Source organism: Paenibacillus abyssi (assembly GCF_014640295.1).
Taxonomy (GTDB): domain Bacteria; phylum Bacillota; class Bacilli; order Paenibacillales; family Paenibacillaceae; genus Paenibacillus_D; species Paenibacillus_D abyssi.
Genome location: NZ_BMGR01000004.1, coordinates 288,358 through 346,028, shown reverse-complemented (window position 1 = coordinate 346,028; position 57,671 = coordinate 288,358). Strand labels below are relative to the sequence as shown.

Genomic DNA, 57,671 nt, shown 5'->3' with positions numbered 1-57,671 from the left:
CATGCCTCCAGTTACTTCAGTATTGATATTGATAAAATAGATGGAACAAGAATTGAATTACAGATGGATATGCCTGTCCGTCTGACTGTAGCTCATTCTTATCTGGAGGAAAACATCAATCAGGTTGCAGTGGAGAGAGGTCCTTTGTTGTATTGCCTTGAGTCACCGGATGTACCTCTTCCGGAATTAGGAGATTTCATGTTGCCGGCATCTGCGAAATTTAAATCAGTTCCTTACGAGATAAGCGGCAAGACAGTCCTTTCACTGGAAACAGATGGATTAACTGTAAAATGGAATAAAGAAAAGGACAGGCAGGCTTTATATCAGACCTTGGATATAGAAGGGCCGGGACGAGTTCGTGTCCGAATGATTCCATATTTCGCATGGGATAACCGTGGAAATGGTGAAATGATGGTGTGGTTCCCATTATATTTTGGAGAATTTAGTTGATAATTGCTTTTAGCTCTAGTTTAAAAGGCTGAAGTATCAAAACAGCGCTCGGAAGAACATTCGAACATGCAGTTCACTGTTAAACCTCAAAATAGTGGCGACCTCTCTCCGGCAGAATACCGGAATCGATCGCCGTACTCCGACTATTTCAGCATGCTCAGAAATTCCCTCACGAACCCCGGCTAATCCGGCCACGCCTGATCGGAAACAAGATTTTGATGCGTGTGCAAGTTTTTCTTAATACATGAGTTCCACGGCACTTTCCTATTCGAAGGGGACAGATGTTTTTTTTATGAACTGCGAAGGCGTAATTCCCTTGTATTGCTTGAACAGCTTGGTAAAATAATTCGGATTGCCGCAGCCGATCATGGAAGCAATCTCGGTGACGGAATACTTGCGTTCGATCAGCAGTCGCTCGGCCTCGTTGATGCGGCTGAGATTGACGTAATCGACGAAGGTGCGGCCGGTAAGCCTTTTAAACGTTTTGCAGAAATGGTAAGGATTCAGGTTGACCCGTTTGGCAGCTTGTTCGAGTGTTATTTTGTCCGCAGGGTGTGTTTCTATATACCGGATCAACGATTTGAACCGCTCCCTGTTTTTTTCTACCGTATGATGTTCATCCATATTAAGAGGCAGATAGGTTCGCGATAGCTGTGTAACGAGCGCGTAGAGCAGGGATTTGACGACGAGCAGATATGCGGGCCCGTTTCTTTCATATTCGGAAATCATTTGTTTTAGTAAGGTGTAGCAAGCTTCATACGTTGGATCCAGAGCATCCGGCTTGACCGGAAATTGCAAGCGCCCTTCCATATACGGTGTCACGTATTGGGTATGGATCGAATCTTGCATCCATCCGCTGAAAAGCGATGGGTTAAATACAAGCGAAACAAATTCGACGGGTTCGTCGGCCAGACTGTAACCAACATGAAGCCCGCCGGAGGGCACGATCAAAAATTCACCGTGACGCGCCTCATAAGGACGGCTGTCTATATGAAATACTGCGCTGCCACGCTCCATGACGATCATTTCAAAATGCTCGTGCCAATGCAAGTACAAGATGTTCTTATCTCTTCTGGCATCAGGAATGCGGTTTCTAAAAAATTGGAATGGATATGCTTTTTCAGAGAGCCGGGTCTCTTCACGCAGTTCCTTCGGGTATGTCATAACAGGTCGGTCCTTTCTCCGCAAGATTAGACGATTATTGCCCAAGATTGGATAGAGAATCGGCTGGAATTAGGCGATATAATGAAATAGTCTTACATAAAGCAAATCAATATTAGAGTGTTTCATTAGTAGTCTATTACGAAAGCGGGGAGAACACAATGACGGAAAAGTACCGCGTAACGGTAGCGGGCTGCGGGGGTATGGCCAATAGTTGGATCCAGTATGCGCTGCAGCGCGAAGATACGGAAATTGTGGCACTAGTTGATATTAAGATCGAATTTGCCCAAGCGATGGCAGAGAAGTACGGACTCTCCTGCAAGGTGTTCACTGATCTGAGCGAGGCCATCCGGGAAACGGGTACAAATCTGGTGTTTGATATAACTATTCCTGCCAGCCATTACGGAATCAGCACGACGGCAATGCGGCTTGGCTGCGATGTGTTTACGGAGAAACCGCTCGCAGAATCGATGGCTGAATGCCGTGACATCATTCGTATCTCCGACGAGACGGGCCGGACGCATGCGGTAATGCAAAACCGCCGGTTCGACCCGCGGATCCGGGCGCTCCGGCAGCTGATTGATTCGGGTACAATCGGCAGGCCGGGATACGCTGGAGCCGATTTTTTTCTCGGTCCCCACTTTGGCGGCTTCCGCGATGTGATGGACAGCCCGCTGCTGCTGGACATGGCGATTCATACGTTTGACCAAGCGCGGCTCATTCTCGGTGCCGACCCGATATCCGTTTACTGCCATGAATTTAATCCGCCGGGATCGTGGTACGCAGGCAATGCGGCTGCGATATGCATATTCGAAATGTCGGACGGTTCGGTCTTCTGCTATCGCGGTTCATGGTGTGCGGAGGGAGCGCCTACCTCCTGGGAAGCGTCCTGGCGCATAACGGGAGAGAGGGGAACTGCGGTTTGGGACGGAGTTGGCGCTCCTTATGCAGAATCGGTTGCTCCCGGAGATCAGACGGGTAAATTCATGTTTGATTATGTAAAAGAAGAGGCGGAAGTGGCTGTGCAGGATCACACCTTTCATTACGGGTGTCTCGATGAGATGTTCGCTTCGCTTGAAGAAGGCCGCCGGGCAGAGACTGACTGCAGAGACAATATTCAGAGCATGGCGATGGTGTTTGGCGCAGTTGAAAGCGCTAAAACGGGTAAAAAGGTCATGTTGGAAGATCTGTGGAGGTGAAATCAGATGGTAAACATCGGTGAATGGGAGAACGCGGAGCCTGGAGTGAAACGGAAAATATTTGCGCCAGGAGAGCGCCTCATGATGATGGAGGTTCATTTCGAAGCCGGCGCGGAAGGATATCTGCATAGCCATCCTCATGAACAGATGAGCTATTGCCTCAAAGGGAAAATCCAATTTGTCATCAACGTTATTATGGGAAGAGTCTAATAATCGAAAGAGGCGATGCGGTTGATGTGGAAAGCAGACTCGTGGCTGGATCAATTGTATGAGAATGCTCTTATGAAACACAGAGAAAACGCGCAATCTGAGCTTCCTGAGCGCAGAAAAGAAAAACTTAAGCAGGCGCTTGGCGAATGTGTCGGCGAGTTCGAGCCTAATGCCGGATATACGCCGATACTGCTGGAGCGGGTGGAATGCGACGATTATATCCGTGAACGCGTCGAGCTCTCGGCTACACCTGGTTTATCATTCGCGGCTTATGTACTGCTGCCCAAAGAGGCGAAAGGAGCCCTGCCGGGTGTTCTTGCTTTGCATGGGCATGGTTATGGAAGCAGGGAGATCGTCGGCCTTCTGCCGGACGGATCGCCGGACACGAATGTCCCCGGCATTCATCAGCACTTCGCCGTTCAACTCGTCAAGCGCGGCATGGCGGTAATCGCGCCGGATGTGGCCGGTTTCGGGGAACGTAAGCTCGAAGCCGATCTGACGCTGAATCCGCATGCGCCGAACTCCTGTTACCGGCTGTCCACGCAGTTGATGATGCTGGGCAAAACGCTGACCGGCCTCCGTGCGTGGGAAGCACGGGGCGCATTGGACTATTTGGCATCACGGCCTGAGGTCGATGAAGCACGTGTGGGAGCGATGGGCTTCTCAGGCGGAGCGTTGATTGCTTACGTGGCCGCTGTAATGGATGAGCGCATAAAGGCGGAGGTATTATGCGGATTTCCGAATACATTTAAGGACAGCATATTTGCCGTACATCATTGTATTGATAATTATACACCCGGCCTGCTGCTGCACGCTGAGCTGCCGGAGCTGATCGGCCTCATTGCTCCGCGTCCGTTATTTCTTGAGTCGGGTACAAACGATCCGATATTTCCGGTGCAAGGCTTTAACAGAGCAGTCAGGGAGCTGCAAGTAATCTATGAGCGTGAGGGCGCTAAAGACAAACTGCAGACAGATCTCTTCCAGGGTGCACATGAAATCAGCGGCAGGACCGCATACGATTGGCTGAAACATGTATTAAGCTGATTGAATATGACTAAAGATTTGCAAGGCTGCCTTATCGACGGATGAATGTCCGCGGATGAGACAGCCTTTCATGTTCGAGGAGGGATAAAAGCGGCAAGTCGAAAGAAGAGCGGCGATACTATCGTACGCCAGGACGTGATTTGTTGAATTGAGGATCGATAGGTGTGTAAGGCGATTTCTTGTTATAATAGAGAAGTAAGCCATGTAATTGGCCAAGCAGTCCGGACTAGCCAAAGGGGATAAACCAACCTTTGCTTGTCCTCGTGAATTGCATACGGAGAAACGATTACGCTTACAAAGCTGAATCTAGTCTGACGATGGATCTGTCGGGTTATAAGAGTGGAAGCATGAACTGTGGATTGGAAATGGAGGCAAATTGATGAGTACATTTGAAGACCTTGGATTTTGCAAGCTGGATGTTGACCGCGAGCAGCGCACGGGCTTTCCGGAAGTCGTATTCGGCTCCGGTAAGACGGTAGAGCAGATTGTTCAGATTACTTCCCGGTTAATCGAACATCATGGACGCGCGCTTGTTACCCGAATCTCGCCTGAGAAGGCGGAGCAGGTGAAAGCCCTGCTCCCTCAAACCGTTTATCATGAAGTACCACACTTGTTGTCATTCGGCGAACCCGCTCATCGCTTTCCGGGAAAGGTCGCGGTGTTGTGCGGCGGGACTTCGGATATCCATGTGGCCGAGGAAGCTGCTGTGACAGCGGAGTGGATGGGCTGTGAAGTAGAACGGATCTATGATGTCGGAGTAGCGGGGATCGACAGGCTGCTGTCTTACCGTGAGAACATCCGGCGCGCCAATGTCGTTATCGTCGTCGCCGGAATGGAGGGGGCGCTGCCAAGCGTGGTTGGCGGGCTGGTGAAAAGGCCGGTTGTTGCCGTGCCGACATCGGTCGGATACGGTGCGAATATGCAGGGCTTGACCCCGCTGCTGTCGATGATGACCTCATGCGCAACAGGAGTAGCCGTTATGAATATCGACAACGGCTTCGGTGCCGGGTATTATGCCAGCACGATTCAACAGCTGGTGAAGGAGGCAAGCGAATAATGGGGAAGCTGCTCTACCTGGATTGTATATCCGGTATTGCCGGTGATATGACACTCGCAGCACTGATCGATGCGGGTGCGGATATCGATTATATCCTGCGGCATTTACGGCGATTGCCATTCGACCCGTTCGAAATGGACATCAAGCCGGTGATGAAGAAGGGAATCTCGGCAAAGCAGGTGCTTTTAAGTTTTGATCTAGGCCATCATAAAAATCATTCTAACCAAGATAATGTACATACACACGATTTACACGATCATCACCATAATCACGATGATGATGATCACAGGCATGAACATTTCGATGAGCATGGCCACAGCCATGGCGAACACCACGGTCATGGCGACCATCATCACAGCCGTGGTGACCATCAACACGGTCATGGGGACCATCACCATGAGCACGGGCACCGTAAAGCTGCTGATATCATTAAAGGCATTGAAAATTCGAAGCTGCCTGAACGAGTCAAGTCGCGGAGTATCCGCATATTTCAAGCGATAGCGGAAGCAGAGGGGAAGATCCACGGCATATCGCCGGAAGAAGTACACTTCCATGAGGTTGGAGCGATGGATTCGATTATCGATATTATCGGGGTTTGCCTTGCACTGGAAAGTTTGGATGTGGATACGGTAACCGCTTCACCGGTGCCCACAGGAAGCGGTAAATTACGGATGGCACATGGCCTTTATCCTATACCTGCGCCAGCTACGGCAGAACTGCTGCGCGGCATCCCTTTAGCCCGCTTGGAAGCTCAGGGTGAGCTGACCACGCCTACCGGCGCAGGTATTCTTAAGGCATTGGCGGCAGAGTTCGGAGCATTGCCCGAAGGCGTGATCGATACGATCGGATACGGTGCAGGAAATAAGGAATTTGATCATCCAAACGTATTGCGTTGTATTGTGATGAAGGCACACGGTGATGACGAACGGGAGAACGTGGTTGTCATGGAAGCGCATCTGGATGATTGTACGGGAGAGATGATGGGATACACAATGGAACGGCTGCTCGAGGCTGGCGCGTTGGATGTCTTCTTCACTCCGATCCATATGAAGAAAAACCGGCCGGGCGTATTGATAACCGTATTAACGAAACCTGAAATTGAGGCGAGCTGCGAGCAGCTGCTTTTGACGGAGACCACCACATTGGGGGTGCGGAGAAGCCAGTGGACTCGCCGGATTCTCGGACGCCGGTCAGTGACGGTAGAGACCCGTTTTGGTCCGGTTCGCATCAAACAAGCATTGCAGGCTGGAAGTGTCGTCCATCAATCCCCCGAATACGAAGACGCGGCACAAGCCGCCCGCGCACATGGGGTACCGCTCCAAGCAGTGTATGAGGAGGCGCTGCGAGAAATCGCAATAAAGTCGTAGGAACAATAACGATTAGATACAAACTATAATAATGAAGATTATAGAAATGTATAGTATGAGCACATGGAGCATTCCTCTCTTTCAATGGAGCGGGGATGCTCCCCGCTTGAGGGCTGAATTCTCGCATAATACTCAGGAACAATGTTTAAATGCTTGTTAAAATAATGAATAATAGGCTATATTGATAAGAAAATAAAAATGATAACGGGGGATTTATGGCTACGATTCATGATGTCGCAAAAAAAGCGGGCGTCTCTGTTACGACTGTCTCCCGGGTATTAAACAATCGGGGATACATTAGTGAGAAGACTCGCAATAATGTGTTTCGAACGATGGAAGAGCTCAATTATCAACCGAATGAATTAGCGAGATCGCTTCTTCGCAAGCAATCCAACTTGATCGGGTTAATCATTCCGAACGTGTCCCATCCCTTCTTTAGCGAATTAGCCAGTTATGTCGAATATTATGCCTATCAACAGAACAGCAAGGTTCTTCTGTGCAATTCACATATGGATCCTGTTAAGGAGAAGGAATATATCGAAATGCTGAAGCGCAACCGGGTGGACGGGATTATTATGGGAAGCCACACGCTTGAGGTGGATGAATATCGGAACCTGAACTCACCTATCGTAACGATCGACCGGCAGATTGATGAGAATATTCCTTTTATCTCTTCAGATAATTACCGTGGCGGCCAGCTCGCAACAGAACTGTTAATTCAGAAGGGATGCCGTAAAATTGCCCATATCTGCGGGAATTTGAAATTGAACATGCTCGCGAATCAACGGACCCAAGCCTTTGAAGAGCTAACGGGCCGCCATAATATTGAGCATGTTACGATTCAGACGGATATGAACGTATTCGATCAAAAGCAGTACGAGCACATTATCCATACCTTGCTTCAGGAGCACCCTGATGTGGACGGCATTTTCTCCACAAGTGACATTATTGCAGCTTTTGCGATTAAAGAGTGCGTCAGAGCCGGGAAGCGAATTCCGGAAGACGTTCGAATTATAGGTTATGACGATGTAAATGCCGCAAATTGGATTGTGCCCGAGATTACAACGGTGAAGCAGCCGATTGAAGAGATTGGACGCCTTGCAATTGAATTAATCCGCAAACAGCTTGAGGATGAAAGCTTCGAACGGCAAAATATTCTTCCGGTTAAATTAATCGAAAGAGCAACCACTTAACAGCATATCCAGATCCAGTAAGAGCCGAGATCCTTTGGTGGACAAGGCTTTTTATTTGTAACAATTATGTCAAAGCTTTGACATGTCAAACGATTGACATATAAATATTGATAATTTATAATAAACTCGTAAGTCATTTACAAACGCTTTCAAAACAAAAAACTTGGGGGAACGAACGTGAAAAAATTCAAAGGTCTTCATGTATTGCTTTTGGCTCTTGCAGTTATGTTAGTTGTCTCTGCTTGCGGTAACAACTCGGCTGCACCATCGAACGAAGGCGCAGCAAGCTCGAATCAAACAAACGCTTCTTCGGGCTCTGAGGTAAAGATTTCATTGCTTAACTCCAAAGGCGAGATTCAACTGCAGTTGGAAGAAGCAGCAAAGGCTTTCAAAGAAGATTATCCGAACATCACACTGGAGATTCTTCCTACAGCAGCAGGCCAATCTCCATTTGAAAGAGCATCGGCATTGTACGCAGCAGGCAATCCTACGACAATCACAATGCTTGATACAGGTGACGTAGAGAAGTTTAAAGATCGCGTGTTGGATCTGAGCGGTGAAAAGTGGATGGAAGATGCAGTTGAGAGAAGTGTTGATCTGACAACTTTCGACGGCAAAAACCTGGCCTTCCCTCTGGCGATTGAAGGTTATGGTTTTATCTACAACAAAGCTGTAGTTGACAAAGCAGTAGGCGGTTCTTTCGATCCTAATTCAATCCAAACAAGAGATGATCTTGAAAATTTATTTAAACAAATCGAAGCTTCCGGTGTAGCACCGCTGATCATTTCCCCAATGGACTGGTCGCTTGGCGCACATTACCTTGCTTTGGCATATGCAGGCCAATCCGAGGATACAGCTGAAGTTGCGAAATTCATCGAAGATTTGAAAGCAGGGCAAGTTGATCTGGGCAGCAATGCTGTGTTCAACGGTCTGATTGATACATTTGATGTTATGATGCAGTACAACATTGACAAAGCATCTCCATTGGCTGGAACTTATGAGCGTGGTCCGGAAGTGCTTGGTAAAGGCGAAGTAGGCATCTGGTTCCAAGGCAACTGGGCATGGCCGCAAATCAGCAGCTTTGATACAGCTGACGGACAATACGGATTCTTGCCGATTCCAATCAGCAACAATGCAGAAGATTTCGGCAATACCCAAATCTCTTCCGCTGTATCAAAGCGTCTAGTTATTGATAAAGAGAAAAGCACGCCAGAACAGCAAGAAGCGGCTAAAACATTTTTGAACTGGATGGTTTATGAAGAGAAAGGCCAAGATTTCTTGGTAAATAAAGCAAACATTATTCCAGCATTCAGCAACATTACGCTGGAAGCTCAAGATCCGCTTGCGGCATCCATTCAGGACTACATTTCCCGTGGTAAAACGCAAGATTCCATGAGCACAATGCCGGCAGACCATTGGAGCAAAGTAGGCGCTTCGATGCAGAAGTACTTGGCTAAAGCGGGAGACCGTGCAACATTGGTGAAAGAAATTGAAGATTACTGGAAATCAGTGAAGTAATTCACTGCGGAAAGAAGCTGCCTGAGTCCCCGGATTCAGGCAGCATTTACGCTTGAAAGACATTATTTAAGTTAGAGAGGGATCGTTTATGATTGCAGAAAAAGGTGTCTGGCGGCAACTAAGAACCCGACTTTTATTTACCGGACCCACGCTATTTGCATTTATTACTGTAATGATCATCCCGTTTTTTTACGGTATTTATTTAACCTTTACGAACTGGGATGGTATTGCCACTACACAAGAGCTTGTCGGTTTTCAGAACTACGGAGAGGTTTTTAGAGACACTGCTTTTTGGCAATCATTTTATTTAACGTTGAAATACGTGCTGTTTTCCGTTTTGTTTATTAATGTGGTAGCATTCGCACTGGCCTATGTGCTGACAAGCGGCTTGAAAGGCCAAAGCTTATTCCGCGCAGGATTTTTTGTTCCGAATCTGATTGGCGGGATCGTGCTCGGCTTCGTATGGCAATTTATTTTTTCAAATGTACTTGTCTATTTGGGAAAGCAAGCCAGTATCCCGATTTTTAGCACCTCTTGGCTCGCAGATCCGAATAAAGCTTTCTGGACGCTTGTCATCGTAACGGTATGGCAATACGCAGGTTATATGATGGTTATTTATGTTGCCGGATTAATGAGCGTACCTAAAGACATCATGGAAGCTGCCAGTATCGACGGAGCAAGCGCTTGGCGGAAATTGCGCACGATGGTGCTGCCGCTCATGATTCCTTCCTTCATCGTATGTGTATTTCTTTCGCTGCAGCGTACGTTTATGGTTTACGACCTTAATATCTCGCTTACCGAAGGCGGCCCATTCGCAAGTACGAAGATGGTATCTATGCATGTTTATGAGAAAGCCTTCTTATCCAGGGATTATGGCGTCGGTCAAGCCGAAGCGTTTGTATTGTTCTTGCTTGTGGCCACCATTACCTTGATTCAAGTTTATTTCAGCAAAAAGATGGAGGTGGAAGCATAATGGTAGGCAGTAAAGCGTCATCGCCATTAATTAAGCTGATCCTTCTGTCCGTCGGTCTGTTTTTATTTATTTTCCCTTTCCTGTTATTGATTGTTAACTCATTCAAAGAAAACAGAGAAATCACATCGAGCCCTTTGTCGCTTCCAACCGGCTTTAGCCTGGTGAATTATCAAAGCGCTTTTGAGAAAATGAACTATTTAGCCGCTTTCTCGAACTCATTAATCATTACTGTACTTAGTGTGCTGATCATTTCGTTGTTTGCTTCGATGACGGCTCATTATTTTGTGAGAAATAATACGAAGTTTAATCAATATACATTTTTGATTATGGTTGCTTCGATGATTATCCCTTTTCAGGCCATCATGATTCCACTCGTTAAAATCTACGGCTCGCTGGGCATGCTGGACAGCAAATTTTCGTTGGTTTACATGTATCTCGGCTTCGGAAGCTCGCTTGCGATTTTCATTTACCACGGATTTGTAAAGAGCATTCCTGCTGAGCTGGAAGAAGCGGCTATGATCGATGGCTGCACGCGTACGCAGACCTTCTTCCGTATTGTATTTCCGGTGTTGACACCGACAACGGTAACGATCGCGATATTGAATGTTTTATGGATTTGGAATGATTTCCTTTTGCCTTCACTCGTTCTGGTGGCGCCCGATGAGAGAACGCTGCCGCTATCAACGTTTTATTTCTATGGAACCTACTCTGTCGATTACGGCCCGATGATGGCGGGATTAATGCTGACCATTCTTCCGGTTTTGATCGTGTATCTATTTGCGCAAAAGTATATCATCAAAGGAGTTATGCAAGGCTCCATTAAATAAATCGTAAGGATAGGAGAACTTATGACATATACATTAGAGAGAGCCGACCTTTTTATTTCTGAAAATAAACATTTACTTCGGCAGGATTACCGGCTCAATTATCATCTGATGAGTGAATTGAACTGGATGAATGATCCGAACGGGTTTGTTCATTATAAAGGGCAGTATCATATGTTCTATCAGCATTATCCCTATAAACCCGTATGGGGCCCGATGCATTGGGGTCATGCGGTAAGTACGGATCTGATGAAGTGGGAATATCTCCCGGTCGCATTGGCTCCCGATCAGCAGTATGACAGGGACGGCTGCTTCTCAGGCAGCGCGATCGAAAAAGACGGAAAGCTCTATTTGATGTATACCGGACATATTATGACGGGTCCTAACAAAGAGAAGGACTATTACCAGCTCCAAAACCTCGCTGTTTCGGATGACGGTGTCCGGTTTACGAAGGTTGATGTTAACCCGGTTATTGATGTCAAGCAAATTCCGGATGGAGCCAGCGAGAAGGATTTCCGGGATCCGAAGGTATTTGAAAAAGACGGAAGCTATTATGTTGTTCTTGGTTCGAATGATGGGCAGGGCAATGGGATTATTCTCCTTTACCGTTCTAATGATTTGTTTCAATGGTCATTTGCAGGAGAAATCGCGCGAAGCGACGGCAGCTTGGGCGATAACTGGGAGTGTCCGGATCTATTTGAGCTTGAGGGCCGCGACATTCTAATCATGTCTCCTCAACGGATGCCTGCGCAAGGCAATGATTATCATAATCTGCACTCAACCACTTACATGATCGGCAGCTTGGATACGGATAAAGGGAAGTTCAGCTATAATGAATACCGCCCTGTCGATTATGGATTTGATTTTTATGCGCCTCAGACGACTGTTGATGATAAAGGCAGACGGATTGTGATGGCCTGGATGGAAACCTGGGAGACGGCTATTCCGACGCAGGATGGACATCATTGGGCAGGAGCGATGACGCTTCCGCGGGAAGTGAAGCTTAGTGGAGACCGGCTGGTCTTCGAACCTTTAGAGGAAGTGAAAGCATATCGTTCTAATCCCTACGAGGCGCACAGCATCGCAATGGATGGACTTCAAGACCTGGATATATCAGGTGACAGCTATGAACTGCAGGTTGTTTTTGAAGCACAGCAAGCCGAAGAGTTTGGCTTAAAGCTCCGCGTCCATGGGGAGGAAGAGACAGTACTGTCTTACCGTCCGGGTGACCGGCTGTTCCGGTTTAATCGGGATAAGGCGGGAGCCGGCTTGGGCGGAGAACGCAGATGCGATGTTGAACTTGAAAACGGCCTGCTTGCACTGCGGATTTTCGTGGACAAATCATCGGTAGAAATCTTCATCCAAAACGGTGAAAAGGTTATGACCGGACGTATTTATCCTGGACAGCAATCGATTGGCATCCAAGCCTTTTCCAACGGGGCCTGCCAAATCCAATCGCTGTTGAAATGGGATATTAAATAAGCAGTAAGAGATAAGTCCTAAAGCAAGCGGAAGGCCCGGGATTATTTCCCGGGCTATTTTTCTGCCTCATAAGTCCCGCTGGTAAAGCAGCATGGCGTACTTTAAGGCGTGATTGCCATCTCCGGTACTTAAAAGGGATTGTATCTTGTTAGATTCATGCGGTAAAATAACGAAAGTGAACGGAGGTATGGACTTGTCTACAGATGCAGAAATTAAACCCGAATTATTACCAACAAAAATTTACAAATGTAAAAGTCCTGATTGCAAGGCATGGGTAAGAGAAGAATTTGCGACAGAGCAGCAAAGCTGCCCGATCTGCAAAGGACCGATGCTTCGCAGCATCCGGCATCTTCCGCCGATTGGCAAACCGAAAAAGAAAAGGGCAAGCAAAAGTAAATGAATGTGAAGATCCACGCTTCCACGAGGCGTGGTTTTTTCTTACATACAAAGAAATGATCTTCGCTGCGTTACAAGAAGAAATCCTACATTTGTCCATGCATCACTTTAAATTTTCCATTCCCAAAAACATAAGGGAACTGTCATAATTATTATAGTAATACTAACATCATGTCTGATTACAATTTACGGTTGGAGGAGTTTTGTTATGGGCATTCTTTATGATGAAAAACAACAAATATTTCATCTGCAATCCAAAGATACAAGTTATGTGTTCCAGATCGTTAATGCAGGTTATCCTGCCCATTTATATTGGGGACGCCGAATTCGCGGATTACAGCAATTAGACCGGTTGTTGGAGCTGAAGCAGCGGGGTTCGTTCAGTCCTAGCACCGATCCTGACCAGTTGAGTTTCTCATTGGACACCTTACCGCAGGAATATCCGGGCTACGGCAATTCAGATTTTCGGATGCCAGCTTATCAAGCGATGCTCGCTAACGGTACGACGGTTACGGATTTGCGATATGAATCGCACACGATTCTCGAAGGAAAGCCTGAACTTGCCGGGCTTCCGTCGACCTATACTGAACAAGATGATGAAGCGCAGACGCTCGAGCTGACTTTAAAGGATGCATTAACCGGATTAACTGTCGTTCTTACTTACACGGTGTTTGAACAATATGATGTTATTGCCCGATCAGCTAGAGTAACGAATAACGGCCAGGAAACACTGCAATTACAGCGGGCGCTCAGCATGAGCCTTGATCTGCCTACTGATCGCTTTGAAATGCTTCATTTGTCCGGCGCATGGGCGCGTGAGCGTTATGTTCACAAACGCCGTCTTGAGCCAGGCCTGCAGGCGATTGAAAGCCGCCGCGGTTCAAGCAGCCATGTGCAGAATCCGTTTGTCGCTTTGATGGCCGAAGGCGCAGATGAGGATCACGGCGATGTGTATGGCATTAATCTGGTTTACAGCGGTAATTTTATCGCCGGAGTCGAGGTAGATCAATTCTATAATTCACGACTGTTTATGGGCATCAACCCATTTGATTTCAACTGGAGACTTGAACCGGGCGAGGACTTCCAAACGCCGGAAGCGATCCTGGTCCATTCCTCCGATGGTCTTGGAGGCATGTCGCGGAGCTTCCACGATCTCTACCGTTCAAGGCTGTGCCGCGGCAGCTTCCGGGATCGGACAAGACCGATTCTGGTCAATAACTGGGAAGCGACTTACTTTGACTTTAATGCGGATAAGATCGAATCCATTGCAAAAGCCGGCAAAGAGCTGGGCATTGAGCTGTTCGTGCTTGATGACGGATGGTTCGGCAAACGGGATAACGATACGACCTCTCTTGGTGATTGGTTTGTCGACCGCAACAAGCTTCCTAATGGGCTGGAGGATCTGGTCAGCAGAGTCCGCAGCCTTGATATGCAGTTCGGGTTATGGTTCGAGCCGGAAATGGTCTCGCCAGTGAGTGAGCTGTACAAGGCGCATCCGGATTGGTGTCTGCATGTGCCGGACCGCAGACGGACACAGGCGCGTGATCAGCTGATTCTTGATCTGTCGCGTCAGGATGTTCAGGATTATATCGTTGGCGCAGTATCCGATATTCTCTCAAGTGCGCCGATCACCTATGTGAAATGGGACATGAACCGCAACATGACGGAGATCGGTTCGGCGTTACTGCCGCCTGAGCGCCAGCGCGAAACGGCGCACCGCTATATGCTCGGACTGTACTCCGTGCTGGAGCGAATAACTTCCGCGTTCCCTGACATATTGTTTGAGAGCTGCTCGGGCGGCGGCGGCCGTTTCGATGCGGGCATGCTCTATTACATGCCCCAAACATGGACAAGCGACAACACGGATGCGATCTCGCGCCTGAAGATCCAATACGGTACAAGCATTGTTTATCCGATCAGTTCGATGGGCGCGCATGTGTCGGCTGTTCCAAATCACCAGGTGGAACGGATCACACCGCTTGAGACAAGGGGCAATGTCGCCTTATCCGGCAACTTTGGTTATGAGCTTGATCTGACCAAGTTCTCCGACGAGGAGAAAGAGACGGTAAAAGGCCAGGTGGCATTGTATAAGGAAGTCCGCCATTTGGTGCAGTTCGGCGATTTTTACCGTTTGCTCAGCCCGTTTGAAGGCAATGATACGGCATGGATGTTTGTCTCCAAAGATAAGAGCGAAGCCTTTGTGATCTATGTTTCTGTGTTAAAAGAGCCTTATGCGGCACTAGGCCGTTTCCGTTTGAAAGGCTTGGATCTTGCCAAGGATTATCGCTTGGAGAATACGGATGCGATATACAGCGGCGACGAGCTGATGTATGCCGGCATACCGACGCCACAATTCAAGGGCGACTTTGAGAGTAAGGTGTATCGCTTTACAGCGGTATAGAATGATGAAAGCAAATCCCCCACTCGCTATGTATCAGCGAAATTGGGGGATTTATTTTTTGTGCGCATCTTACAGTATTTCCAAGCCCTCCATACGCAATTCTCTTGACGAGCCGTTTGATGTAAGGTAAAAAGAAAGAACAACGATACAGATTGGATCGACTCTGATAGGAGGATGACTCTGATAGAAAAAAGGAGGATTGTTTTGAACATTGGAATGAAAGCGTTCTATTCTGATTTGCGCATTAAATACAAGCTGATCATCCTTATATCGATCATCATGTTTATTATTGGCGCGGTTACTTACTCGATGCAGCAGTATACATTCGAAGCATATGACAATGAAATTTATCTGCAATCTGCAAGCGCTTTAAACAACGCGTCGTTAGGGATAGAAAATGAGCTGAGAAGGCTGGAGAAATTGTCGTTTAATATCGCAACAGACGCATCGATCCAATCCTATTTGACGATTATTAAGCAGGGCGGCTCCGACTACGATAACTTCTTAACCGCAGCAAAGCTCCGCGAGCGCATGTTTTTTTTGGGCGGGCTTGAGAAGTATGTGTTATCGCTGCAGATCATTGATGCTTACGGCAAGGAGTATACAAACGGAAACAATGCGATTACATCCACCCTCGGGCGAATCGAGCAGATAAGAACGGAAACGGCAAAAAATACGGGCGGCATCCGCTTTATCGTTCCCGATCATTATGATTCAGCCCTTATTGCAGGCCGGGAGATCAGGAAAGTGCCGAATCTGGAATTATCGTATTTAGGCAACATATCCATCCGCATCGATGTGAATAAGCTGTTTCAGGATTTTGCAGGTGGAATGGGGAGAAACGGGGCCCGCTTTACGATATTGGAAGGAAACCAGCTGGTATATTCTCTGCATGACTCTTTAGGGATCGAGAAATTGGGGATGAATTTGTCCGGGAAGCGCGGATATCAAATTTTGCCGATAGGCGGGAAGAAGCATTTCATCACCTATGTTCCCTCGGAATATACGAACTGGACGTATCTGAATATCATCCCGTTTAATGAGATTTTCAAAGAGACGGAATCGGCCAAACGCACCGTTTTCATCATTTATGGCATGATCTATCTGGTAGTTATTTTATTCTCATTAGCTTTTGCCAGGAGAATTACTGGGCCGATTGAGCGTTTGAACAGTAAAATGAGAAGAGTCCAGCTAGGAAATTTCGAATATGTGGAAGAGCCTGGGGACCGTGAAATATCCAAGGATGAAGCAGGGCAGATGCAGCGTAACTTCCGAATCATGGTGCAGCGGATTGAAGAGCTGATCAGAGAAAATTATGTGAAGCAGATTGCGATCAAGGATACAGAATTCAAAGCGCTGCAAGCCCAGATCAATCCGCATTTCCTGTATAACACGCTGGAAGCCATTAATTGGTCGGCCAAGGCGGCGGGCCAGCGGCAGATTTCCCTTATGGTTGAGTCGCTTGGGTATCTGCTGCGCAGTTCGATCAGCAATAAGGAAGCGTTAATCACTTTGGAAGAGGAATTAACGATAATCAGAAACTATATTACGATTCAGAAGATTCGTTTTGAGGAACGTTTGGATTTCGTTCAGGTGATTCCGCCGGAATTATCCCGCTGCCTGATTCCCAAGTTTTCTCTCCAGCCGCTCGTTGAGAATGCGGTCAATTACGGTTTGGAGCAGATGATCGAAACATGCCGCATTCGCATCGAAGCAAAACAGAAGGAGGGCTGCTTGTTCATTACCGTATCCGATAACGGTCCAGGGATGGATCAAGAATTTTTGGAAAAGCAGCGTGCAGGGCAAACCGAATCGAAGGGAACTGGAATCGGACTGCGCAATATTGATGAACGAATTAAGCTGTTGTTCAATGATAACTACGGTATTGAGATCAAAAGCGAGAGAGGATCGGGAACTCAAGTGACCCTGCGCCTTCCGGTAGAAATGAGGGATAGCGATGTATAAAGTGCTCTTGGTTGACGATGAACGAATTATTTTAGAGGGCATTGCTGCCATTGTGGACTGGTCAACATATGGTACAGAACTGATCGGGACAGCCCGCAACGGGATCGAAGCGATGGCGTTTATCGAGCAGCACCGGCCGGATATTGTAATCAGCGATATCAAAATGCCCGGGATGGACGGGCTGCAGCTGGTGGAGCATGCCAAAACGCTGCTTCCGGAGATTGAGTTTATCATGCTTTCGGGCTTTGGTGAGTTCGACTATGCGAAGAAAGCGATGCATTATGGTGTGAAACATTATCTGCTGAAACCTTGCAGCGAAGAATTGATCGGACAAGCGATCGCAGAAGTGGTTGACGATCTGCAGGAAAAGCAAAGCAAGCAGTTGTTTCTGGATAAGCTTCAAGCAGAGCTGATTAAAGTATTGCCAAGCGCCAAGGAGCAATTTTTGAAGGAGCTGGTCACCAATAAAATGTATGGGCGGCGGGAATGGGAGCAATACCGCAGCCTGTTTGGGATTTCAGTCCAGAATCGGAAGGTTAGGCTGCTCCTTTGCCAGTTGGAGGGCGAGTTTGAATTTGAGCATTTATTTGCCCTGAAAAATATTGCGGAGGATATTTTGACCAAGCAACTGCTTATTCTGAGCACCACAATGGGCAATCATGTACTGCTGCTCGTCAATGATTTCTTTGAAGACGAACAGTTATTGGCGCTGCTCGGGACGGTTAAACAGACGTTCACCGATTATTATAAATTGGATGCTACGATCGCTGTCAGTGAGCCGGATGACATTACGAAAGCGCGGTATATGTATCTTGATACATTAAAATGCTTGAAGCATCGGTTTTATTTAGGCGAAGGAAGCTTAATTACGGTCAAAGATATAACAATCCCGGCAGATCAGGATGTAAAGCCGTTTCTGTATGACGACGGGACATTGTGCATGCTTGTCAAATCGGGAGACTGGGAAGGGGTTCGGCAGGAGCTGGACGAGCTGTTCAAGGTTCTGTCGGAGCAGCGCATGATGGACAACTCGATTAAGGCTGATCTTATTCCGATCTACATCGCAATGATTCGGCAGGCGGATCCGCAGGAGACGGGCATCTATCTTAAAAGTTTGGCAAAGCTCGATGCAATGAATACCTTGCATGCGCTTCGTGAATTCATCGAAGAGACTGCAAAGCGCATTTGCACGGCCAATTACGAGAATCAGCGCACGAGACATACCGGCATTATTGCGAAGGTAATGGATATCATTGATGAGAATCTGGGCAATCCTTCTTTATCGCTGCAATGGGTAGCCGGCGAGATCCTGTACATGAACGCGGACTACCTGGGTAAGTTGTTCAAAAAAGAAACGGGCGAGAAATTTTCAAATTTTGTCATGAGGTCGAGAATGGACAAAGCGATCGAGCATATCGGCGAGACGGAGGATGTCAAAGTATTTGAGCTGGCCGAAATGTTGGGCTTTGGCGACAATCCGCAATATTTCAGTCAAGTATTCAAAAAATATACCGGCTTCTCGCCATCGGAGTACAAGAAAGCGTGAAATTTTGTGAGGTCTCCCTGGGAGACCTCTGTTTTTTAAACAAAATAGACCGGATTTTTGAATTCCTTCCATCCGTAAAACAAATTAGAATAATCAATGTAAACACTTTCAATTTTCTCATTCAGGAAGGGGAGTAAAGAAAATGAAAAAATGGATCATGCTGATCATGGCTTTCACGCTTGTCTTTACACTGGCAGCCTGCGGCACCAATAACAATGGCGGGATCTTGACAAATAACAGTGGAGGCGCGGGTACGGCCGAAGGAACCAATTCAGGCGGTGACAATACCGGCGGCGAGAAGGAAGCGGTAACGCTTCGCATGGCATGGTGGGGCGGACAACCACGGAATGATTATACCCTTGAAGTGATCAAAATGTACGAAGAGAAAAACCCGCACGTGACGATCGAACCGGAATACGCGAACTGGGATGATTACTGGAAGAAGCTTGCCCCGCAAGCAGCAGCTAATGAGCTCCCGGACATTATCCAAATGGACCTGGGTTATATCACGCAATACGGTACCAAAAACCAATTGGCTGATCTTACTCCTTTCTTGAATAACGGAATCGATGTTTCCAATATTGCCGATACCGTAGTAAACGGCGGTAAATTAGGAGACAAATTATATGGCTTCAACGCAGGCGTTAATGCGCTTCAAATTCACTATGATCCGGAAATGCTGAAGAAGATCGGCATGGACAGCATACCTGACGACTGGACCTGGGATGACTACAAGGAGCTGGCGAAAAAAGCCGGAGATGCAGGAATTTTCTTCGACACCGGACAAAAGCCGGAAGTATTCTTCAGCTATTACCTTCGCCAGAACGGTCAAAAGCTGTACAGCGCTGACGGTACGCAGCTGGGCTATGACAACGACCAATTGTTTATCGACTATTTCGGCATGACGCAGCAGGCGGTACTCGACGGCGGTTCCCCTACGCCAGATTTCTCGGCGCAAATTAAAGGGATCGAAGATGATCCGGTTGTAAAAGAGCAAGGTATTTCCGTATGGCAGTGGTCCAACCAATTCATCGGTCTGCAGCAGGTTGCCAACCGTCCGCTTGAAATGCATCCGCTGCCTGGACCGAATGTGAAGGAAGGCATGTTCCTGAAGCCAAGTATGTTCTGGTCGGTGTCGGAGAACTCCAATAACAAAGAAGAGGCGGTTAAATTTATCGACTTCTTCATCAATGATATTGAAGCCAACAAGCTGATTAAAGGCGAGCGCGGCGTGCCGGTTTCTTCCGTAGTGAAAGAAGCGCTGAAACCGCTGCTGACCCCGGAGCAGGTCAAAGTATTTGATTTCATCACTTGGGCGGAAGAAAACAGCACGCAAATGGATCCACCGGACCCAATCGGCGCGGCTGAAGTCATGAATCTCTTCAAAACATATGACGAGCAAATGAAATTCAACAAGATTACACCGGAAGAAGCGGCGAAGAAATTCCGCGAAGAAGCCAATGCCGTCTTGGCCAAAAACAAACAGTAAGCGTGAGATAGGCTGATAGACAAAGCAGATAGCTGGTCGCCAGGCCAGCTATCTCGCTTTTTCAAGGCATTGATATGCACTCTTCGCCCATTGGAGTTGGTACGTATGAGAACGAATGCGCTGAAACGGCATCTGACCGGTTATGCATTCATTGGACCTTTTATAATCGGATTTCTAGTGTTCACGGCAATCCCGATCTTTGCATCGCTTTATCTGTCCTTTACGAATTATGATTTGTTCACGACACCCAGGTGGCTTGGACTGGACAACTACAAGAAGATGTTTACCGCTGATCCCAAATATACGCAATCGCTGAAGGTTACGATGTTATATGTATTTGGCGGCGTTCCGCTGCGGCTTGCCTTCGCCTTGTTCGTCGCGATGCTGCTTAATACGGCAGCCAAAGCAATTGGCTTATACCGCACGATCTATTATTTACCTTCCATTATCGGCGGCAGTGTAGCCGTCTCGATTATGTGGCGCAACCTGTTCGGCGACGAAGGCGCCATTAACAGTATACTGGAGATTCTCGGGATCGGAGGCGTCAGATGGTTCGCCGAGCCGCTCGCCGCTTTGTGGATGCTTATCTTCTTATCCATATGGCAATTTGGTTCATCGATGTTGATTTTTCTTGCCGGGCTGAAAAATATCCCTGCGAGCTTGTATGAAGCGGCCGGAGTAGACGGGGCGAACGCGGTGCATCGTTTCTTCAAAATTACACTGCCGATGCTCAGCCCGATCATCTTATTTAACGCGATTATGCAAACAATCGGCGCATTTATGACATTTGTGCCTGCTTATATTATTTCCAAAGGCGAAGGCGGACCGATGGACGGAACATTACTGTATTCGCTCTACCTGTTCCGCCGAGCATTTGTGTATTTCGAAATGGGATATGCTTCGGCAATGGCATGGATCATGCTGCTGATCGTCGCTTTTATCTCGGTTCTGCTGTTTGCCAGCGCGAAATATTGGGTGCATTATGAATCAAAGGGAGGCAATTAACATGGCGCTCAAAAAAACAGTTAAACCTCTCTTGTACCATGCCGTCGTCATCGTCTTATCCATTATTATGATTTACCCGGTCCTTTGGCTTGTCATGAGCTCCTTCAAGCCCAGCAATACGATTTTTATTACGGCTGAATCGCTTATTCCGTCTCCGTGGGTGTGGGAGAACTATGTGATTGGCTGGCAGGGAATGGGCGGCAACACATTTGGCGTATTTATTAAAAACTCGCTCGTCATCGTTGTGCTTTCCACGCTCGGAGCTGTGTTTTCATCCGCATTGATTGCCTTTGGCTTTGCAAGGCTCCAGTTCTTCGGCAAGACGTTTTGGTTTGCCATGATGATGATGCTGATGATGCTCCCGCATGATGTGGTGCTTATTCCGCAGTACATTATGTTTGCCAAGCTGGAATGGCTCAACTCCATCAAGCCGATTGTCGTTCCGAACTATTTCGGCGTTCCATTCTTTATTTTCTTGATTATCCAATTCATTCGAACGATCCCGCAGGAGATGGATGAAGCTGCGACGATTGACGGCTGCGGCAAGTTTAGATTGTTTTTCCGCATTATTCTGCCATTGGTAACACCTGCACTTGCAACAGCAGCGATTTTCTCGTTCTACTGGCGTTGGGAGGATCTGCTTGGACCGGTGCTTTATTTAAACAAACCAAGCTTGTATACGGTATCGATGGCACTCAAGATGTTTCTGGATAACGAAACGGTATCCAATTGGGGCGCGATGTTTGCGATGTCGGCGGTCAGCCTGCTGCCTGTGCTTGCCGTATTCTTCGCCTTCCAGAAATACATCGTTGAGGGCATCAGCACGAGCGGTTTGAAATAGGATGAGAGGGGAATTGGACATGCCGCCACTTGTATTTGATGAACAGCAGATCAGAACGGTGATCGACTCGATAGTCGACCGGACATTCCGTATGGATTTTAATTGGGATTGGCCTGCAGGGGTCGCCTTTTACGGTGTAGCCTGCGCCTATGAAGCGACGGGGAATGAGAAATATATCGGGCTGCTTAAGGAATGGGTGGATGAAAAGCTGGAGGACGGACTGCCGAAGCTGTCCGTAAATGGCGTCTCGATCGGCCATTGTTTAATTTCGCTCTACAAGGCTACAGGCGACAATCGGTATATTGAAGTCGCAACGCAGATGGCCGAATATCTTAAACATGATGCAGAACGGTTCGCAGATGGGATTTTCCAGCATACCGTTAATTCCGAAAACTACAACTTCCCGCAGCAAGCATGGGTCGATACGATGATGATGGCCGGCCTGTTCCTCGTCCGCATGGGCGAAGTGCTCGGCAGGGACGACTATATGATGGACGGAATCAAGCAGTATCACGGCCATGAGAACTTTTTGCAGGACCCGGTCACCAATTTGTATTATCACGGCTGGGATCATATTGCGCAGAATCATATGTCAGGCGTTTACTGGGCACGCGGCAATTCCTGGGCGGCGCTTACGATGGCTAAAGCGCTCGAGATTGTCGATGTTGCGCTTCCGGCATTCATGATCATCGAAGGCTCGCTGCGCGACCAACTGAGTGCGCTCGTCCGGCTGCAATCGGATGAAGGGCTGTGGCATACTGTGCTGGATGATCCAAGCTCCTATCCGGAAACGTCCGGCTCCGCCGGCATCGCCGCTGCCCTGCTGTCCAGAGGAAGCCTCTACAATAAGTATGTGAATAAGTCGATACAAGGGATGCTGTCGCAAGTGTCGGAAGACGGCTCCGTTATGAATGTGTCCGCGGGTACGGCGGTTATGCACAATGTAGACGGATACAAGGACACCTCCAAGAAACGGGTGCAGGGCTGGGGACAAGGGCTGGCTTTGGTATTCTTTGCGGACCTGTTGAAAACCTCGGCACGTACCTATGCTTAAATAAGGGGCGCTATTTTACAATTCCATATTCCTTTTTACGATAATCCCGCGGTGATACGCGGGTTATTTTTTTGAACGTTTTTCCGAAATGGGAGAAGTTATCGAATCCGACCGCCGCCGCAATATCGGTAATTTTCAGCTCCGATTCACGCAGCAGGCGCTGCGCCTCCTTAATTCGTGTTAAGATCAGATAGTCCGTGAAGGAGAACCCGGTTACTTCCTTAAACATGCGGCTGAGATAATAAGGACTGATGTAGAAAAACTCGGAGAGCGACGCCAGCTTCATCGGCTCCGCATAATGCAAATTGATATAACGGACGATCTCGGATATTTTGCTGTGCAAGGGTGTGTCATGATGTAATGGGGAGAGGTCATTTTCTTGTCCATAACGGGCGGCGATGAGCAGGAGCTCCGTTATCGTATGGGCCGGTACCATCTCGTAGCCGGCCCTCCTGCACTCGATTTCGGTAAGCGTGCGGCGAATCAGCTGATCGACCATAAGCTGTTCCTGACGCGGCAGCCTGAGCACAGGCCCGGCTTGATGAAATGGGCTTAGCAGGAAGGAAGCGTGCAGGCTGGAAACAGCTTGCGGAAACCGGTCGTCAAAATGAATAATGACACGTTCATGCGAAGCCTCGCCGGCATAAAGCGTTTTGTGCAGCTCATTTCTGGGTATGAATACAAGATCGCCCTGCTCGACTGTATACGATCGATCCTTTACAAAATAAATTCGTTTGCCGGAGAGCATGTAATAAATCTCGTAATAGTCGTGAAAGTGATCGGCCCCCATCGTATAGGGTCCGGAGCGGCGCACATATTCGACAAACAGCTCGGGCAGCCTGCCGAAGCTTAACATTTCCGTTTCTGAAACAGGATTCATCGTTTATCTCCACCTGATTTAATTTGCGCAAAATATGCGGGGTTTCTGAATAAAAAAGCACGAAATCAAGAGAATTATACCATTTCAATGCGTTATGATAAAGGGGATGATACATGATACCTATTATGAGATAAAGGGTGATATGAGATGGGAGAAAAGAAAAAATATGTATTGGTTGGCACGGGAGGAAGAGCCGAGTTTTTTTATTCCGCAATTGCAACCGATTTCAGAGAAACCTCCGAACTGCTCGCTTTTTGCGACATCAATCAAACCCGCATGAATTACGCGAATAAACGTCTGACGGATAAATACAATTATCATGCTGTCCGCACGTACAAATCGGATGAGTTCGATCAGATGATTGAAACGGAAAAACCTGACTATGTTATTGTTACAAGCGTGGACCGCACGCATCATAAGTATATTATCCGGGCAATGGAGCTTGGCTGTGATGTCATTACAGAAAAGCCGATGACCGTCGATGAGAAGAAATGCCAGGAAATCATCGATGCGGTGGAAAGAACCGGGCGGAATGTGCGTGTGACGTTCAACTACCGGTATGCCCCGCATCATACGAAGGCAAGAGAGTTGATCGCAGACGGTGCGATCGGTCAGGTGACTTCGGTTCATTTCGAATGGCTGCTCAATACGCAGCACGGCGCCGATTACTTCCGCAGATGGCACCGCAACAAGAATAACAGCGGCGGGCTGCTCGTTCACAAATCGACGCATCACTTTGATCTGGTTAACTTCTGGATCGGCTCCCAGCCAGATACTGTATTTGCCTTCGGCGATTTGCTGTTCTATGGCAGAGAAAATGCGGAAAAGCGCGGTGTGACGCAGTTTTATGAGCGTGCGACAGGGAATGAGAATGCGCAGGATGATCCGTTCGCGCTGCATCTGGATAAGAACGACCACCTCAAGTCCATGTACCTTGATGCAGAGCACGAAGACGGCTACCGCCGGGATCAAAGTGTATTCGGTGACGGAATAAATATTGAAGATACGATGGGAGTCATGGTACGGTATAAGAATAATGCGATTCTGACCTACTCCTTGAATGCATATCTCCCATGGGAAGGCTATCGGATCGCTTTTAACGGGACCAAAGGGCGTCTCGAAATGTCGATCGTCGAGCAATCCTATGTGAATTCAGGCGGGGAGAAATCTCTGGAAGGCGCATTAAAAGGGAAAACGATTACGGTCTATCCGATGTTTGCCGCTCCATATGAGGTTGAGGTGGAAGAAGGCAAGGGAGGACATGGCGGCGGTGATCCTGTTTTGTTGAATGATTTGTTCGGTACACCGGTTGAAGACAAGTTCAATCGCGCGGCCAATCATGTAGACGGTGCCCGTTCCATTCTTACGGGAATCGCCGCGAATCGTTCGATCCAGACAGGGCAAGCCGTTAAAGTGGATGAACTGGTGAAATTCCATTAGTCGAAAAACTGAAAGGCGGGAATCAGATTTGAAACCATTTCTAGACGAACACTTTTTGTTATCAAATGAGACTGCAAAGCGTTTGTACCACGAATACGCGAAGGACATGCCGATTATCGATTATCATTGTCATCTCAGTCCTCAGGAGATTTACGAGAACAAATCATTCGGCAACCTGACAGAAGCATGGTTATACGGCGACCACTATAAATGGCGGGCAATGAGGGCCAATGGTGTGGAAGAGCAATATGTGACCGGCGGGGAAGGCGTCTCCGACTATGAACGTTTCCTGGAATGGGCGAAAACCGTGCCGAACACAATCGGCAATCCGCTTTACCATTGGTCGCATCTGGAGCTGCAGCGTTTCTTCGGCGTTGATGAGCTGATCAATGAAAAGAATGCGCCGGTTATTTGGGAGAAGGTAAACGCCAAGCTCGCTGAAAGCGGCTTCAAAGCAAGGGACCTGATTGTGAAATCCAATGTGAAGGTGATCTGCACGACGGATGACCCGACGGATTCGCTCGAATACCATTTGAAAATTAAAGAGCTGCCGGATTTCGATGTGAAGGTACTGCCTTCGTTCCGTCCGGACAAAGGGCTTGAAATCAACCGCCCTACTTTCATTGATTGGATCGGCAAGCTGGAAGAGGCTGCGGAAATGTCGATCCGCGATTATGATTCGCTGTTATTGGCTCTCGAAGCCAGAGTGAGGTTCTTCCACGATGCCGGCTGCAGAGTTTCGGATCATGCACTCGACTATGTCGCCTACGCGGAGACATCCAAGGTCGAGGTTGCCGAGATTTTTGCCAAAGCGCTTAAAGGCAGTGCCGTAAGTTTGGAAGAAGAGAAGAAATACAAGACGTATACATTGGTGCATCTCGGTAAGCTGTACGCGAGCAGAGGCTGGGCGATGCAGTTCCACATTAATGCGCATCGCAATAACAGCAGCCGTATGTTCGGCCGATTAGGACCTGATACCGGCTTTGATTCGATCAATGACAGCGCGGTTGCCTATCCGCTCGTGAGATTGATGGATGCGCTGGATGCAGATAATTCCCTGCCTAAGACGATTCTTTATTCCTTGAATGCGAAGGATAATGATGTGCTTGGCTCCATTATCGGCAGCTTCCAGGGCGGCGGAATTCCAGGGAAAATTCAGCTTGGCTCCGCATGGTGGTTCAATGATACGAAGCAAGGCATGATCGATCAGATGAATGCGCTTGCCAATCTCGGTCTGCTCAGCCGTTTTGTCGGCATGCTGACCGATTCCCGCAGTTTCCTGTCCTATACAAGACATGAGTACTTCAGAAGAATTCTGTGCAACATGCTCGGAGAATGGATAGAGAGCGGCGAGGCTCCTTCGGATATGGAGCTGCTCGGCGGAATGGTGCAGAACATCTCCTATAACAATGCGAAGCATTATTTTAATTTTTAATGAAAGTGACCTGACGGATAACGCTCCGTCAGGTTTTTTTTGATCAGCTATCATAATATTGGCTCAGAGCCTCCCCAGCCGACTATTCACCCCAAAGCAGCTCAGCCTGCACGCAATAGTGATCCCCAGCCGACTATACACTGCCTGGCAGCTCAGCCCGCACGAAATATCAAGCTAGTGTGACGCTTTATTTTTGTTACGTTTATGTTAGATATAGTAACATTAATTCATTGATCAAATCATAAATCACTCCTATAATGTTAATTAAAGTAACATATTTGTAACGTAACCATGAGTATCCTTTTGAAGATCAAAGTTGCAGTATAATGCGGGCTGACAAAGGGGTGAACGGCGTGTATTTGACTGTGGAGCAAGCGATGTCGGTATATCCGTTATCCGAAGGCAAGCTTGTTGCCGGAACGGAGGGGAGAGGGCGGATCGTCAAATCGGTGAATGTGATGGATGCGCCGGACATTACAGATTGGATTAAAGAAGGGGAGATGCTGTTTACGACCGCTTTTTTAATCAAGGATGCTCCAGAGGACGCGGCGCAGCTGCTTCACAAGCTGAACCGGCGCGGCTCCTCGGGGCTGGGCATCAAGCTGGGGCGCTTTTGGGATGTTATACCGCAGCCGATGGTCGCTCTGGCGAATGATCTGGGCTTTCCTTTGATTGAGCTTCCTTATCAATTTACGTTTTCCGATCAGATGAACGGGTTGTTTCGGGCAGAGATGCAGCGCAATACGCACGCACTGCATACGGTTGTGGAGAAGCAGAAGAAATTGATGCGCTTTGCTCTGCAATCAGATCATAACAGGCAGTTGTTTGACGATATGTCAGGTGTCATCGGTTATCCCATTGCGATCGTGGGCTCAAAAGGACAGATGGTCTATAATGCTTCCGGCATTGCAGACAGCCTGCTGCTGCAGGGATGGCCGTGGCTCAATCGCAACCAATGGATGAGGATTGGCCAGGCGCAGGCATTTCGGGTACCGTTCGTAAAACATCAGGTTAACACAGGCTTTGCGCTTTTTTTTACCTCGGAATCCATTCATATGACGATTGAAGAAGGCTTATTCTATCAAGCGGCAGAGTTAATTTCCTTTCACATGAATTTTAGATATGAGGATTATTTTGAGCGTTCGCTGCATAAAGATTTCGGCATGCTAATTAAACGCTACCTCAATCATGGCATTGCCGCTGATGTATTGGCTGATTTTGCGAAGAAGCTTGATCTTGAGCTGTTTGAAGGGGAGTTCCTGTGTGCGCTGGCGGACTTTTCCTGCAATGGGGATATGTCCTCCAGGCAGTTGCTGCTGGAGCGGTTGAAGGATGAGTATTTAAGTCATCCGGCGGTTCAGGAGATGAATGGCATTCACGTTGTGATGGAAGAGGGAGTGTTATCCATCTATCCGAACGGGCGGGAGGAACGGACGGCTAGGTTAACCGAGCTTTTGCATGCATGCTTCAACAGTATGGATATAAAAGGGGGGGAGCTGCCCAAAGCCGCGGTAGGCGGACGTAAATCAAGCTTGGCGGATTTGAAGGGGGCGTTCGCCGAGGTGAAGGAAACGCTGCGCATGGCGTTAGAACTCGGGATCGGAGAGGCTGTGGTATTTTGCCATTCTCTCGAGCTCGCCTATATTTTCGAACAGGTTTCCCCGGAGAGAATGGAGCTGTATTGCAATAAAATACTCGGCAAGCTTCTTGCAAAGGACTCCGATAGCGCGCTGGAGATGCTGCGTACGCTGGAGATCTATATCGAAAGCGACGGCCAAGTGAATGAAGCGGCAAAGCGGTTGTTTGTTCACCGGAATACGGCGGCCTACCGAATAGAGAAATTAAGCGAAATGCTTGAGGTTGATTTCAAAAAAATCAATGACCTGCTCCGCTTGAAGCTGGCGCTGTTGTTCAGGCAACTGCTGGCGCGTGATTCGGCAGTGTCCGGCAGCTCCGGCGATTCGAAGAAACGGTTGAGATGACAGGAGGAGTCGTTGTGGGCAGAAAGCTTATACGGAACGCAGTGATCTTGACGATGAACGCTACCGATGATGTGCTGCATGGAGATGTGCTGATTGAAGGGAACCGGATAGCAAAAGTGGGCGCTAATCTGGATGCGCAGGCCGACATCACGATCGAAGCCGAGGGCAAAGTGCTGCTGCCCGGATTTGTACAGACACATATTCATTTATGTCAGACGCTGTTTCGCGGACGGGCCGATGACATGGCTTTAATCGATTGGCTTCGCAAACGGATTTGGCCGCTTGAAGCGGCGCATAGCGAGGATTCCGTCTATTATTCGGCGATGCTTGGGATCGGCGAATTGATCCGCAGCGGCACGACGACGATACTGGATATGGAGACTGTGAATCACACCGAGTCGGCTTTTCTGGCGATTCGGGAAAGCGGGATCCGGGCTGTGGCCGGTAAGGTGATGATGGATCACGGAACAGAGGTGCCGCCGGCGCTGCAGGAAGATACGGAGCAGTCGCTGCAAAAGAGTGTCGATCTGCTGGAAAAGTGGCATGGCGCTGCAGGCGGGAGAATTCAATACGCATTCTGTCCGCGTTTTGTTGTTTCTTGCACGGAAGAGCTGTTGGTCGGTGTAAGGGATTTATCTGAATCATACGGTGTTAAGGTACACACCCATGCCTCGGAGAATGAAACGGAGATCGCGATCGTTGAAGCGGAACGGGGGATGCGCAATATCGTTTATTTGGACCATATAGGCCTTGCCCGTCCGAATCTGATTCTTGCTCACTGCATATGGCTGGATGAGGAGGAAAGAAAGATCATTCGGGAGCGCGGCGTCAAAATGACGCATTGTCCGGGATCGAATATGAAGTTGGCTTCGGGCATCGCCCAGGTCGCTTTACTGCATGGCGAAGGAATAGCTGTCGGGATCGGCGCGGACGGCGCGCCTTGTAACAACAATCTGGATATGTTTCAAGAGATGCGGTTAACCGCGTTTTTGCAAAAGGTTCAGCATGGACCGACGGTCATGGATGCAAGGAAGGTTCTTCGTATGGCAACAATGGGGGGCGCGGAGGTGCTGGGTATGCAGCGGGATATCGGCAGTGTAGAAGAAGGGAAGCTCGCCGATCTGCAACTGCTCGATTTGGAAGACTTCCATGTCTACCCTTCCTTTGATGCAGACTGGTTCTCGCGGGTAGTATATGCGGCGACGCGCGGAGATGTCGATACTGTGCTCATTGACGGGGAGATTGTGATGGAGGGCCGGATTGTCCGGACGATGGATAAGAAAGTCGTGCTGAAAGAAGCGGATCATGCGCTGCGCCGATTATTGGAGCGGATCTGATGGACATCAATTTCGGCGGGATAAGGATTTCTTGGCGGCCATAATCAAGGTCGCTCCGGTGTATATCGGCGTGATGGGGTCAAAAGCAAGAATCGTTCTTTTGGCAGACGGGTTGAACGCGCCAGACTCGCTTCATGCGCCTGTCGGGTTGCCGATCGGGGCTGAAGGCCCGGAGGAGATTGCTGTCAGTATAGCTGCGGAGCTTGTACAGGCCAAGAGGAATCATGCATCAAGGAATGCTACAGGAGGGATACGATATGAAGGTGGCGGGGATTTATTTGGCCGTCGGCCAGAGCCGGCGCAGGGGGGAACCGAAGCTGTCTCAAGAACTTTCGCCAGGTAAAACGGTGGGAGGCGCTGCGATTCAGCAATTAATGCGCTGCGGAATTGATCCGTTGATTGTTGTAGTGCGGGCCGATGATCCGCTTGGTTGGCTGCCCTCTGCTTCGGAGGATACGGAGAGATGGCGGACAGAGACTTCTTTCACGGCGCACTTGGGCCTTTCTTTTTCGCTGCGGTGCGGGATGAACGCGGTGCTGCCTGCTAAGCCTGATGCGCTGCTGGTGGCACAGGCCGATCAGCCGCTTATCCAGGCGGATTCGATCGAACGAATGATCTCCGTGCTGCGTGAGCATCCGGAACTGGATTTTGCTGCTAGCGGTAATGATGGCTCGCCAATGCCTCCCGCACTGTTCAATAAAACGTTATTTCCTGTTTTGGAACGATTGGATGGAGATAAAGGGGCGAAGGAAATATTTGAATCTTCAGATTACCGGGGAGTTGTGCTGGAATGGGGTTCAAAGGGTGGTTTTCGGAAGGAGGAAGCAGCAGAGAAAGATAAGGGGGCTTTGAAAAGACCGAGAAAGTAAATTCTTTAACAGTGCGTTTGTTTTGTGTGAGGTACATGTTATTCGATAAAGGATTTTCTATGGTGCAGTGCATCGTGCACAATGAAAATGATTACAATTTATAAGGGTTTCCAAATTAAGTGTTAGGTAAATTGACGTTGATCTATCGCGGGATTATAGTTGAGCTATATTGAGCGGTGTTACTAACTGATCCCGCGAGGAGGAAATGTATGAAGGAGAGTTATCGATTCAAAGGCGGTTTTATTTTATTGTTTATCCTAACCCTTGTGTTAGCGGGGTGCGCACAGCAATCGTCAACTCCACCGGAACCGGCAAATAACACAAATAACGAGGCGGGAAGCAATGCACCGGCGGATGAAACGCCAGCGGCTGAACCCGAAAAGGAACTGCCTCGTGTAGCTTTTGTCTATATCGGGACTCCGGGAGACGGCGGCTGGACTTATGAGCATGATCAAGGCAGGCTGTATCTGGAAGAGCAGTTGGGCATTAAAGCCGATGTTGTGGAGAACGTGCCGGAAAGCGCGGATGCGGAGCGTGTTATCACGGAGCTGGCGCAAAATCATGACATTATATTTACGACGAGCTTTGGCTACATGGACTATACCCTTAATGTCGCGAATAAGTTCCCGGAGGTCGTGTTCCTGCACGTATCGGGTTACAAGACATCGGAAAATATGGGGACGTATTTTGGAAAAAATTATCAAGCAAGCTACCTCTCCGGCATTGCCGCCGGAAAGATGACAAAGAACAATACAATCGGTTATATCGGAGCTTTCCCGATTCCGGAGGTCATTTATAACATCAATGCATTTACGCTTGGTGCACGCAGCGTCAATCCCGATGTTACGGTCAATGTCGTATGGTCCAATACATGGTACGACCCGACCATAGAACGTCAAGCGGCGGAAAGCCTGCTAGATAAAGGCGCGGATGTTCTTCTGGCTTATCAGGATTCGCCGGCCACGCTGCAGGCAGCGGCAGAGCGCGGAGCAATGGCAGGCGGCAACGGGTCTGACATGACAAGATTTGCGCCGGATGCTTACTTGACCAACCCGGTCTGGCATTGGGGCCCGTATTATGTGAAAGTGGTGCAGGAAGTGATAGACGGCACTTGGACCAGCGAGCCGTATGTAGGCGATCTGAATGACGGCATGGTCGGCTTGGCGCCGCTCGGTCCGAGCGTTCCTGAAGACGTGAAACAGCTTGTGGAAGAAACGAAGCAAAAGATCGCCAGCGGAGAGCTGCATGTGTTCACCGGGCCGATCCTTGATGCCGCAGGCGAGGTTAAAGTTGCGGAAGGCGCCATGATGAGCGATGAGGAAATTTTGAGCAGCAGCTGGTTTGTCCAAGGCGTCGAGGGTACGATTCCGCAATAACCGTTATTTAATATTCAGAATGTTTCGAAAAACTCCGTAAGGAGTTTTTCTTAAAATCCGGGAGGTATTTTGCTTAAGGGGGCCACAGAATTGAGATCGTCTTTCATCGTATCCGTCGATATGCAGGGCATTGTGAAGCGGTTTGGTCCGGTCATCGCCAACGACCATGTGAATTTTCAAGTGTATGCAGGTGAGATTCACGCGCTGTTAGGAGAGAACGGAGCCGGTAAAAGCACCACGATGAGCATGCTGTCCGGCGTATACCGGGCCGATGCGGGAGATATTTCCATTGATGGAAAGAGAGTGAGAATCCATTCTCCAAAAGATGCGATGGCGCTTGGCGTCGGCATGGTATTTCAAAATTTCCGGTTAGTGCAGAGCTTGACCGCTGCGGAGAATGTCGTACTGGGCGAGAAATCCTCCTTCTGGCGCGGGGCGAGGTGGATGAAAGAGAAGCAGCGGGAGATCGAAGCTATTTCCGAGCGATTCGGCCTTGCATTTCCGGTAGACCGGCCGATCTGGCAGCTGTCGGTCGGAGAGCAGCAGCGGGTGGAAATTGTAAAGACGTTATACCGCGGCGCGCGGATTATCATTCTTGACGAGCCGACCTCCGTATTGACGCCGGGAGAGGCGGAGCAATTGTTTCAGACGCTGGAACGCATGAAGCGGGAGGGCAAATCGGTCATCATTACGACCCACAAACTGAAGGAGGTTATGGCGACCTCAGACCGGATCTCGGTCATGCGCAAAGGGAAGATGATCACGACGATCAACAAATCGGAGACGAATGAGCGCGAGCTGGCCCGGTTGATGGTTGGCAGGGAAATTGTCTTAACGAAACAGCAAAAGCGGCCCATCCCGGGGAAACTGCTGCTTAACGTTCAACAACTGGATGTTGAAGCCGATCATGGCCGAAAAGCACTGAGCGCGCTGCAGCTTCGTGTCCATGAAGGGGAGATCGTCGGAGTAGCCGGTGTAGCCGGCAACGGACAGAAGGAGCTCGCCGAAGTATTAACAGGGCTTAGAGCTTGGAAGGGCGGCAGCATTCACTTCAATGGAAAAGAAATAAAGACAGCCTCCGTAAGATCGGCCATCGAAGCGGGCATCTCCCATATTCCTGAGAATCGCATGAAAAGCGGGCTGGCGGGCAGCCTTGGCATCGTTGATAATCTGCTCTTTAAATCGTATCGTACGGAGGATCATTCCAGGCTTGGTTTCTTAAGGGCAAGCAAAAACCGGATGTGGTCGCAGGAGCTGGTCGAACAGTTCGATGTGAAAACGCCGGATCTGGAAACGCCCGTACAGCAGCTGTCAGGCGGGAATCAGCAAAAGCTGCTTTTTGCCCGGGAAATTACGCGCAAACCGCGTCTCATGGTAGCTGTTCACCCTACGCAGGGACTGGATATCGGCGCAACGGAAGGCGTTCACCGTTTATTGAACGAGCTTCGCAATTCTGGCAGCGGGGTGCTGCTGATCTCGGAGGATCTGGATGAGGTGCTCCAGCTTTCCGATCGGGTGCTGGTCATCTACAACGGACAGATCATCGGTGAGATAAGCGCGGAGCATGCCGACCGGGAGCGCATCGGGATGCTGATGGCAGGCTTAAGCACGGCCGGGGAGGCAGCGGTATGAGGCAATTGCCCGCTACGGAAGCCGCGGCTTCACAGCGCGGGACCTCCGGTATGAAGAGACGCTTCTCATTCCGCCTGGAGCTGGACCCGTCGAGATCAAGTGCGCCATGGTGGACCCCCATTCTTTCTGTCGCGCTCGCCCTGCTGCTGTGTGCCGTGTTTATCGCGATCAACGGCATGAATCCCATTACGGTCTATATGAGAATGGTAACCGGCGCATTCGGCTCCTCTTTTGGAATCACCGAAACGCTCGTCAAAGCGATCCCGCTGCTGCTGTGCGGCTTAGGCGTTGCGATTGCTTACCGGATATCGATATGGAACATTGGAGCGGAAGGGCAATTCGCTGCGGGCGCGATGGGCGCGACAGCGGTCATTATTTATTTTCCCGATCTGCCCGCCGTCCTGACGATTCCGCTGATGCTGGTGTTCGGGATGCTGGCAGGAGGCTTTTGGGGGCTGTTAACGGCGATTCCCCGAACCTATTTTGGCGTAAATGAACTTATCACTTCGCTGATGCTGAACTACGTCGCCCTGCTTGCATTGGATTATTTCGTATTCGGACCTTGGAAGGACCCGCAGGGCTTTAACTTTCCGGGGACCCCGATGTTTACCGAAGCCCAGTCGCTGCCGGTTTTGGGCACGACGCGTTTGCACCTGGGACTGGTGTTTGCCTTGATTGCGATACTGCTCTATTTTCTGACGATCCGTTATACCAAATGGGGGTATGAGCTGCGGCTGATCGGTGCCAACAGCAATGCCGCCAAAAATGCCGGCATCAACATTAATAAGCATATTCTGATCGTTATGCTGATCAGCGGCGGCCTGGCCGGCATCGCCGGAATGGCCGAAGTTTCCGGGGTCACGCACCGGCTCATGTACGGGATCTCGCCGGGGTATGGATATACCGCGATTATCGTTGCTTGGCTCGCCAAGCTGAACCCGCTTGGATTAATCGTATCTTCCGTCCTGTTCGGCGGCTTGATTGTTGGGGGGTACAGCGTTCAGACGATGGGGCTGCCGTCTTCTATTTCGTCCATGCTGCAGGGTGCGATCCTCTTCTTTTTAATTGCAGGAGACATGCTCTCCAAATTCAGGCTTCGGAGCGGCGGCTGATGGGAGGCGACTTGGAATGGAATTAACCACGCAGCTGCTGATTGCAGCGATCGCTGCCGGCACTCCGCTGCTGTTTGCCACATTAGGCGGCATCATGAACGAGCGTGCAGGCATTATACAACTAGGCGCCGAAGGCTTGATGCTGATGGGGGCGGTAACCGCATGCCTGACCTATCTGCAAACCGGAAGCTTGAGCCTGGCCTTGCTGGCGGTATTTGGCGTAAGTGCGGCGCTTGGACTTATCCATGCTTTTTTATGTGTGACACTGCGTGCGAATCAGATTGTAAGCGGACTGGCGGTAACGCTTTTCGGCACAGGTTTTAGCGCCTATCTGGGCAAATCGGTCAGCGGCCAGCCGCTTGGCACGACGGTGCCGAGGCTGCAACTGCCCTGGCTTGAGCCGATCCCGGTCATCGGCCCGATTTTCGCGAATTTGAATCTCTTCACTTGGGTCAGCTTTGTCCTTGTTATCGCTATGCATGTGTTCATTCATCGGACATCATGGGGGCTGCATCTGAGAGCATTGGGTGATAATCCGGCTACCGCCGATGTTATGGGCATTCGCGTACAGTTATTTCGATACGGTTATGTCATCGTGGGCGCTGCGCTGATTGGGCTGGCGGGAGCAAATATGCTGTTAGTGTATTCCCCGACCTGGATCGAAGGGATGACGGCGGGAAGGGGTTGGATTGCGGTCGCGCTTGTTATTTTTGCAAGGTGGAATCCGATCCGCGCACTGTTCTGCGCTTATTTCTTTGGGGTGCTGGATACGCTCGGCTTCCGTATTCAGTTGACCGGCAGCGATATCCCCCCGTATTTTTTAAAGATGATTCCCTATGTTGTTACGATATTGGTTCTTATGTTTCTTGGCTGGCGCAATCGTAATAAGCCTTCCGGCACGCCGGAGGCGCTTGGACAGCCATATATTCGCGAACAGCGTTTCTAATTGAAAGGGGGCGGCTGTGATGATGGAACAAGAGAACAGGACCTCCTTTCCAAAGGTGTGGCAGCCGGCGGATCTTTCCGAAGCATGGCGGTTGAAGCACATGCTGGGCGATGCCGCCGTATACACTGCTGGAACGACGTATTTGCGCACCCAATGGGAAGCGGAGGGGGCAGCCCCTCCCGGCCATTTCATTGATCTGTGCAGCACCGGCCTGCTTGCCGGTATCGAACTGAAGGATGGCGAATTGTTGACGATCGGTGCGCTCACAACGCTCGCGTCATGCCGAAGCTCTGCCCTGCTGGTAAACCATGTGCCCGTACTGATGGAAGCTGTGCGTGCAATCGCCGCGCCTTCGGTGCGCAATCTCGCGACGATCGGCGGAAATGTCGCATCGACGTTTGGCGATGCACTGCCTGCACTGCTCGTTTATGAGGCGCAGCTCGTCTGGTATGACGGCAAGCTGCTGCAGGTAGAACCGCTTGCAGATTGGTTGGCCGGTTTGCGGCATGCTGCGGCAAATCATGCGGCAAAAGATAACCGCATCTTAAAGGAAATCCGCATCCCGATCGCATCCGATTCCGATGTGGATAGCGGGATGCGATTGGAAATGTACAAAAAAATCGGCCGGAGAGAGGCATTTACCCCTTCGCTCGTTTCCGTAGCGATGACCGGCAGGATTCATCAAGACGGACTATTATCGGGGTTTCGGATCGCGTTAGGCGGCGGCGGAGCGATTGCGCAGCGCTTGAAGGAAGTGGAGTCGCTGCTCCAGCATGCCAATTACACGCAACCGCTGCTCGGAACCATATATGACATGATTGTTGAAAATGCAGAACTGCAAGGCGATCTGTTCGCAAGCGCATTGTACAAGAAGCAAACGGCCGCCAATCTGATTCTCTCAGCGCTTTGGAGAGCCGCAGGCCAAGCGGGAATGCACTGACTGCCAACATCAGGGAAGGGAGAGGAAACCATGCTGCTGAATCGGGAAACAAGCGGTAAGCGATGGCGGACCAGGCCTGACGGAGAGGAGAAAGTAACGGGCAAGCTGGTTTATCTTACGGATATGTCCGCTTCCGGCATGCTCTTTGGAAACGTGCTTCGAAGCGCTTTTGCGCATGCCCGCATTATAAAGCTTTGCACAGATAAAGCTATGGCCCTGCCAGGTGTCCACGCTGTTCTGACGTTTGAGGATATACCGGGCTTGAACGGCTTTGGCATTGCCAAGCCGAATCAGCCGGTATTCTGCGAGGATCGCGTTCGTTATGTCGGAGACGCAGTCGCCGCCGTTGCGGCTGACAGCGAGGAGCTCGCGGACCAGGCGCTGAAGCTGATCGAGGTTGAATACGAGGCGCTTCCGGTCATTGACGACCCGGAGCAGGCTCTGGCTGAAGATGCGATGCTTCTGCATCCGGAGGGAAATCTGCTGCACCGCGCGGAGTATCGGAGAGGAGATACCGCCGCGGCCTTTGATGACTGTGTCCATATCGTGGAAGAGACGTATTTCACGCCCCGTCAGATGCATACGTATATGGAAACGGAGGGCGGGTTATTCATCCCTGGGGAAAATGGCAGAATAACGGTCTATTCCGCCACCCAGCACGGATTGATGGACCGTTTGCAGCTGTCGCGCATTACAGGGCTGCCCGAATCGGATATCCGCGTGATATCCAGTCCGATTGGCGGATCGTTCGGCGGCAAGGATGAGCTCAATGTCCAGCCCTACGGGGTTCTGCTGGCACTGCGAACAGGCAGGCCGGTAAAGCTGCACAATTCCAGGAAGGAATCGGTACGTGCCGGCATTAAAAGGCATCCGATGAAAATAACAATGAAGACCGGCGTCAATCGGGAGGGCAAATTGCTCGCTCACCAGGTGAGAATTGTAGCCGATACCGGCGCTTACGCGACCTTGGGAGCCGAGGTGCTGAATTTTGCGCTCGAGCATGCCGTGAGCGGATACCGGTTCGAAAATGTCGAGGCACAAGGCTATTCCGTCTATACGAATAACGGCGTTTCCGGTGAATTTCGCGGTTTTGGCGGCAACCAGGCCATATTCGCCTTGGAAGGACAAATGGACCGGCTGGCGGAGCTGCTTGGCATGGACCCCTGGACATTCAGAGCGTTGAATCTGCGGCAGATCGGCGATCCAGGGCCGCTTGGCCAGCGTATTGCACAGACTGACGGCGCAAAGCAGGTGTGGGAAGTATTGGCTCAAAGCCCGCTCTGGATGGAGCGCAGCGGGCCAAGCGGAGAAACACATGAACCATGGATTCGTACGGGAATCGGCGCGGCCTTGGCCATGCATGGGGCAGGATTGGGCTTTGGCATCCCCGATCCCGGGGCGGGCCGATTGGCGCTTGCAGCGGATGGGAAAATCGAGGCGATATTCGGCTACGAGGAATTCGGCCAGGGCTTGATCGCGACGCTCGAACAAATGCTGATCGAGCAGTTCGGATTTGCGACGGAGGATCTGCGCATTGTGATCGGCGATACCGATGTGGTCCCGGACAGCGGTTCCAGCACGGCATCCCGGGCAACGAGCATGATGTGGACGGCGCTGCGGAACATGCGCCCGGCCTTTACGAAGCTTCTGGTTGAAAAGGCCGCTGCCCTTACAGGCACTCCTTATGAACAATTGGAATTGGGAGCAGGCGGGATAAGGAATAAGGCGGGCGTCCTTCTGCTGACATTTGAGCAATTGGCGTCAGCCGCTGGAGAGCCGCTTGCTGTCAAGACGGAATTTCACTACCCGGTTACACCGGATAAACGGGTGGGGGCACATTTTCTGTATACGTATGCGGCCGTCGCTGTAAAGGTGGAAGTCAATACGCTGACCGGACGGGTTAAAGTCGTCGATCAATATCATGCGGTAGCGGCAGGGCCTGTCGTGAATCCGCAAGGCTTTCTCGGGCAGATCGAAGGCGGAAGCGGGATGGCGCTCGGCTTCACGCTTTCGGAGGATGCTTTCATGAATAGCGGGCGGTATGGGGTGAACAATCTGGATACGTATCTTATCCCTACTGTAACGGATCTTAACGGGAGCGTAACGGTAGTGCCGATTGAGACACTGCCGGAAGGCGACATTTACGGCCCGCGGGGAGTCGGCGAGATCGGTTCTGTTGCGCTTGCTCCTGCGATAACGTCTGCTGTGCACCATGCAGTGGGCAAGCGGATCGCTAAGCTGCCTATCGAGCCTCACCTCCTTCAAGAAGCGCCATTTGCGCAAAAGAAAGAGGTGAGCGGTGCATGACCGATAATCACGCTATGAAACAGGGTGCTCCCCAAGTGACTTCCAGCATGATCTCCAGTGAGACTTCCTACACATTGGATTGCGATGTGAACGGCGAACCCGTATCGATGAAGGTGCAGCCGTCCAGGCGGCTGTTATTCATCCTGCGAGACGATCTGCAACTTACAGGCACGAAACGTTCCTGCGAGATCGGACGCTGCGGCGCGTGTATGGTACTGATGGACGGCAAACCGGTCAATGCCTGTCTAACGATGGCCTATCAATGCGCTGGCAAGAAAATTACTTCTATTGAAGGCTTGAGCGGACGAGGTGTGCATCCGATTCAGCAGGCCTTCTTGGATGAGGGAGGCTTTCAATGCGGGTACTGTACACCGGGAATGGTCATTTCAACAAAAGCGCTGCTTGATGATAACCCCCGTCCCTGCAAGGCGGAAGTGGAGGAAGCTTTATCGGGCAACCTGTGCCGCTGTACCGGTTACGGCGGTATCCTGCGAGCTGTTTACAAAGCGATCGAAACGGCAGATGGATGATAATCGGTGGACAAACGCGACATTCATAACCGGCATGCACATGTGAGGTGGGATAGATATGTCAATTTCAATGAAGCACATCAACGACATGGACCGTGAACAATTCATCCAAGCATTGGCCGGTATTTTCGAGCATTCTCCCTGGGTTGCTGATCAGAGCTGGCCAGTTGGCCCGTTCGCTTCCCGCCAAGCGCTGCATGATGCGATGATGAGGACGGTGCGTATGGCGCCCTTCGAGAAAGTGGCAGAGCTGTTCAAAGCCCATCCCGATCTGGCCACCCGATTAAAGGTCAGCGAGATGTCTACAGCGGAGCAGCAGGGAGCCGGACTTGACCGGTTGACTCAGGGGGAATACGAGCAGTTCGCTGCGTTAAACCGCCAATATGCGGAGCGTTTCGGCTTTCCGTTTATTATGGCTGTAAAGGGACACAGCAAGGAAGAGATTTTGGACGCCATGCACAGAAGGGTGCGCCGCTGCTCACAGGAGGAGTGGGAGCAGGCATTAATGGAGATCGGGAGGATCACCGGATTTCGGCTGCTTGATCTTATTCACGAAGATGAGGAGGAGGCGCCATGACCGAACGTACAAGGGGCCGCACGATGTATTACGGAAAAGGGGATGTGCTGACTTACCGGACCTACGCCAAGCCGCTTGCGGTGCCGCCGGTCTCTGAATCGGCTTACGCGGGCAATGATAATGTCATTTTCGCACATAATATTAAATTTGCAGTCAGCGGCGAGTCTTTTTTGACTTCGTTCACGGAAGGCAATAATGCGATGGTCGTGGCGACGGATTCGATGAAAAACTTCATTCTGCGCCAGACCGCTCAATATACGGGTTCGACGACAGAGGGGCTGCTGGCCTTTGTGTGCCGACAATTTTTTGCTAGATATCCGCACGTGGCATCCATTACGGTTACAGGAGACCGGATTCCGTTTGACAGCTTGGCCGTAAAGGATGGCGGGCAATTAGCGGAGAGCGGGCTCGTCTTCCGTCGCTCTCATAATGATCATGCTTCCGCAACGCTGGAGTTTACACGCTTGGAGAGTGAAGCTGCAATTGTATCGCATGTCTCAAGCATCGCGGATTTGCAACTGATCAAAGTGAGCGGAAGCTCTTTCTTTGGGTTTATCCGTGACGAATACACAACGCTTCCGGATAGCTATGACCGGCCTTTATTCATCTTTTTGAATATCGGATGGCGATATGCCGACGTGAATGACGCGCTGGATGGGGAGTCCGGACGTTATGTGGCCGCAGAGCAAGTCCGCGATATTGCGCACCACGTCTTTCATGAGTTTAACACCCCCTCCATTCAATATTTGATCTATCAGATCGGACTTCGGATTCTTACGCGTTTTCCCCAGCTGGCAGAGGTGAATTTCGAATCCAGCAACAGGACTTGGGAGATAGTGATCGACACGATCGAAGGCTCCCGGGGAAGTGTGTACACGGAGCCGCGGCCTCCTTACGGATTCCAGGGATTTTCCATGACAAGGGGGGATTTGGCAAAGGGGGAATCCGCACGATGACAGGCAGGCTGACGACCCATGTACTGGATACTTCGCGGGGGAAGCCTGCGGAGGGTATGCTGCTGCAGCTGTGGAGGATCGAAGAAGACGGCGTGTATCGCAAGGTATGCGAGACAAGGACGAATGCGGATGGCCGCCTGCCATCGCCGCTGCTGGAGCAGGATACAATGGTGAGCGGCATGTATGAGCTGGTGTTTTTTGCCGGCGATTATTTCCGGGAAGCATCAGGCGGCATGGCAAAGCCGGTCCCATTTCTTGAAGCGATCCCTGTCCGGTTTGTCATCACGGATATTCACGAGCATTATCATGTACCGTTATTAGTCGCGCCGGGCGGCTACAGCACATACCGCGGCAGTTAGGAGGATCGCAACGCGATGGAGGGATCGTTCGATATCATTATCAAAAATGGGGAAGTCGTCCTGCCGGATGAGGTACGAAGAATGGATATCGGCATCGCAGCAGGCCGGATTGCCGCTCTTGCGGATCATCTGGACGCACAGGACACACGTGTGCTTGAGGCTGCGGGCTGTTATGTGCTGCCGGGGATGATCGACATGCACGTTCATTTCAATGAGCCGAACATGGGGTATTGGGAAGGCTTTCGCACCGGCTCGGCGGCTCTTGCGGCCGGCGGCTGCACCACCTATGCGGATATGCCGCTCAATGGTATTCCGCCTACGGTTAACGTCGAAGCGCTGCGCTTGAAGGCCGACGCCGCAAGATTGAATTCTGCGGTCGATTATACGTTCTGGGGCGGTTTGGTACCGGGCAATCTGACGCATTTGGAAGCGATGGCTGACGCTGGGGTGATTGGCTTTAAAGCCTTTCTCTCTAATCCGGGAGGCGAAGGCGAGGAACGGTTCAGGGAGGTGGATGACTGGACGCTGCACGAAGGGATGAAACGAATTGCCGCATTTAACGGGATTCTGGCCCTTCATGCAGAGAGCGATGCGATCACCTCGCGCCTGGCAGCGGATGCCATCTCGCAAGGAAGAACAGGAGCGCTCGACTTCGCTGCTTCCCGGCCGGCGATCGCAGAACAGGAGGCGGTCAACCGGGCATTGTTTTTCGCTGGGAAGACCGGCTGCAGACTGCACTTTGTCCATATCAGCAGCCCGGAGACAATAGAGATCATTGCTCAAGCCAAGAAGAGCGGGTTTGATGTTACGGCCGAAACCTGTCCGCACTATCTATTATTAAATGAAACGGATATGGAACGCATAGGCGCAGCAGCGAAGTGTGCGCCGCCGCTGCGCAGCGAGTCCGAGCGTGAAGGGCTTTGGGAGAAGCTTGCAGAGGGCAAGATCGATCTCATTGCCTCAGACCATTCGCCGTGTCCGGGAGCGTTAAAGCAGGGCGAAGGGAAATCGTTTTTTGACGTGTGGGGCGGCATATCTGGCGCGCAGAGCAGCCTTGAGCTGTTGTTTCACGAGGGGGTCAACCGCAGGAAGCTTCCGGTCACGCTGCTCTCACGGATGCTGTCCGGCCAACCGGCTGCCCGGTTTGGACTTTCTAACCGTAAAGGGTCCATGTCTCTGGGCATGGATGCGGATATTGCCATCCTCGATCCGGATTGGCGTTACATGCTGCGCAAGGAAGATTTGTATTACCGCCATCAGCACAGCCCCTACATCGGCATGCAGCTCTCATGCAAAGTGAAGACAACTTTGTGCAGAGGGCAGATCGTTTATACTGCTGAGGAAGGAATCAGGGATGCGTCGGGCGGCTGCTGGATGAAGGTTGTGAAAGGCGTCCCGATCAACGGATAAAGGAGGTCAAAGCATGAATGAGGCAATAAAGAAAGAAGCGGTCGAACTCATGCTGGAGCTGTTGGAGGAGCTGGCCTCATTCAGTGCTGATCAAGGCGGAGTCACCCGGCTGTTGTACACGGAACAATGGCGGAGCGCGCAGAGGCACGTATCTGAGAGAATGAGATCATTGGGCTTGCAAGTATACGCTGACCGGGTGGGCAATGTATACGGACGGCTGCCTGGCTCATCGCAAGAGCCTTTGGCCGTATTAACCGGATCGCATATCGATACCGTACGGATGGGCGGGAAATTTGATGGCGCTTATGGTGTTGCTGCTGCGATTGCGGCATTTTTCCTGCTTAAGAAAACCTACGGGAAGCCAAAAAGAACGTTGGAGGTTGTTTCGTTAGCAGAGGAGGAAGGCAGCCGGTTTCCGTTGTCTTACTGGGGTTCCGGCAATATTACAGGGATCTACGATTGGAACAATGCCGGCCAATATAAAGACTCTGAGGGAGTAGCGATGGCCGATGCAATGCGGGCTGCCGGCTTCGGCCTTGCGGAGCAGCCGGACTGCGTGCGCCGCGATCTGGCGGCATATATCGAGCTTCATATTGAGCAGGGGGTAACCTTGGAGCGGATGGAGCAGCAGATCGGGATCGTGGAAACGATCGCCTCGCAAAAGCGATTTACCGTTACGGTCACAGGCGCGGCCAACCATGCAGGCACAACGCCGATGACGATGCGCAAGGATGCGATGACGGGCGCGGCCGAAATGATCCTGGAGCTGGAGAAAAAAGCGTTCCGCTATGGTGAGCCGCTGGTTGCTACAGCAGGCAAAATCGAGGCGGCTCCGAACATGCCCAATGTCATTCCGGGTTCGGTGACGTTTACGCTTGATATAAGGCATGGCAACGAGAAAGAGCTGTCCTTGTTTTGCAATCATTTAATTGACACCTATAAGGAAATTGCGACGCGCAGAGCCTTGAAATTGGACTATGAGTTGTGGATGAATGCAAAGCCGGTACAGATGGATGCGCAGCTGACGGCGAATATTGAAGACATATGCAAAGAGCAGCGGTTGCCTTACAGGCGGATGGTCAGCGGAGCCGGTCATGACGCACAGCTGTTTCAAGCTGTGTGCCCGGCCGCGATGGTATTCATCCCCAGCAAGGACGGCATTAGCCATTCGCCGGAGGAATATTCCTCTCCCCGGTCGCTGACCGCCGGTTTTGGAGTGCTGACGGCTCTATTATACAAGCTGGCTTATGAGGAGGGACTGCCATGAAACGATATGCCGATCTGTCCCCTTCCCAAAGAACGATTATGACGCCGGGTCCTGTCGAGGTGGACCCGCGTGTGCTGCGGGCAATGTCTTATCCGATTCTTGGGCAGTTTGATCCAGAGTTTACCCGGCTTATGAATGAAACGATGGAGATGCTGCGGCTGCTGTTTCGCACCGGCAACCGGTGGGCTTATCCGGTAGACGGCACCTCCCGCTCGGGAATCGAAGCCGTGCTCGCAAGCTTAATTGAACCGGGAGACCGGGTACTGATCCCGATCTACGGACGATTCGGCCATCTGCTGCATGAAATCGCCGACCGCTGCGGCGCGGTTGTTCGCGTGATCGAGAAGGAATGGGGCACCGTATTCGAACCGGAGGAGGTAATTGGGGCAATGAAATCCTTCAAGCCCCATGTGGTAGCGATGGTCCACGGCGAGACCTCGACCGGCCGCATTCAACCGCTGGCGGAAATCGGCAAAGCTTGCAGGGATGAAGGTGTTCTGTTTGTTGTCGATGCGGTGGCGACGATTGGCGGCGTGCCGGTTGAAACGGATAATTGGTACATCGATGCTGTAATCGGCGGGACGCAGAAATGCTTATCCGTGCCTTCCGGGATGGCACCGGTCACCTATAACGAACGGGCTGAGCGAAAAGTGCTGGCAAGAAAACGGGTGGAAAGAGGCCTTAGAAGCATGGCGGAGGCGGAGCTCAGCGATCTTCGGCCGATCCAGAGCAATTATCTTGATTTGAGCCAGCTTCAAGACTATTGGAGCCCGGATCGGCTCAATCATCATACGGAAATGACCTCGATGCTGTATGCGCTTCGCGAGGGGCTGCGAATTGTACTTGAAGAAGGACTCGACAACCGCTTTGCCCGCCACAAGCTGCATGAGTCGGCATTGATAGCCGGGCTCGAGGCAATGGGGATGACATTGTATGGCGATATGAAATGTAAAATGCCGGTCGTTACATGCGTTACGATCCCCGGGAACATCGACGGTGAATCGGTGCGCAGCATGCTGCTTCATCGCTTTGGCATCGAAATCGCAAGCTCTTTTGGTCCGTTAAAAGGGAAAATATGGAGAATCGGAACGATGGGGTACAGCTGCAGGGAGCGGAACGTGCTTCATTTGCTTGGTGCGTTTGAAGCGGTACTGCAAAGACATCGCTTCAAGCTTTCTGCGGGAGCGGCGCTGCAAGCCGCATTGGATGTTTACGAAGGAGGATAGCCCATGTTCAATATTATGTCGCTTGGCCATCGGGCGATGGTGGCGACGCCGCATTATTTAGCAAGCCAGATCGGGAGCCATATCCTGCTTCGGGGCGGTAATGCCTTTGATGCTTCGGTGGCGATCAGCGCAGCGCTGGCCGTTGTGTATCCGCATATGACGGGACTTGGCGGAGATGCCTTCTTCATGCTGTACGATGCAAAGACGGGAGAACTGAAGGGCTTGAATGGAAGCGGGCGCGCGGGCAAGCAAGCAACGCTGGACGTTTATTTATCCCAGGGCAATATGACAATCCCCCATCGGGGCATATGGAGCGCGATTACGGTGCCGGGCATGGTCGATGCCTGGTGGGAGGTGTGGCAAAAGTACGGTCGTCTCCCTTGGGAGGATTTGCTGATGCCTGCGATCGAATATGCGGAAAACGGCTTTCCGATTTCCCGCAATCTGCATTATTGGATGGTCAAGGATGAGGCCTTTCTGCGGGAGGAGGAAGCATTATCGCGAATCTATTTGCCGGAAGGAAAGCTGTTGCAGCCGGGGGATCGATTGCTTCAAAGCGACTTGGCGGGCACGCTGCGGAAGCTTTGCTCAGGAGGGCGGGATGCCTTTTATCGCGGAGAGGTGATGCTGGATATTGTCGCGGGGATCGAGCGCGATGGAGGACTGCTCGCGGCGGAAGATTTTGAGTCCCATTACAGCGAGTGGGTCGATCCGCTCAAAACTTCATACCGTGGATACGAGATCTGTCAAATGCCTCCCAATTCGCAAGGCTTCTCCGCGCTAATGATGATGAATGTGCTGGAGCATGCCGATTTGTCCCGGATTCCGCGGATGTCCGCTGATTTTTATCATCTGATGACGGAGGTGACCAAGAAAACGTTCCGCGATCGGGATCGCTATCTTACGGATCCTGACTTTGCGGCGATTCCGCTTGACCGGCTCCTGTCCAAATCGTACGCCGGACAGCTTTATAAGGAGGTCGACCGTAGTTTTCCGCGTGCAGCGCCGTATTTATCTTCGGTTATGGGCCAAGATACCGCATACGCCGCCGTAACGGACGAAGAGGGCAATGCGGTATCCTTTATTCAAAGCTTATATTTTGATTTCGGCGCGGCTTATATGCCGGGCCGCTCCGGGGTATTCATGCAAAACCGGGGCTCGTTCTTTTCGCTCGACAGCAGCCTGCCGAATGTGCTCTCTCCCGGCAAACGCTCATTTCATACCTTGATGCCGGCTATGATACTGAGGAATGGCAAGCCGTACGTGCTGTTGGGGACACAGGGCGGGGAAGGCCAGCCGCAGACGCAGCTGTCCATCATGACGGGTATATTGGATTACGGCCTCTCCGTCCAAGAAGCGCTGGCGCTGCCCAGATGGGTATATGGCCGTACCTGGGGTATGGACAGCGATTCGTTAAAGATCGAAAGCCGGATATCGGGCAAGATGGCAAGCACGCTGCGCGAATGGGGCCATCAAGTCGAGCTTGTCGGTGAATGGGACGGTATCATGGGGCAAGCGCAGGCGATCCGTATCGATGAAAATGGCGTCATCAGCGGCGCCGCAGATCCCAGAGGCGATGGGATTGCCATCGGATGGTAGGCGGACGGGCGGAATCCGATTACGATTCCGCCGACCATTCCCGCAGCTTTTGGTCGGAGGGCAGCAAGATGGCAAGGAAGCCAAACAGCGGCAGATAGCTGGCAAGCTGCATGACGAGCGATAATCCCAGCGAATCGCTCAGGCCGCCGATGGCGACAGCGCCGATCGCGCCAAGGCCGAACGCGAGCCCGGTGGTCAAGCCCGATACGGTCCCGATCTTTCCGGGGACGAGCTCCTGTGCATAAACAACCGTTACCGACCATCCTGACATGACGATGAATCCGTTTAAGGCAATAATCGGATACGCCCAGAACGGATCCGCATAAGGGAGCAGCAAGGCGAGCGGCGCCGCGGCAACCATGGAGTAGAAAAGAACATTCCGCCTTCCGTAGCGATCGGACAGCGGACCGCCGAGAAAGGTGCCCAGCGCGCCCGCCGCGGCGAACAGGAAAATATAAATTTGAGCCTGCTGCAAGCTAAAATTAAACTCCTCCATCAGTTGAAAAGGATAGTAGATGGAGATGCTGGAGTTATACCATGTCCGGACAAATAACAACACAATAATGAGATAAATGGCAAATGTGATTTGCTTTTTACGCCCGGGAGGCATTTTCGCATCGGATGATTTTCTAACCGGCCTTGGATTGGTCGTAATATAATCTTGATACCATCTTGCCACGTAGAGCTGGACGGCAATGGCACAGCCTGTGATGAGCACGAACCAGATGGCACCGAATTGGCCAAACGGCACAAAGATCAGCACCGTCATGATGGAAGCGAGCGAGGAACCGGAATTACCGCCGACCTGAAAGATCGATTGGGCCAGGCCGCGGCGCGATCCGCCGGCCATATAGGCAACTCTGGAGGCTTCCGGATGAAAAATCGCAGACCCCAGGCCAATAAACAATACCGACAGCAGGATCGCCCAGTAATTCGGTGCGATGGCGATGCCGAACACGCCGATCGTCGTGAGCCCCATGCCGATGGGCAGCATATAAGGCGCCGGCTTGCGGTCGGCATACATGCCGACTACCGGCTGCATAACCGATGAGGTCATATTAAGTGCAAATACGATAATTCCCGCTTGCGTGTAAGAAAGGTTCATCGTTTCCTTGAGGATGGGCAAAATAGCCGGAATAATCGCTTGCATCGTATCATTGATCAAATGTACGATGCTGATCGCGATTAAAACGCGAAACACAGTCGGTTTAAAGTTCGACACAGTAAAACTCCTTCCATAATAGAAGCGGGCTGCTCACTATAAGCGGCATGACTTCGCATGACTCCGCATGACTTCGTCCTTCCCCAAGAAAGACCAATTTCAGTGAGTGAAAATTCTAATCGCGCATACCCTTCCGTATGCTAATCAATTGTCATATATAGTAAGCCCGTCTATCAATTTATGTCAACGATAATATAAAGATGTGTCATTCAATCGCTCAGGTTAACCGCCGCTTAATTGCTTCCGATCCCGGTCAAGATAGGCAGGTAATTTCAAGGCTTAATTCAATCCAATTTCAAGAAAAAAGGGCTTTGCGTTCAGGGCAGCTTTCAAGTATGATGTAGAGAATAGTCATTTTACGTCAAAGGAGCGCACAAAAGTCATGAATGCAAAAGCGAAAGCGAATCATTGTAAAATTGTAGACTGTACGATCCGGGACGGCGGTCTCGTGAATAACTGGGATTTCAGCGTTGAATTCGTACAGCACTTGTACAACAGCTTAAATGAAGCTGGCGTCGATTATATGGAAATCGGCTACAAAAACTCTCCGAAGCTGCTCAAAGGCGCGGAGTCTGCAGGACCTTGGCGGTTTTTGGATGATGAATTCCTGCGTACCGTAATCCCGCAAAAGCTGAATACGAAACTTTCAGCTCTTGTTGATATCGGACGCGTGGATGAGAATGACATTTTGCCGCGTGAGGAAAGTCTTCTCGATCTGATCCGCGTCGCTTGTTACATTCAGGATGTAGACAAAGCGCTGCAACTGGTCAGCTTGTTCCACGAACGCGGCTACGAGACGACGCTGAACATTATGGCGCTGTCCAACGTAATGGAGCATCAGTTGCTTGAGGCATTTGAACTGATCAATGAATCCGTAGTTGACGTTGTATATATCGTTGACTCTTACGGCAGCTTGGATCCGAATGATTTCAGCCTGCTGGTGGACAAATTTAAAAAGCATTTGCCGAACAAACGTCTCGGCGTGCACACCCATAACAACCTGCAGCTTGCATTTGCGAATACGCTGATCTCCGCTGAGAAAGGTGTCGAGCTGCTCGACGCATCGGTTTACGGCATGGGCCGCGCGGCAGGCAACTGCCACACCGAGCTGCTTGTCGCGCATCTGAAAAATACGAAATACAATGTGCGCCCAGTGCTCGACATGATCGATAAGTATATGATTCCGCTTCGTCAGAAAGAAGAATGGGGTTATATCATGCCTTATATGATTACAGGCATGCTGGACGAGCATCCTCGCTCGGCGATGGCGCTTCGCAACACAGCCGATAAGGACAAATCGTTAGAATTCTACGACAAGCTGACAACGCCGGAGTTACTGCACGGCAACTAAATAATGAAGCGAAGCGGCTCCAATGTCCTGTACCGGGATGTCGGAGCCGTTTCTAAGTGCGGTTATTAGCGGGAAAGGGCTGTCCAACCAATGGCATTTGAAAAAATAACTTCGCGAAAAATCTATGAACAAATCGCCGATCAAATGAAAGAGCATATAATGAGCGGCGGTTGGAAAACCGGTGAGAAGCTTCCTTCGACCAAGGAGTTGACCGAGCAGTTTCAAGTTGGGCGTTCCACGATGCGCGAAGCGTTAAGCGCGTTGAAGGCAATGGGATTGATCGAAATCCGTCATGGCGACGGCTGCTTTGTACGCGAGGTGACTGCTGATGAGCTGCCGCTGCCGCAGTTTGAAACCCTCTTGCTGAGCAGAGAAGCGATATCAGAGCTGCTCGAAGCGCGCAAGGCGCTGGAGATTGCCAACGCGGCCATTGCCGCACAGAAGCGAACGGATGAGGATCTGGCCGCGTTTGAAGTGCTGTTGGCTTCGATGAAGGAGCATATCGGCGACCAAGCGGAAGGAGAAGCCGCTGATATACGGTTTCATCAGCTTTTGTCTGAAGCGACGCATAATTCAATCATGGTCAGGCTGCTCGATTCGATTGCCTCGCAGATGGAAATCGCGATTCGCGAGACAAGGCGCATCCAGATGTACAGCAGCAAGCAAGTATCGCTTCAGCTGTGGGAGGAGCATCAGCGGATATACGAAGCGGTAGCCGCACAAAATCCGGAGGAAGCGCAGCAGTCGATGCGCGCGCATCTGGAGCATGTGGAAAAGATGCTGAGGGAATATCTTGATCGAAAGTGAGAAAAATCGCAAGGAGATCAAGTTCCCTCTTTCTTTTTTATTAGATGTCTGATAACCTGATAACATAAGAATATTTGAAACAGAGGTGTAATTCAATGCGGGTTTCCTTATTCATCACATGTCTGTCTGATTTGCTTTACTCGGAGGTTGGGGAGAGCGTCGTGCGGATTTTGAGCGATTACGGCTGCGATGTAGACTTTCCTGAGGCGCAAACCTGCTGCGGCCAGCCGGCGTTTAACAGCGGTTATCAGGATGAAGCGCGCGAAGTGGCTCGCAATCTGATCCGCGCGTTCGAGCACAGCGATTATGTCGTATCGCCTTCAGGCTCCTGCACGGGCATGGTTCATCACTACTACCCTTATTTGTTTGAGAATGAACCGGAATGGAAAGCGAAGGCCGAAGCGCTGGTGGGAAAAATGTACGAGTTCTCGCAGTTTCTGGTCCAAGTGCTCGGTGTGACCGATCTGGGCGCCAGTTTCCCGCACAAGGTGACCTACCATCCTTCCTGCCATGCGATGCGGCTGCTTGGCGTGAAGGAAGAGCCGATGAAACTGCTCTCCTGTGTCGATTCGATAGACTTTGTGGAGCTCCCCAAGAAGGAGGACTGCTGCGGCTTTGGCGGCACATTTTCGGTTAAAATGGCCGATATGTCCGAGGCGATGGTCTGTGAGAAAGCGGTTAATGTATGCAGTACCGGAGCGGAAGTGCTGGTCGGTACGGATATGGGCTGTCTGATGAATATCGGCGGCCGCCTGAATAAAGAGGGACAGCCGGTGCGTGTGATGCATTTGGCGCAGCTGCTTGAGGAAGGGAGAACATCACGATGAGTGTACAGGCTGGACATGGACAGGATACAAATATGGATGAGCGGATCGGCTCAGGCTTGAAGCAGCGGACGAAGCAAGCGCTGCAGGATGAATTTCTGCGTAAAGCGGTAGCGTTTACAACGGATAAATTAAAAAACGGCCGGCTTCAGGCAATGGATGCCTTCGGTGACTGGGAAGCTTGGCGCGACCGCGGACGTGCCATCCGCGAGCATACGAATTCCCATTTGGACTATTACTTATCCCAATTTGCCGACAACGTCGCCGGCAACGGAGGCCATGTTTACTTCTGCAGCGGTGCGGATGATGCGGTCAAAACGTTCATGGGCATTGCAGATCGGCATAAGGCCAAACTAGTGGCAAAAGGAAAATCGATGGTGTCTGAGGAGATTCATCTGAACCATCATCTCGAGGACCGGGGCATCGAAGCGATTGAAACGGATCTGGGAGAATACATCCTGCAGCTGGCGCGCGAGACGCCTTCTCATCTCATTATCCCTGCTATTCACAAAAACAAGCAGCAGATTGCCGACTTGTTCACCGATGCATCCGGACAGCACTTTGAGCCGGAGACGAAGGTGCTTGCGGAGTATGCGCGCAAGAAGCTGCGCAACTATTTTCTGGAGGCGGATATTGGGCTGACGGGCTGCAATTTCGGCGTTGCGGAATCCGGATCGATCACGCTCGTATCGAATGAAGGCAATGGGCGGATGGTCTCCACGCTGCCAAAGGTGCATGTTGTTGTTATGGGCATGGAGCGTCTGGTCCCGACCTTTGAAGATTTGGAAGTTGTATTGAACCTATTGGCGCGCAGCGCGACAGGCCAGAAGCTGACGACTTATACATCCATTCTGACCGGTGCAAGGCACCCTGAGGATCTCGACGGACCGGAAGAGCTTCACGTCATTATTTTGGATAACGGCCGTTCCGCTCAGCTTGGCGATCCGATCTTCCAAGAGGTATTGAACTGCATCCGCTGCGCAGCCTGCCTTAATGTATGTCCGGTATACCGCCATGTCGGCGGCCATACTTATGGCTCGGTATACAGCGGCCCGATCGGTGCGGTGTTGACGCCGCTGCTGCAGCAGGATATGAAGGAAGCGGGGACGTTATCCTACGCATCCAGTTTGTGCGGAGCATGTTACGAAGCTTGTCCGGTCAAAATCCCGCTGCATGATATGCTCGTTCATCTGCGGCACCGCAAAGTGAAAATGAAGCTAACCTCGCTGCCGGAACGTGCGGCGTTCAAGACGTTCCAAACGGTGTTCGGCAGCGTCACATTATACAAGCTGGCTACCAAGTCGGGATACTATCTGCAAAAGCCGCTCGTACGCGGCGGGATGATCAAGGCGGGACCGGCGCCTTTATCAGGATGGACGCAATCAAGATTTATGCCGATGATGCCGAAGCAATCGTTCCGCGACAAATGGGCGGCGCTGCAAGCTGAGTTGGCGGCCAAGAAAGCGGCAAGGGAGGAACAGCGATGAGCAGGTCTGCAGGATCGATGACAGGCAAAGAAGCATTTATGCAAAATATAGCAAGTCGGCTGGGAAGACGTGAGCCGCTTCAAAAGGCGCCGGAACGGCCGTTCATCGGAGTTCCTGATTTTTACCGCGACCGGGAGCTTTCCACGAATGAGCTTATAGAGGAATTTATCCGCAACTGGACGGCATTAAGCGGCAGGACGCTGATCGTGGAAGAAGCGGAAGCGCCTCAGGCCATCGCAGCCTATTTAAAAGAAGTATGCGCCGAGCTTGGCATTACGCGTATTTCGCGCTGGGAGCATGATCGGCTGCGGGAGCTCTCGCTCGACGGACCGTTAATTGAAGCGGGTATTGAGGTTGTTCCATGGCGGGAGGATGGCGCTGATCATTTGAGGCTTGCGGAGCCTCCGACCGGCAGCGAAGGCAATTGGGCGAAGCGCAGCAAATTGCTGCAGGCTGCCGAAACGTGCCGGCTTGGCCTGGTCTGGCCGGATTGCGCGGTCGCTAATACAAGCACATTAGCGCTGTTCAGTGAAGGCGGCAAAGGCCGTTCGGTAAGCTTGCTGACCGATACGCTTGTTGCCGTATTCCGCGCCGATCAGATCGTAACCCGGATGGGTGAAGCATTTGCTTTGTTCAAGGAGCGTTATCCGAATGTGCAGCAGATGGCTTCCTCGCTGAACTTGATCACCGGCCCGAGCCGGAGTGCCGATATTGAGAATGATTTGACGATCGGCATTCATGGTCCGGGTAAGGTACACGCAGTCATTATACGTTAAAGGTTGAACCTTTCTTGCCTGTCTTGGTATAATAGGAAGCAAATGGCAAGGGGGGGAATTTACATGACACAACCCGAAATCCAAACGATCATTGATCAATTGACACATCGCAGTCCACTGCAGCGGTTATCTCCGCTAGAAGCATGGGATCGGGCTCTGGACGATCATATAGCCGAACTGGCTGCGAAAGCCGAGCGTAACGCGGTTTTAGCGCTTTTATCCGGACTTCATTTGTGGAACGACAGTCTGGACCGTTCCCATACGATTTCGCAGGAATTGAGCGATGCAACTGGAAGCTATTGGCATGGGATCATGCACCGTATGGAGAAGGATTACAGCAATGCGAAGTATTGGTTCCACCAGGTAGGAAACCATCCCGCGATAATGGAGCTTGGAGCCGAGGCGGCTAAATGGTTATCGGAGGCAGATGAGCTGGAGCTGCTGACAGACAGTGAACAAGAGACCATACGGTCTATTGTTAAAGGAGAAAAATGGGATCCGTACCGGTTTGTCGATGTTGTGGCCGCTTCTGAAGGCGGACGGTTGTCCGAAGCAAGCAGAGGCGTGCTGGAGCAGCTGCAGTGGCTGGAAATGTCCTCATTAATCCGTTATTGTGCGGCAAGAGCCGCTAACGCCATGAACTTACAGGTGTAATAAGGAAGAAGGACAGGAATCCCCAAATCCACTTTTGTGAAGTGGGTTTGGGGATTGTTTTTCTTGAAAATGAAGTCTACCTCAGTTTTTTATATCAGCAGGAGCAAGCGGATTACGATTGGCACTTTACATCAATGTTAATTTTTTTTAATGAAATGATCGGTTTTCTCATTAAAACGGGACAAGTTGTTCAAAAGCCCTCTAAATGCAAGGGTTTTTTCGAACAGGGGCGGTTAAATTTTCTCATTTTTTGAAATTGCCATTGATGCTGCCAATTTTTGTAGGGTGAAAGTCCCTGCTGCTTATCGGTAGGATGATTATAGACTACTAATCAAGCAGGAGGAATTCGAGTTGAAGAAAGAAATTTTACTAGCGTTATCCTTGTTCGTAGCAGCTCCGGCAGCTGCCCCGCTCATCGCACCGAATCATGCCGCCGCCGCATCCAGTTATGAGACCCAAGTAAAATGGGGAGTTAATTTTCGTTCGGATCCAAGCTCAAGTGCTTATATATTCCGGAAGATTCCAAAAGGTGAAAAAATTCATGTCATCGGAAAAGTGAACAGCTACTGGTATAAGATTAAAGTGCAGGACGGTACGATCGGTTATATTTCTACGGATCCCAAGTACACGAATTACAATTCTTCACCATCCCGCAGCACAAGCAACACGGGAAGTGTAAGCAGCGGTGCCGTAAGCGGCAAAGCTGATCGGGTCATCGCAGATGCCAGAGCATTAATAGGACGGGTAGATTACCAATTTGGCGTAAGAAATCCAGCGCGGCTGATTTTTGATTGCTCATCCTTTACGGAATATGTATTTGAGAAAAACGGAGTTGACATGAAGTGGGGTACCAAACAGCAGCAATATCAAGGCAGTGCCGTAAGCAAAAGCAATCTTAAAAAAGGCGATCTGATCTTCTTTTGGACAAGCAAGAAAAACATCGTAAATCATGTCGGCATTTATATCGGAAACGGCCAGTTCATCCATAACTCGCCATCCAATAATGTAGCCATTAACAGCTTGAACACCGGGTACTGGAAAGATAAATATATTAAGGCCAGAAGAGTTCTGTAGCCCTTTTAATTTACCGCAATCACTGCGCAGTCGAATGTTCTTCCGATCGCTGTTGTTCCCGGATTCCCTTGCATGAATAGGCCGAGGTGGGAATTCGGGAACAAAGGCGACCGCTGACGCTTCTCCAGAATCATTCGATCTGCTTCGTTTAGGCGTAACCGTTTCTTTCATAAAAACAAATAAAAAGAAGCCTTTCCTTGTTAACATGTAAGTACGACCAAACATGAACAAAGGAGAGGCTTCTTTACGGCCGTTCTTCAGTTCCTCGTTGATTTGGCCGAATACGCTTTCCGGTTCGTACATACGTCAATCTTTCTAATATCTGTCTTCCAAGCGCATGTGTGTTCCTTGTGGTACGTGTTATATTTGACGATCGCCGTTACGTTTTCAGTCTCCATGTAGGCATCGTTCTCTTCACTACCATAGCCGGCATCCGAGATAATCATGCTTAAGACAGCCTCATCTCGTCAATGGGCTTCGTACCCTTCAAGCTTTCCGTCCCCTCGAATAGCCGCCGCATGATGCTGGACATTGGGGTGAAAGTAGCCTACGCCCTCAAAACTCCGCCCGCCTGCCGTCACAGCGTTTAATTTGATACGAATATCCTCGCTCTTGCTAAATGCGATCAGCACGTCGTTTTGCGAGATGCCGTTGATATCGATATACCAAAGGATGGAACCCAATTCCGCGACAATAACCAGTTGAGCGGAGGTAAAATTCAATCGAGTATTCTCTTCATGCAGTGTAATGATCAGCTCAGCGAGCTCAAATTGTTCCAATATGCCAGTCCTCCTGTATTTCTTTCTAAAAAGTGATGTGTTATCTAGGCCTGCTTCGATTTTAATGTCGATTAGAAATTTTTGCAACAATTGGCATTTTGGAATCGTCAGAAAAGATAAAAAACATGTGGGGGGCTAAACAATGAAAGCGGGGCTATTAAGAGGAGTGCTGCTGTTGTTCGCTGTTGTGTTTTTGATCGCGGGCTGCTCAAAAGCGGAAGATCATGCGGGGAGTTCCAATAGCGGAAACTCAACTGCATCGCCATCAGCAGGTAATGGTGCGACCGAGTCCAATGAGAGTGCAACACTTGAACCAAGTCCGCCGCCTGGGAGCGGAGACGGCGAAGAAAGCCGCGGCGGCGGTGCCGGAGGTCAGGGTGGTCCAGAGCCGCAGGCAGGACAATTGACAGCAGGAGAATGGAATGACACGCTCGACTGGAGCCGGTGGGGCAATCTGCTTAACAGCCGGAAGGGGGATGAGTATCAACGGCATTGGGGATATTTCCGCTTTAACCGCTTGGCGGTGGAGGTAACCTCCGGGCAGCGGCCCGTTGTCGACGCGCGGCTGGTCCTAAAGGATCAGACGGACCATGCGGTATGGGAGGCCCGGACGGACAATCATGGCAGAGCTTTTGCATACGCCTGGCTGTTCGACGATCATAATCAGAGCGGCGGAGACGATGAATTTTCTGTCGAGCTTTACATCGGTCAGGATATTGTAAAGCGGTATGAGAATGTAAGCATCCCGCGTAAAGAGATACTGCAGATCGATGTGCAGCAGAACGTGGCGATGCCCGAGTCGGCGGATGTGATGTTAGTTATCGATACTACCGGTTCAATGGCCGATGAACTGCAATATTTGGCCGCGGAATTAAAAGATGTGATCAACCGGGTGAATGAGCAAACCGAACAGGAGCTATCGCTGCGATTATCGGCAAACTTTTACAGAGATCTATATGACGATTACGTCGTTAAGCCGTTTCCGTTTACGAAGGATGTCGATGAAGCGGTCCGCCAAATTGCCGCACAGGAAGCAGAGGGTGGGGGAGATTATCCGGAAGCGGTCGATGAAGCGTTGGCCAATGCGTTATATGAGCATGAATGGAGCCGCGAGGCCCGTGCCCGGCTGTTGCTTCTGGTGATGGACGCTCCGCCGCATGATGACAAACGCACAATGGGCAAGATGCGGGATCTGACGATTGAAGCGGCCCGAATGGGCGTGCGCATTATACCGGTGGCATCAAGCGGAGTAGATAAACATACGGAATATCTTATGCGGTTTCTGGCTGCCGCCACGGGTGGAACATATGTGTTTTTGACCGATCACAGCGGCATAGGCAAC

General features: G+C 50.6%; 51 protein-coding genes and 1 pseudogene (2 of these 52 only partly in view). 47 read left to right on the top strand and 5 right to left on the bottom strand.

Going from position 1 to position 57,671, the window contains the following annotated elements; translation table 11 throughout:
* Positions 1–450 carry the 3' end of a glycoside hydrolase family 127 protein gene (locus tag IEW11_RS08300; protein ID WP_188530579.1) on the top strand. 1,536 nt of this gene lie to the left of the window's left edge, so 450 of the gene's 1,986 nt are visible here — the last part of the coding sequence; the start codon falls outside the window, past its left edge; the stop codon is at positions 448–450.
* A gap of 264 nt (positions 451–714) precedes the next feature.
* Here the strand turns inward: IEW11_RS08300 and IEW11_RS08295 are convergent, their stop codons facing one another.
* Positions 715–1,614, bottom strand: a complete 900-nt coding sequence (locus IEW11_RS08295) for a helix-turn-helix domain-containing protein (RefSeq protein WP_188530578.1) — start codon at positions 1,612–1,614, stop codon at positions 715–717.
* Between the two features lie 158 nt (positions 1,615–1,772).
* Here IEW11_RS08295 and IEW11_RS08290 point away from each other — a divergent pair, with 158 nt between their 5' ends.
* The 18 genes and pseudogenes from IEW11_RS08290 (at position 1,773) to IEW11_RS08205 (ending at position 23,175) form a co-directional block, all read left to right on the top strand.
* On the top strand, positions 1,773–2,810 hold the full coding sequence (locus IEW11_RS08290; protein WP_188530577.1) for a Gfo/Idh/MocA family protein: 1,038 nt from the start codon (positions 1,773–1,775) through the stop codon (positions 2,808–2,810).
* Between the two features lie 6 nt (positions 2,811–2,816).
* Positions 2,817–2,999 (top strand): annotated as a pseudogene (locus tag IEW11_RS08285) (cupin domain-containing protein); the annotation flags it as partial.
* A gap of 45 nt (positions 3,000–3,044) precedes the next feature.
* On the top strand, positions 3,045–4,064 hold the full coding sequence (locus IEW11_RS08280; protein ID WP_188530649.1) for a dienelactone hydrolase family protein: 1,020 nt from the start codon (positions 3,045–3,047) through the stop codon (positions 4,062–4,064).
* Between the two features lie 379 nt (positions 4,065–4,443).
* Positions 4,444–5,121, top strand: coding sequence for a nickel pincer cofactor biosynthesis protein LarB (gene larB, locus IEW11_RS08275; protein WP_188530576.1), 678 nt, complete (start codon positions 4,444–4,446; stop codon positions 5,119–5,121).
* The gene (gene larC, locus IEW11_RS08270; RefSeq protein ID WP_188530575.1) at positions 5,121–6,488 is read left to right on the top strand and encodes a nickel pincer cofactor biosynthesis protein LarC; all 1,368 of its coding nucleotides are present in this window, start codon (positions 5,121–5,123) and stop codon (positions 6,486–6,488) included. Before larB ends, larC begins: the two co-directional genes overlap by 1 nt.
* Before the next feature lie 215 nt (positions 6,489–6,703).
* Positions 6,704–7,681 carry a LacI family DNA-binding transcriptional regulator gene (locus tag IEW11_RS08265; protein ID WP_188530574.1) on the top strand — a complete coding sequence of 326 codons (978 nt, stop codon included), beginning with the start codon at positions 6,704–6,706 and terminating at the stop codon, positions 7,679–7,681.
* Positions 7,682–7,858: 177 nt separating this feature from the next.
* Positions 7,859–9,199, top strand: coding sequence for an ABC transporter substrate-binding protein (locus IEW11_RS08260; protein WP_229725035.1), 1,341 nt, complete (start codon positions 7,859–7,861; stop codon positions 9,197–9,199).
* An 88-nt stretch (positions 9,200–9,287) separates the two neighbouring features.
* The gene (locus IEW11_RS08255; RefSeq protein WP_188530573.1) at positions 9,288–10,172 is read left to right on the top strand and encodes a carbohydrate ABC transporter permease; all 885 of its coding nucleotides are present in this window, start codon (positions 9,288–9,290) and stop codon (positions 10,170–10,172) included.
* Entirely contained in the window at positions 10,172–10,999 is an 828-nt protein-coding gene (locus IEW11_RS08250) for a carbohydrate ABC transporter permease (protein ID WP_188530572.1), read from the top strand. Before IEW11_RS08255 ends, IEW11_RS08250 begins: the two co-directional genes overlap by 1 nt.
* Before the next feature lie 21 nt (positions 11,000–11,020).
* Complete coding sequence (locus IEW11_RS08245; protein ID WP_188530571.1) at positions 11,021–12,478, top strand: glycoside hydrolase family 32 protein; 1,458 nt, start codon at positions 11,021–11,023, stop codon at positions 12,476–12,478.
* Positions 12,479–12,665: 187 nt separating this feature from the next.
* Positions 12,666–12,878 (top strand): cold-inducible protein YdjO-related protein, encoded by a 213-nt coding sequence (locus IEW11_RS08240; protein WP_188530647.1) that lies wholly within the window; start codon positions 12,666–12,668, stop codon positions 12,876–12,878.
* Between the two features lie 204 nt (positions 12,879–13,082).
* On the top strand, positions 13,083–15,275 hold the full coding sequence (locus IEW11_RS08235; RefSeq protein WP_188530570.1) for an alpha-galactosidase: 2,193 nt from the start codon (positions 13,083–13,085) through the stop codon (positions 15,273–15,275).
* A 204-nt stretch (positions 15,276–15,479) separates the two neighbouring features.
* Positions 15,480–17,240: a sensor histidine kinase gene (locus tag IEW11_RS08230; protein ID WP_188530569.1), complete on the top strand. Its 1,761-nt coding sequence runs from the start codon at positions 15,480–15,482 to the stop codon at positions 17,238–17,240.
* Positions 17,233–18,786 carry a response regulator transcription factor gene (locus IEW11_RS08225; RefSeq protein ID WP_188530568.1) on the top strand — a complete coding sequence of 518 codons (1,554 nt, stop codon included), beginning with the start codon at positions 17,233–17,235 and terminating at the stop codon, positions 18,784–18,786. The genes IEW11_RS08230 and IEW11_RS08225 overlap by 8 nt, the downstream gene beginning before the upstream one ends.
* Positions 18,787–18,928: 142 nt before the next feature.
* A complete protein-coding gene (locus tag IEW11_RS08220) occupies positions 18,929–20,275 on the top strand; it encodes an ABC transporter substrate-binding protein (protein WP_188530567.1) in 1,347 nt (448 codons plus the stop codon).
* Positions 20,276–20,380: 105 nt separating this feature from the next.
* Positions 20,381–21,280, top strand: a complete 900-nt coding sequence (locus IEW11_RS08215; protein WP_188530566.1) for a carbohydrate ABC transporter permease — start codon at positions 20,381–20,383, stop codon at positions 21,278–21,280.
* A gap of 1 nt (position 21,281) precedes the next feature.
* The gene (locus IEW11_RS08210; RefSeq protein WP_188530565.1) at positions 21,282–22,121 is read left to right on the top strand and encodes a carbohydrate ABC transporter permease; all 840 of its coding nucleotides are present in this window, start codon (positions 21,282–21,284) and stop codon (positions 22,119–22,121) included.
* Between the two features lie 19 nt (positions 22,122–22,140).
* On the top strand, positions 22,141–23,175 hold the full coding sequence (locus IEW11_RS08205) for a glycoside hydrolase family 88/105 protein (protein WP_188530564.1): 1,035 nt from the start codon (positions 22,141–22,143) through the stop codon (positions 23,173–23,175).
* Between the two features lie 10 nt (positions 23,176–23,185).
* Here the strand turns inward: IEW11_RS08205 and IEW11_RS08200 are convergent, their stop codons facing one another.
* On the bottom strand, positions 23,186–24,055 hold the full coding sequence (locus IEW11_RS08200; RefSeq protein ID WP_229725033.1) for a helix-turn-helix domain-containing protein: 870 nt from the start codon (positions 24,053–24,055) through the stop codon (positions 23,186–23,188).
* Positions 24,056–24,202: 147 nt separating this feature from the next.
* Here IEW11_RS08200 and IEW11_RS08195 point away from each other — a divergent pair, with 147 nt between their 5' ends.
* The 20 genes from IEW11_RS08195 to ggt all read left to right on the top strand — a co-directional run bounded on the left by IEW11_RS08195 (position 24,203) and on the right by ggt (position 47,355).
* A complete protein-coding gene (locus IEW11_RS08195) occupies positions 24,203–25,495 on the top strand; it encodes a Gfo/Idh/MocA family oxidoreductase (protein ID WP_188530563.1) in 1,293 nt (430 codons plus the stop codon).
* A 28-nt stretch (positions 25,496–25,523) separates the two neighbouring features.
* Positions 25,524–26,930, top strand: coding sequence for a glucuronate isomerase (gene uxaC / locus IEW11_RS08190; protein WP_188530562.1), 1,407 nt, complete (start codon positions 25,524–25,526; stop codon positions 26,928–26,930).
* A gap of 326 nt (positions 26,931–27,256) precedes the next feature.
* Positions 27,257–28,912 (top strand): PucR family transcriptional regulator, encoded by a 1,656-nt coding sequence (locus IEW11_RS08185; protein WP_229725031.1) that lies wholly within the window; start codon positions 27,257–27,259, stop codon positions 28,910–28,912.
* A gap of 14 nt (positions 28,913–28,926) precedes the next feature.
* Positions 28,927–30,249: a 5'-deoxyadenosine deaminase gene (locus IEW11_RS08180; protein ID WP_188530561.1), complete on the top strand. Its 1,323-nt coding sequence runs from the start codon at positions 28,927–28,929 to the stop codon at positions 30,247–30,249.
* Positions 30,218–30,592, top strand: coding sequence for an XdhC family protein (locus IEW11_RS08175; protein WP_188530560.1), 375 nt, complete (start codon positions 30,218–30,220; stop codon positions 30,590–30,592). Before IEW11_RS08180 ends, IEW11_RS08175 begins: the two co-directional genes overlap by 32 nt.
* Entirely contained in the window at positions 30,507–31,118 is a 612-nt protein-coding gene (locus IEW11_RS08170) for a nucleotidyltransferase family protein (protein WP_188530559.1), read from the top strand. Before IEW11_RS08175 ends, IEW11_RS08170 begins: the two co-directional genes overlap by 86 nt.
* A gap of 209 nt (positions 31,119–31,327) precedes the next feature.
* Positions 31,328–32,494, top strand: a complete 1,167-nt coding sequence (locus IEW11_RS08165; protein WP_188530558.1) for a BMP family ABC transporter substrate-binding protein — start codon at positions 31,328–31,330, stop codon at positions 32,492–32,494.
* 120 nt (positions 32,495–32,614) lie between these two features.
* Positions 32,615–34,126, top strand: a complete 1,512-nt coding sequence (locus IEW11_RS08160; RefSeq protein WP_188530644.1) for an ABC transporter ATP-binding protein — start codon at positions 32,615–32,617, stop codon at positions 34,124–34,126.
* Complete coding sequence (locus tag IEW11_RS08155; RefSeq protein ID WP_188530557.1) at positions 34,123–35,238, top strand: ABC transporter permease; 1,116 nt, start codon at positions 34,123–34,125, stop codon at positions 35,236–35,238. Before IEW11_RS08160 ends, IEW11_RS08155 begins: the two co-directional genes overlap by 4 nt.
* Before the next feature lie 16 nt (positions 35,239–35,254).
* Positions 35,255–36,184 carry an ABC transporter permease gene (locus tag IEW11_RS08150; RefSeq protein WP_188530556.1) on the top strand — a complete coding sequence of 310 codons (930 nt, stop codon included), beginning with the start codon at positions 35,255–35,257 and terminating at the stop codon, positions 36,182–36,184.
* A gap of 19 nt (positions 36,185–36,203) precedes the next feature.
* The gene (locus tag IEW11_RS08145; RefSeq protein WP_188530555.1) at positions 36,204–37,124 is read left to right on the top strand and encodes an FAD binding domain-containing protein; all 921 of its coding nucleotides are present in this window, start codon (positions 36,204–36,206) and stop codon (positions 37,122–37,124) included.
* 30 nt (positions 37,125–37,154) lie between these two features.
* The gene (pucD, locus tag IEW11_RS08140) at positions 37,155–39,431 is read left to right on the top strand and encodes a xanthine dehydrogenase subunit D (RefSeq protein ID WP_188530554.1); all 2,277 of its coding nucleotides are present in this window, start codon (positions 37,155–37,157) and stop codon (positions 39,429–39,431) included.
* A gap of 47 nt (positions 39,432–39,478) precedes the next feature.
* Positions 39,479–39,961, top strand: a complete 483-nt coding sequence (locus IEW11_RS08135) for a (2Fe-2S)-binding protein (protein ID WP_188530643.1) — start codon at positions 39,479–39,481, stop codon at positions 39,959–39,961.
* Positions 39,962–40,019: 58 nt separating this feature from the next.
* Complete coding sequence (gene uraD, locus IEW11_RS08130) at positions 40,020–40,538, top strand: 2-oxo-4-hydroxy-4-carboxy-5-ureidoimidazoline decarboxylase (RefSeq protein ID WP_188530553.1); 519 nt, start codon at positions 40,020–40,022, stop codon at positions 40,536–40,538.
* Positions 40,535–41,494, top strand: a complete 960-nt coding sequence (gene pucL, locus IEW11_RS08125; protein ID WP_188530552.1) for a factor-independent urate hydroxylase — start codon at positions 40,535–40,537, stop codon at positions 41,492–41,494. Before uraD ends, pucL begins: the two co-directional genes overlap by 4 nt.
* Positions 41,491–41,853: a hydroxyisourate hydrolase gene (gene uraH / locus IEW11_RS08120; protein WP_188530551.1), complete on the top strand. Its 363-nt coding sequence runs from the start codon at positions 41,491–41,493 to the stop codon at positions 41,851–41,853. The genes pucL and uraH overlap by 4 nt, the downstream gene beginning before the upstream one ends.
* Before the next feature lie 15 nt (positions 41,854–41,868).
* On the top strand, positions 41,869–43,263 hold the full coding sequence (locus IEW11_RS08115) for an allantoinase (protein ID WP_188530550.1): 1,395 nt from the start codon (positions 41,869–41,871) through the stop codon (positions 43,261–43,263).
* 13 nt (positions 43,264–43,276) lie between these two features.
* Complete coding sequence (allC, locus tag IEW11_RS08110; RefSeq protein WP_188530549.1) at positions 43,277–44,530, top strand: allantoate deiminase; 1,254 nt, start codon at positions 43,277–43,279, stop codon at positions 44,528–44,530.
* Complete coding sequence (locus tag IEW11_RS08105) at positions 44,527–45,756, top strand: pyridoxal-phosphate-dependent aminotransferase family protein (RefSeq protein WP_188530548.1); 1,230 nt, start codon at positions 44,527–44,529, stop codon at positions 45,754–45,756. Before allC ends, IEW11_RS08105 begins: the two co-directional genes overlap by 4 nt.
* 3 nt (positions 45,757–45,759) lie before the next feature.
* The gene (ggt, locus tag IEW11_RS08100) at positions 45,760–47,355 is read left to right on the top strand and encodes a gamma-glutamyltransferase (RefSeq protein ID WP_229725027.1); all 1,596 of its coding nucleotides are present in this window, start codon (positions 45,760–45,762) and stop codon (positions 47,353–47,355) included.
* Between the two features lie 19 nt (positions 47,356–47,374).
* Here ggt and IEW11_RS08095 read toward each other — a convergent pair whose 3' ends face one another.
* Positions 47,375–48,577: an MFS transporter gene (locus tag IEW11_RS08095; RefSeq protein WP_229725025.1), complete on the bottom strand. Its 1,203-nt coding sequence runs from the start codon at positions 48,575–48,577 to the stop codon at positions 47,375–47,377.
* Between the two features lie 382 nt (positions 48,578–48,959).
* Between IEW11_RS08095 and IEW11_RS08090 the strand changes: the two genes are divergently transcribed.
* The 7 genes from IEW11_RS08090 (at position 48,960) to IEW11_RS08060 (ending at position 55,550) form a co-directional block, all read left to right on the top strand.
* On the top strand, positions 48,960–49,928 hold the full coding sequence (locus IEW11_RS08090; RefSeq protein WP_188530547.1) for an aldolase catalytic domain-containing protein: 969 nt from the start codon (positions 48,960–48,962) through the stop codon (positions 49,926–49,928).
* A gap of 90 nt (positions 49,929–50,018) precedes the next feature.
* The gene (locus IEW11_RS08085; RefSeq protein ID WP_188530546.1) at positions 50,019–50,735 is read left to right on the top strand and encodes a FadR/GntR family transcriptional regulator; all 717 of its coding nucleotides are present in this window, start codon (positions 50,019–50,021) and stop codon (positions 50,733–50,735) included.
* Between the two features lie 95 nt (positions 50,736–50,830).
* On the top strand, positions 50,831–51,562 hold the full coding sequence (locus tag IEW11_RS08080; protein ID WP_188530545.1) for a (Fe-S)-binding protein: 732 nt from the start codon (positions 50,831–50,833) through the stop codon (positions 51,560–51,562).
* Positions 51,559–53,046, top strand: coding sequence for a LutB/LldF family L-lactate oxidation iron-sulfur protein (locus tag IEW11_RS08075; RefSeq protein ID WP_188530544.1), 1,488 nt, complete (start codon positions 51,559–51,561; stop codon positions 53,044–53,046). The genes IEW11_RS08080 and IEW11_RS08075 overlap by 4 nt, the downstream gene beginning before the upstream one ends.
* A complete protein-coding gene (locus IEW11_RS08070; protein ID WP_188530543.1) occupies positions 53,043–53,822 on the top strand; it encodes a LutC/YkgG family protein in 780 nt (259 codons plus the stop codon). The genes IEW11_RS08075 and IEW11_RS08070 overlap by 4 nt, the downstream gene beginning before the upstream one ends.
* 63 nt (positions 53,823–53,885) lie before the next feature.
* The gene (locus tag IEW11_RS08065; protein ID WP_188530542.1) at positions 53,886–54,476 is read left to right on the top strand and encodes a hypothetical protein; all 591 of its coding nucleotides are present in this window, start codon (positions 53,886–53,888) and stop codon (positions 54,474–54,476) included.
* Positions 54,477–54,827: 351 nt separating this feature from the next.
* Entirely contained in the window at positions 54,828–55,550 is a 723-nt protein-coding gene (locus IEW11_RS08060) for a C40 family peptidase (RefSeq protein ID WP_188530541.1), read from the top strand.
* Positions 55,551–55,807: 257 nt separating this feature from the next.
* On the opposite strand, the gene IEW11_RS08055 is transcribed toward IEW11_RS08060, so the two are convergent.
* Positions 55,808–55,996, bottom strand: coding sequence for a hypothetical protein (locus IEW11_RS08055; RefSeq protein ID WP_188530651.1), 189 nt, complete (start codon positions 55,994–55,996; stop codon positions 55,808–55,810).
* A gap of 21 nt (positions 55,997–56,017) precedes the next feature.
* Positions 56,018–56,329 carry a hypothetical protein gene (locus IEW11_RS08050; RefSeq protein ID WP_188530540.1) on the bottom strand — a complete coding sequence of 104 codons (312 nt, stop codon included), beginning with the start codon at positions 56,327–56,329 and terminating at the stop codon, positions 56,018–56,020.
* Positions 56,330–56,471: 142 nt separating this feature from the next.
* On the opposite strand from IEW11_RS08050, the gene IEW11_RS08045 reads away from it, so the two are divergent.
* Positions 56,472–57,671: the 5' portion of a vWA domain-containing protein gene (locus IEW11_RS08045; RefSeq protein WP_188530539.1), read on the top strand. It continues 93 nt past the right edge of the window; 1,200 of the gene's 1,293 nt are visible here — the first part of the coding sequence; its start codon is at positions 56,472–56,474; the stop codon falls past the right edge of the window.

Excerpts from the sequence above, each read along its gene's own strand:
- IEW11_RS08295 (WP_188530578.1), bottom strand. The coding sequence starts at position 1,614 with ATGACATACCCGAAGGAACTGCGTGAAGAGACCCGGCTCTCTGAAAAA.
- IEW11_RS08290 (WP_188530577.1), top strand. The coding sequence starts at position 1,773 with ATGACGGAAAAGTACCGCGTAACGGTAGCGGGCTGCGGGGGTATGGCC.
- IEW11_RS08280 (WP_188530649.1), top strand. The coding sequence starts at position 3,045 with ATGTGGAAAGCAGACTCGTGGCTGGATCAATTGTATGAGAATGCTCTT.
- larB (WP_188530576.1), top strand. The coding sequence starts at position 4,444 with ATGAGTACATTTGAAGACCTTGGATTTTGCAAGCTGGATGTTGACCGC.
- larC (WP_188530575.1), top strand. The coding sequence starts at position 5,121 with ATGGGGAAGCTGCTCTACCTGGATTGTATATCCGGTATTGCCGGTGAT.
- IEW11_RS08265 (WP_188530574.1), top strand. The coding sequence starts at position 6,704 with ATGGCTACGATTCATGATGTCGCAAAAAAAGCGGGCGTCTCTGTTACG.
- IEW11_RS08255 (WP_188530573.1), top strand. The coding sequence starts at position 9,288 with ATGATTGCAGAAAAAGGTGTCTGGCGGCAACTAAGAACCCGACTTTTA.
- IEW11_RS08250 (WP_188530572.1), top strand. The coding sequence starts at position 10,172 with ATGGTAGGCAGTAAAGCGTCATCGCCATTAATTAAGCTGATCCTTCTG.
- IEW11_RS08245 (WP_188530571.1), top strand. The coding sequence starts at position 11,021 with ATGACATATACATTAGAGAGAGCCGACCTTTTTATTTCTGAAAATAAA.
- IEW11_RS08240 (WP_188530647.1), top strand. The coding sequence starts at position 12,666 with ATGGACTTGTCTACAGATGCAGAAATTAAACCCGAATTATTACCAACA.
- IEW11_RS08235 (WP_188530570.1), top strand. The coding sequence starts at position 13,083 with ATGGGCATTCTTTATGATGAAAAACAACAAATATTTCATCTGCAATCC.
- IEW11_RS08225 (WP_188530568.1), top strand. The coding sequence starts at position 17,233 with ATGTATAAAGTGCTCTTGGTTGACGATGAACGAATTATTTTAGAGGGC.
- IEW11_RS08220 (WP_188530567.1), top strand. The coding sequence starts at position 18,929 with ATGAAAAAATGGATCATGCTGATCATGGCTTTCACGCTTGTCTTTACA.
- IEW11_RS08215 (WP_188530566.1), top strand. The coding sequence starts at position 20,381 with ATGAGAACGAATGCGCTGAAACGGCATCTGACCGGTTATGCATTCATT.
- IEW11_RS08210 (WP_188530565.1), top strand. The coding sequence starts at position 21,282 with ATGGCGCTCAAAAAAACAGTTAAACCTCTCTTGTACCATGCCGTCGTC.
- IEW11_RS08205 (WP_188530564.1), top strand. The coding sequence starts at position 22,141 with ATGCCGCCACTTGTATTTGATGAACAGCAGATCAGAACGGTGATCGAC.
- IEW11_RS08200 (WP_229725033.1), bottom strand. The coding sequence starts at position 24,055 with ATGAATCCTGTTTCAGAAACGGAAATGTTAAGCTTCGGCAGGCTGCCC.
- IEW11_RS08195 (WP_188530563.1), top strand. The coding sequence starts at position 24,203 with ATGGGAGAAAAGAAAAAATATGTATTGGTTGGCACGGGAGGAAGAGCC.
- IEW11_RS08185 (WP_229725031.1), top strand. The coding sequence starts at position 27,257 with ATGCGGGCTGACAAAGGGGTGAACGGCGTGTATTTGACTGTGGAGCAA.
- IEW11_RS08175 (WP_188530560.1), top strand. The coding sequence starts at position 30,218 with ATGCGCTGCGCCGATTATTGGAGCGGATCTGATGGACATCAATTTCGG.
- IEW11_RS08170 (WP_188530559.1), top strand. The coding sequence starts at position 30,507 with ATGAAGGTGGCGGGGATTTATTTGGCCGTCGGCCAGAGCCGGCGCAGG.
- IEW11_RS08165 (WP_188530558.1), top strand. The coding sequence starts at position 31,328 with ATGAAGGAGAGTTATCGATTCAAAGGCGGTTTTATTTTATTGTTTATC.
- IEW11_RS08160 (WP_188530644.1), top strand. The coding sequence starts at position 32,615 with ATGCAGGGCATTGTGAAGCGGTTTGGTCCGGTCATCGCCAACGACCAT.
- IEW11_RS08155 (WP_188530557.1), top strand. The coding sequence starts at position 34,123 with ATGAGGCAATTGCCCGCTACGGAAGCCGCGGCTTCACAGCGCGGGACC.
- IEW11_RS08150 (WP_188530556.1), top strand. The coding sequence starts at position 35,255 with ATGGAATTAACCACGCAGCTGCTGATTGCAGCGATCGCTGCCGGCACT.
- IEW11_RS08145 (WP_188530555.1), top strand. The coding sequence starts at position 36,204 with ATGATGGAACAAGAGAACAGGACCTCCTTTCCAAAGGTGTGGCAGCCG.
- pucD (WP_188530554.1), top strand. The coding sequence starts at position 37,155 with ATGCTGCTGAATCGGGAAACAAGCGGTAAGCGATGGCGGACCAGGCCT.
- IEW11_RS08135 (WP_188530643.1), top strand. The coding sequence starts at position 39,479 with ATGATCTCCAGTGAGACTTCCTACACATTGGATTGCGATGTGAACGGC.
- uraD (WP_188530553.1), top strand. The coding sequence starts at position 40,020 with ATGTCAATTTCAATGAAGCACATCAACGACATGGACCGTGAACAATTC.
- pucL (WP_188530552.1), top strand. The coding sequence starts at position 40,535 with ATGACCGAACGTACAAGGGGCCGCACGATGTATTACGGAAAAGGGGAT.
- uraH (WP_188530551.1), top strand. The coding sequence starts at position 41,491 with ATGACAGGCAGGCTGACGACCCATGTACTGGATACTTCGCGGGGGAAG.
- IEW11_RS08115 (WP_188530550.1), top strand. The coding sequence starts at position 41,869 with ATGGAGGGATCGTTCGATATCATTATCAAAAATGGGGAAGTCGTCCTG.
- allC (WP_188530549.1), top strand. The coding sequence starts at position 43,277 with ATGAATGAGGCAATAAAGAAAGAAGCGGTCGAACTCATGCTGGAGCTG.
- IEW11_RS08105 (WP_188530548.1), top strand. The coding sequence starts at position 44,527 with ATGAAACGATATGCCGATCTGTCCCCTTCCCAAAGAACGATTATGACG.
- ggt (WP_229725027.1), top strand. The coding sequence starts at position 45,760 with ATGTTCAATATTATGTCGCTTGGCCATCGGGCGATGGTGGCGACGCCG.
- IEW11_RS08090 (WP_188530547.1), top strand. The coding sequence starts at position 48,960 with ATGAATGCAAAAGCGAAAGCGAATCATTGTAAAATTGTAGACTGTACG.
- IEW11_RS08085 (WP_188530546.1), top strand. The coding sequence starts at position 50,019 with ATGGCATTTGAAAAAATAACTTCGCGAAAAATCTATGAACAAATCGCC.
- IEW11_RS08080 (WP_188530545.1), top strand. The coding sequence starts at position 50,831 with ATGCGGGTTTCCTTATTCATCACATGTCTGTCTGATTTGCTTTACTCG.
- IEW11_RS08075 (WP_188530544.1), top strand. The coding sequence starts at position 51,559 with ATGAGTGTACAGGCTGGACATGGACAGGATACAAATATGGATGAGCGG.
- IEW11_RS08070 (WP_188530543.1), top strand. The coding sequence starts at position 53,043 with ATGAGCAGGTCTGCAGGATCGATGACAGGCAAAGAAGCATTTATGCAA.
- IEW11_RS08065 (WP_188530542.1), top strand. The coding sequence starts at position 53,886 with ATGACACAACCCGAAATCCAAACGATCATTGATCAATTGACACATCGC.
- IEW11_RS08055 (WP_188530651.1), bottom strand. The coding sequence starts at position 55,996 with ATGATTATCTCGGATGCCGGCTATGGTAGTGAAGAGAACGATGCCTAC.